The organism is Shimia sp. FJ5 (assembly GCF_032918335.1).
GTDB lineage: Bacteria > Pseudomonadota > Alphaproteobacteria > Rhodobacterales > Rhodobacteraceae > Shimia > Shimia aestuarii_A.
The window spans coordinates 728414-786084 of the sequence record NZ_JAWJUV010000002.1; the positions used below are offsets into that span (position 1 = coordinate 728414).

Annotated in this window: 48 protein-coding genes and 1 tRNA gene (1 of these 49 cut by a window edge); 28 read left to right on the forward strand and 21 right to left on the reverse strand. The window is 60.7% G+C overall.

Annotated elements, in window-relative coordinates:
- From R1W01_RS10030 to R1W01_RS10045, 4 genes are all read right to left on the reverse strand, one after another.
- Positions 1-615, reverse strand: partial view of a hypothetical protein gene (locus tag R1W01_RS10030; protein ID WP_297758678.1) — the 5' portion only. It extends 462 nt beyond the left edge of the window; 615 of the gene's 1077 nt are visible here — the first part of the coding sequence; its start codon is at positions 613-615; the stop codon falls past the left edge of the window.
- A complete protein-coding gene (locus R1W01_RS10035; protein ID WP_297758681.1) occupies positions 612-1754 on the reverse strand; it encodes a hypothetical protein in 1143 nt (380 codons plus the stop codon). The genes R1W01_RS10030 and R1W01_RS10035 overlap by 4 nt, the downstream gene beginning before the upstream one ends.
- A gap of 39 nt (positions 1755-1793) precedes the next feature.
- Complete coding sequence (locus R1W01_RS10040) at positions 1794-3623, reverse strand: hypothetical protein (protein ID WP_317275217.1); 1830 nt, start codon at positions 3621-3623, stop codon at positions 1794-1796.
- A 122-nt stretch (positions 3624-3745) separates the two neighbouring features.
- Complete coding sequence (locus tag R1W01_RS10045; protein ID WP_297758687.1) at positions 3746-4339, reverse strand: helix-turn-helix domain-containing protein; 594 nt, start codon at positions 4337-4339, stop codon at positions 3746-3748.
- Positions 4340-4490: 151 nt separating this feature from the next.
- Between R1W01_RS10045 and R1W01_RS10050 the strand changes: the two genes are divergently transcribed.
- The 7 genes from R1W01_RS10050 to R1W01_RS10080 are packed head-to-tail and all read left to right on the forward strand — an operon-like array spanning position 4491 to position 12348.
- On the forward strand, positions 4491-5636 hold the full coding sequence (locus R1W01_RS10050; RefSeq protein ID WP_297758690.1) for an NAD(P)/FAD-dependent oxidoreductase: 1146 nt from the start codon (positions 4491-4493) through the stop codon (positions 5634-5636).
- Positions 5633-6916 carry a TRAP transporter large permease gene (locus tag R1W01_RS10055; RefSeq protein ID WP_243612576.1) on the forward strand — a complete coding sequence of 428 codons (1284 nt, stop codon included), beginning with the start codon at positions 5633-5635 and terminating at the stop codon, positions 6914-6916. Before R1W01_RS10050 ends, R1W01_RS10055 begins: the two co-directional genes overlap by 4 nt.
- A 27-nt stretch (positions 6917-6943) precedes the next feature.
- Complete coding sequence (locus R1W01_RS10060; protein ID WP_243612575.1) at positions 6944-7915, forward strand: TRAP transporter substrate-binding protein; 972 nt, start codon at positions 6944-6946, stop codon at positions 7913-7915.
- Complete coding sequence (locus R1W01_RS10065; RefSeq protein ID WP_297758693.1) at positions 7912-8484, forward strand: TRAP transporter small permease; 573 nt, start codon at positions 7912-7914, stop codon at positions 8482-8484. Before R1W01_RS10060 ends, R1W01_RS10065 begins: the two co-directional genes overlap by 4 nt.
- Positions 8481-9944 (forward strand): M81 family metallopeptidase, encoded by a 1464-nt coding sequence (locus R1W01_RS10070; RefSeq protein WP_243612573.1) that lies wholly within the window; start codon positions 8481-8483, stop codon positions 9942-9944. Before R1W01_RS10065 ends, R1W01_RS10070 begins: the two co-directional genes overlap by 4 nt.
- Positions 9941-11434, forward strand: coding sequence for an amidohydrolase family protein (locus R1W01_RS10075; protein ID WP_297758696.1), 1494 nt, complete (start codon positions 9941-9943; stop codon positions 11432-11434). Before R1W01_RS10070 ends, R1W01_RS10075 begins: the two co-directional genes overlap by 4 nt.
- A complete protein-coding gene (locus R1W01_RS10080; RefSeq protein ID WP_297758699.1) occupies positions 11431-12348 on the forward strand; it encodes a CobW family GTP-binding protein in 918 nt (305 codons plus the stop codon). Before R1W01_RS10075 ends, R1W01_RS10080 begins: the two co-directional genes overlap by 4 nt.
- Positions 12349-12398: 50 nt before the next feature.
- Here R1W01_RS10080 and R1W01_RS10085 read toward each other — a convergent pair whose 3' ends face one another.
- The 3 genes from R1W01_RS10085 to R1W01_RS10095 form a co-directional block, all read right to left on the reverse strand.
- Positions 12399-13610, reverse strand: coding sequence for a GTP-binding protein (locus tag R1W01_RS10085; RefSeq protein WP_297758701.1), 1212 nt, complete (start codon positions 13608-13610; stop codon positions 12399-12401).
- A gap of 303 nt (positions 13611-13913) precedes the next feature.
- The gene (gene dmdD, locus R1W01_RS10090; RefSeq protein ID WP_297758704.1) at positions 13914-14723 is read right to left on the reverse strand and encodes a methylthioacryloyl-CoA hydratase; all 810 of its coding nucleotides are present in this window, start codon (positions 14721-14723) and stop codon (positions 13914-13916) included.
- 23 nt (positions 14724-14746) lie between these two features.
- On the reverse strand, positions 14747-16510 hold the full coding sequence (locus R1W01_RS10095; RefSeq protein WP_297758707.1) for an acyl-CoA dehydrogenase: 1764 nt from the start codon (positions 16508-16510) through the stop codon (positions 14747-14749).
- A gap of 113 nt (positions 16511-16623) precedes the next feature.
- Here R1W01_RS10095 and R1W01_RS10100 point away from each other — a divergent pair, with 113 nt between their 5' ends.
- Together R1W01_RS10100 and R1W01_RS10105 are read left to right on the forward strand one after the other, a co-directional pair.
- Positions 16624-17637, forward strand: coding sequence for an AraC family transcriptional regulator (locus R1W01_RS10100; RefSeq protein ID WP_317275218.1), 1014 nt, complete (start codon positions 16624-16626; stop codon positions 17635-17637).
- Between the two features lie 210 nt (positions 17638-17847).
- On the forward strand, positions 17848-21432 hold the full coding sequence (locus R1W01_RS10105; RefSeq protein ID WP_317275219.1) for a S8 family serine peptidase: 3585 nt from the start codon (positions 17848-17850) through the stop codon (positions 21430-21432).
- Positions 21433-21521: 89 nt separating this feature from the next.
- Here the strand turns inward: R1W01_RS10105 and R1W01_RS10110 are convergent.
- Positions 21522-21596, reverse strand: a tRNA-Gln gene (locus R1W01_RS10110).
- A gap of 208 nt (positions 21597-21804) precedes the next feature.
- Here R1W01_RS10110 and R1W01_RS10115 point away from each other — a divergent pair.
- The 5 genes from R1W01_RS10115 to R1W01_RS10135 all read left to right on the forward strand — a co-directional run bounded on the left by R1W01_RS10115 (position 21805) and on the right by R1W01_RS10135 (position 27178).
- Positions 21805-23034 carry an acyl-CoA dehydrogenase family protein gene (locus R1W01_RS10115; RefSeq protein ID WP_243612565.1) on the forward strand — a complete coding sequence of 410 codons (1230 nt, stop codon included), beginning with the start codon at positions 21805-21807 and terminating at the stop codon, positions 23032-23034.
- Between the two features lie 187 nt (positions 23035-23221).
- Positions 23222-25018, forward strand: a complete 1797-nt coding sequence (locus R1W01_RS10120; protein ID WP_297758715.1) for a sensor histidine kinase — start codon at positions 23222-23224, stop codon at positions 25016-25018.
- An 80-nt stretch (positions 25019-25098) separates the two neighbouring features.
- Positions 25099-25449 (forward strand): helix-turn-helix domain-containing protein, encoded by a 351-nt coding sequence (locus R1W01_RS10125; protein ID WP_297758717.1) that lies wholly within the window; start codon positions 25099-25101, stop codon positions 25447-25449.
- Positions 25450-25511: 62 nt separating this feature from the next.
- Positions 25512-26213: an autoinducer binding domain-containing protein gene (locus tag R1W01_RS10130; protein WP_243612562.1), complete on the forward strand. Its 702-nt coding sequence runs from the start codon at positions 25512-25514 to the stop codon at positions 26211-26213.
- Between the two features lie 107 nt (positions 26214-26320).
- Positions 26321-27178, forward strand: a complete 858-nt coding sequence (locus tag R1W01_RS10135; RefSeq protein WP_297758721.1) for an acyl-homoserine-lactone synthase — start codon at positions 26321-26323, stop codon at positions 27176-27178.
- A gap of 96 nt (positions 27179-27274) precedes the next feature.
- Here the strand turns inward: R1W01_RS10135 and carB are convergent, their stop codons facing one another.
- Positions 27275-30607, reverse strand: coding sequence for a carbamoyl-phosphate synthase large subunit (gene carB, locus R1W01_RS10140; RefSeq protein ID WP_243612560.1), 3333 nt, complete (start codon positions 30605-30607; stop codon positions 27275-27277).
- Between the two features lie 224 nt (positions 30608-30831).
- Here carB and R1W01_RS10145 point away from each other — a divergent pair, with 224 nt between their 5' ends.
- From R1W01_RS10145 to R1W01_RS10165, 5 genes are all read left to right on the forward strand, one after another.
- Positions 30832-31497 carry a CPBP family intramembrane glutamic endopeptidase gene (locus tag R1W01_RS10145; RefSeq protein WP_297758725.1) on the forward strand — a complete coding sequence of 222 codons (666 nt, stop codon included), beginning with the start codon at positions 30832-30834 and terminating at the stop codon, positions 31495-31497.
- Positions 31498-31587: 90 nt separating this feature from the next.
- Positions 31588-33438, forward strand: coding sequence for an aspartate--tRNA ligase (gene aspS / locus R1W01_RS10150; protein ID WP_243612558.1), 1851 nt, complete (start codon positions 31588-31590; stop codon positions 33436-33438).
- A 149-nt stretch (positions 33439-33587) separates the two neighbouring features.
- Entirely contained in the window at positions 33588-34967 is a 1380-nt protein-coding gene (locus tag R1W01_RS10155) for a DUF1800 family protein (protein WP_243612557.1), read from the forward strand.
- Between the two features lie 12 nt (positions 34968-34979).
- Positions 34980-36200 (forward strand): DUF1501 domain-containing protein, encoded by a 1221-nt coding sequence (locus tag R1W01_RS10160; RefSeq protein WP_297758729.1) that lies wholly within the window; start codon positions 34980-34982, stop codon positions 36198-36200.
- Between the two features lie 75 nt (positions 36201-36275).
- Positions 36276-36989: a GNAT family protein gene (locus tag R1W01_RS10165; protein WP_317275220.1), complete on the forward strand. Its 714-nt coding sequence runs from the start codon at positions 36276-36278 to the stop codon at positions 36987-36989.
- 2 nt (positions 36990-36991) lie between these two features.
- Here R1W01_RS10165 and R1W01_RS10170 read toward each other — a convergent pair whose 3' ends face one another.
- Positions 36992-37708, reverse strand: coding sequence for a response regulator (locus R1W01_RS10170; protein WP_297758735.1), 717 nt, complete (start codon positions 37706-37708; stop codon positions 36992-36994).
- 181 nt (positions 37709-37889) lie between these two features.
- Between R1W01_RS10170 and mce the strand changes: the two genes are divergently transcribed.
- Complete coding sequence (gene mce, locus R1W01_RS10175; protein WP_243612553.1) at positions 37890-38294, forward strand: methylmalonyl-CoA epimerase; 405 nt, start codon at positions 37890-37892, stop codon at positions 38292-38294.
- A 79-nt stretch (positions 38295-38373) separates the two neighbouring features.
- Positions 38374-38652, forward strand: coding sequence for a DUF1467 family protein (locus R1W01_RS10180; protein ID WP_243612552.1), 279 nt, complete (start codon positions 38374-38376; stop codon positions 38650-38652).
- A gap of 8 nt (positions 38653-38660) precedes the next feature.
- Here the strand turns inward: R1W01_RS10180 and R1W01_RS10185 are convergent, their stop codons facing one another.
- Positions 38661-39386 (reverse strand): EI24 domain-containing protein, encoded by a 726-nt coding sequence (locus tag R1W01_RS10185; RefSeq protein WP_297758740.1) that lies wholly within the window; start codon positions 39384-39386, stop codon positions 38661-38663.
- Positions 39371-39949: a nitroreductase family protein gene (locus R1W01_RS10190; protein WP_297758743.1), complete on the reverse strand. Its 579-nt coding sequence runs from the start codon at positions 39947-39949 to the stop codon at positions 39371-39373. The genes R1W01_RS10185 and R1W01_RS10190 overlap by 16 nt, the downstream gene beginning before the upstream one ends.
- Positions 39950-40100: 151 nt before the next feature.
- Here R1W01_RS10190 and R1W01_RS10195 point away from each other — a divergent pair, with 151 nt between their 5' ends.
- A complete protein-coding gene (locus R1W01_RS10195) occupies positions 40101-40358 on the forward strand; it encodes a DUF167 domain-containing protein (protein WP_243612549.1) in 258 nt (85 codons plus the stop codon).
- 142 nt (positions 40359-40500) lie between these two features.
- On the opposite strand, the gene R1W01_RS10200 is transcribed toward R1W01_RS10195, so the two are convergent.
- From R1W01_RS10200 to R1W01_RS10210, 3 genes are all read right to left on the reverse strand, one after another.
- Positions 40501-40743, reverse strand: coding sequence for a hypothetical protein (locus R1W01_RS10200; protein ID WP_243612548.1), 243 nt, complete (start codon positions 40741-40743; stop codon positions 40501-40503).
- Positions 40744-40863: 120 nt separating this feature from the next.
- Entirely contained in the window at positions 40864-42057 is a 1194-nt protein-coding gene (locus tag R1W01_RS10205) for an NADH:flavin oxidoreductase/NADH oxidase family protein (protein ID WP_297758747.1), read from the reverse strand.
- 13 nt (positions 42058-42070) lie between these two features.
- On the reverse strand, positions 42071-42706 hold the full coding sequence (locus R1W01_RS10210) for a TetR/AcrR family transcriptional regulator (RefSeq protein WP_297758750.1): 636 nt from the start codon (positions 42704-42706) through the stop codon (positions 42071-42073).
- Between the two features lie 115 nt (positions 42707-42821).
- On the opposite strand from R1W01_RS10210, the gene R1W01_RS10215 reads away from it, so the two are divergent.
- The 4 genes from R1W01_RS10215 (at position 42822) to R1W01_RS10230 (ending at position 48985) form a co-directional block, all read left to right on the forward strand.
- Positions 42822-44867: an NADH:flavin oxidoreductase gene (locus R1W01_RS10215; protein WP_297758753.1), complete on the forward strand. Its 2046-nt coding sequence runs from the start codon at positions 42822-42824 to the stop codon at positions 44865-44867.
- 75 nt (positions 44868-44942) lie between these two features.
- Complete coding sequence (locus R1W01_RS10220; protein ID WP_297758756.1) at positions 44943-46922, forward strand: FAD-dependent oxidoreductase; 1980 nt, start codon at positions 44943-44945, stop codon at positions 46920-46922.
- Between the two features lie 118 nt (positions 46923-47040).
- The gene (locus R1W01_RS10225) at positions 47041-48597 is read left to right on the forward strand and encodes a trimethylamine methyltransferase family protein (RefSeq protein ID WP_297758759.1); all 1557 of its coding nucleotides are present in this window, start codon (positions 47041-47043) and stop codon (positions 48595-48597) included.
- 184 nt (positions 48598-48781) lie between these two features.
- Positions 48782-48985 (forward strand): hypothetical protein, encoded by a 204-nt coding sequence (locus tag R1W01_RS10230; RefSeq protein ID WP_317275221.1) that lies wholly within the window; start codon positions 48782-48784, stop codon positions 48983-48985.
- Positions 48986-49093: 108 nt separating this feature from the next.
- Here R1W01_RS10230 and R1W01_RS10235 read toward each other — a convergent pair whose 3' ends face one another.
- From R1W01_RS10235 to R1W01_RS10250, 4 genes are read right to left on the reverse strand one after another with little or no spacing between them, the layout of a single operon-like run.
- Complete coding sequence (locus R1W01_RS10235) at positions 49094-50434, reverse strand: NAD(P)/FAD-dependent oxidoreductase (protein WP_297755561.1); 1341 nt, start codon at positions 50432-50434, stop codon at positions 49094-49096.
- Complete coding sequence (locus tag R1W01_RS10240; protein ID WP_297755558.1) at positions 50431-51927, reverse strand: aldehyde dehydrogenase; 1497 nt, start codon at positions 51925-51927, stop codon at positions 50431-50433. Before R1W01_RS10240 ends, R1W01_RS10235 begins: the two co-directional genes overlap by 4 nt.
- Positions 51924-52859: a dihydrodipicolinate synthase family protein gene (locus R1W01_RS10245; RefSeq protein ID WP_297755556.1), complete on the reverse strand. Its 936-nt coding sequence runs from the start codon at positions 52857-52859 to the stop codon at positions 51924-51926. Before R1W01_RS10245 ends, R1W01_RS10240 begins: the two co-directional genes overlap by 4 nt.
- Positions 52856-53578, reverse strand: coding sequence for a GntR family transcriptional regulator (locus R1W01_RS10250; protein ID WP_297755553.1), 723 nt, complete (start codon positions 53576-53578; stop codon positions 52856-52858). Before R1W01_RS10250 ends, R1W01_RS10245 begins: the two co-directional genes overlap by 4 nt.
- Positions 53579-53859: 281 nt before the next feature.
- Here R1W01_RS10250 and R1W01_RS10255 point away from each other — a divergent pair, with 281 nt between their 5' ends.
- A complete protein-coding gene (locus R1W01_RS10255) occupies positions 53860-54813 on the forward strand; it encodes a GlxA family transcriptional regulator (RefSeq protein ID WP_243612536.1) in 954 nt (317 codons plus the stop codon).
- A gap of 15 nt (positions 54814-54828) precedes the next feature.
- Here the strand turns inward: R1W01_RS10255 and R1W01_RS10260 are convergent, their stop codons facing one another.
- Positions 54829-56250, reverse strand: coding sequence for an MFS transporter (locus R1W01_RS10260; protein WP_297755548.1), 1422 nt, complete (start codon positions 56248-56250; stop codon positions 54829-54831).
- A 68-nt stretch (positions 56251-56318) separates the two neighbouring features.
- On the opposite strand from R1W01_RS10260, the gene R1W01_RS10265 reads away from it, so the two are divergent.
- The gene (locus tag R1W01_RS10265) at positions 56319-56744 is read left to right on the forward strand and encodes a helix-turn-helix domain-containing protein (RefSeq protein ID WP_243612534.1); all 426 of its coding nucleotides are present in this window, start codon (positions 56319-56321) and stop codon (positions 56742-56744) included.
- Here the strand turns inward: R1W01_RS10265 and R1W01_RS10270 are convergent.
- Positions 56741-57364 (reverse strand): hypothetical protein, encoded by a 624-nt coding sequence (locus R1W01_RS10270; RefSeq protein ID WP_317275222.1) that lies wholly within the window; start codon positions 57362-57364, stop codon positions 56741-56743. The genes R1W01_RS10265 and R1W01_RS10270 overlap by 4 nt on opposite strands.
- Between the last annotated feature and the right edge of the window lie 307 nt (positions 57365-57671).

Sequence of the window (57671 nt, forward strand, 5' to 3'; positions counted from 1 at the left end):
GGCATTCACCGTTTTCGCCAGTTCAAAATCGGACGTGCCGAGCATGAAGTGGAAGAAATCGCTGACCACATCTTGATCGTGGAGATAACTGCGCGCGAAGGGACGCAATTCAAAGCGATCGCCGAAGATGTTTCTCCAGCGTTTGAAGCGGGGATGATAGAGGAAGATCCCACGTTTGCTTGTGCGTTCAAAGAAGGCAGGCACGCTCTTGATCTCTTCGCCGAGCTTGAGGCGTTCGGAGAAGGCGGAGAGGATTTTTTCCGGATGCGGGCGGACATAGGCGACAAGGCGCATATTGTCCTTGTAGGCCGGAAGATAGGTCTCAATCGCCTCGAGTAGCACCTTTGGGCGGACGAACTGAAAGTGCTCGGCGGAAATGACTCCAAAGTCAGCATCGCTTTGATCCAGAGCCTTTGCGATGCGCTTGAACCGAGCGGGTTGTTCATTGAGGCGCGTCTTTTGCGTCAGCGAGTGCGCCAGCAGGTTGTGATTGGAATGTGTCGGGAAGTAGTAACTCTTGCCGGGGAGTTCGCAGGCGCCATGTACAAGTGCCTGCTGAATCGAGGTTGATCCTGTTTTGGTATCGCCCAGATGGATGATGAGCTCTCTGGTCATGTCGTGGTGTCCTGCGTCCGGGCGGTGGGGGAGAACTCTTGATCTTCGAGCTCCCGGAGGAATTTGCGGATCTTCGGAATACCGAGCCTCGGCATGCGTGCGTTCATTGTCTTCACGGTTTTGGGGAAGATCTCCATCTCCGGCACGGGGCAGGGCGTTGCGACGGCGTCGGTGTTTGCAAAGAAGGGTGCCTTGCCGGTGATCTCTGCGAGATAGTCCTGTACGTGGACAAACCGTTCTTGAAGGCGGGCACGGTTCTCTGCACCGAAAAGTTCAATGTCATGTGAGGGTGGCAGGTCCAGCTCTGGCGTCATCCTGCGCAGGGTCTCACGCAGGAGCTGTGCTTGCGGCGGCGGAAGGGCACGGTTGCCGAGGCGAGCAATCTCGTAGACGCCGCGATGCAGGGAGCGGTTGGACCGGCGCTCTGATACGAGGTCCGGTGGGAGGTCGACACCTGCTTGGGCGAAAAAGTCAGTGACCGAACCGCCATTTGCCCGGACCTCTGCGTAGTCGCGGATAACGAAACGGGCCTCTGGCACGGTTTCGAGCCAGCATTGCAACATGTCGCGATAGTCGAAATGAATCCCGTCAAAATACTCGTCGATCCCGTCTTGTCGTAGCGGGGAGAGCTCATGACCGAATTTGAGCCGCTGGCCGTGCCATGACGCGAGGTATTCATCAATGCGCCGCAGGGTTGCAATGATGGTGATCTCGGCCTGCACCGGGAATACGTCGATCAGGTCTTCGATGATCGGTGCCCCGCCGCGTGCGAAATTGGAAAAGACCTCGCTTGCGAGAATGACGGTGTGTGGTTTGAGAAACTGGATTTGCTGTTGCAGTGCCTGTTTCATCTGCGGCAGGCCGGGAAGATCCGTATGAAAAGGCGGCACCTTTCCGAGCTTGTGGCTGCTGAGCATACGGAAAGCCAGCGCGTTATGAGGCTCGCGGGCGTTGAGCGGGATGTCCTTGGGCGGTTCACACAGCCCGGCAGCCGTTCCAAGGGCAAGGGACATGCCCTGAAAATCCGTGCTGGGATAGAGAATTCCGGACTTCATCAAGGCAACCTGATTGCGGCTCAGGAAGTCCTGTAGCGCTGTCGATCCGACCTTGTGATGGCCTATGAACAGGATAACCTTCATCTTCACTCCTGTTGCCCATTGGGCAGTTCGATTTGCCTCTTAGGCCACTTTGTCGTGGCTGTCGGGCGACACCAGTCCCAGTTTGCGACGCCAGAACGGTTCAGCGGTCAGCGTCTGGTAGCCGTCTCTATAGGCCTCTGTCAGGCGCTTGTAGCGCAGCAGGAAGGTGATCGCATAGAGCGCAAAATGCCCTGCCTCACGAAATAGCCTGCGCTTGGAATGGCGCACCGTATAAGAGGATTTCCGGTTCGCGCTCAGGTAGGTGATCTTGCTTGCGCCGAGCGTCTTGCGGATATTGCCGCGCTCCTCCGAATGCAGAACGAGCGTATCGCCCCAGCGCGAGAAGAACGGCAGTAGGTGGCCGTTTAGGCTTAGCATCATCAGCAGGCGCAATGCGGTGCGATCCGGTTTCAGTCTCCGTCGGGCACTTGTCGGTGTCGGTCCCTCGGTCGGTCGCCAGTTTTCGTCTTGTGTCAGCGATTTGATGTCAGCCCGGCGCTGGGCCATGTCGGCGTTCTCGGCGAAATACTCTGGTCCTTGCAGCGTGTCCGCCATCGCGAGATTGATCGCGGCGAGCGTATCGTAGTGCATGCGCGGCAGGTTGCGCAGGAAGAACCAGATCGCGATTTTCAGGACTGCGAAGCGGCCAACCTCCATTGCGGGTAGGCTCAGGTGATGGGCCATGTGGCTGCGTAGGTCGAGATACCAGGTTTGCGGGCTTTCTTTGTCGGTAAAGCTTTCTTGGAAAGAGACGACACCATTGAGGCGCACGATGTTGAAATCGTTCACCAAGGAAAAGCTCACATCGTCGCCGCGTACAAAGAACGGAAAAGGCATGTGCCTTGCCTGTGCCAGCGGAAAGGCAAAATACCACCAGCCGCCATAGAGCTGGTCGGGCGGTGTCCCGGTGGTGGCAAACTCCATATCAAAAACCTGGCGTGGATCGCGCAGGTCTGTGCCCATGAAGAGAGGTTTGCACCGCCTGTCGAAGATCGCCCCGTTCTCCCAGATCGACCAGCGGTGCTGGGCGTTGATCATTGCGCCGGCAACGGCGGTGGCGGGATCCGTGGCATAGGCGAGAAATTGGTAGGTGCGATCAAGGCTCGCCATATGGATCGAGGCATCGTCATCCATGAAGAGACAATGGCTCGCACCGAGATCGGCGGCCGCTAACTGTCCGCGCGCGAAGCCGCCCGATCCCCCGAGGTTCTCGTTCGGAATAATCGTCAGGCGGTCGGTGTCGGTATGTGTCAGGGATTGCCCGTTGTCGACGATCACCATGCGCATGTGATCGCGGTGACGGCTTTGGGCGATGTAGTCCTCAAAGCGCGCAATGGTGCGGTTTACTTCGTCTTCGCGCTTGAAGGTGGTGACCGAAAGCGCGAGGTCGGGCGTGCGGCGAGGGGAGTCTGCGGTTTGCCATTCCGCACCGGTCAACGCACCGTCCCCAAGAGCCTGCAGTTCGAAGAACAGCACGCCTTCGTCATAGGTCTCGTCGAAACCGTGGGCGAGATCAATGCGGGTTGGGCCGTCTGCGGTGAGGGTCAGGGTTTCATTCAGGAGCCGTTCCCAAGAGCGGTTCGGATAAGCGAGAAATACCGATATCTCGAACGAACCCTGTCCGGAGAGCGCAAGAAAGAGGCTCTGGAGGTCGCAGTGTCGCCGCCATTTGCCGATGTTGAAAAGGTTGAACCAGGTGTTTGTCTCAACCACGCCGCCAGCGGCAAAGGAAATCGTGCGGTGTTCCGTCGACAGGCCTGCTGGACGGTGAAGGCGGAAATACAGGTCGCGTTCTGTGCAAATACCCGTCTCGGGCCAGATCAGGCTTTGGAGGGGCGTGTAGTCGGAAATGCTGCTTGCTGAAGCCATAAATTGGATACACTCATCGCGTCGGACCATGGGGATGCCGTGGCCGTCATTCGGTTCGCACCGTATAAGTCAGGCATGGCGTCCGCAACCGGCGTTCGTGCCAATCTGTAGGCAGAAGTGCCTTAGACGGTTTGGGCCTGCGGCTCTGTGCAGATGCATAGGACTTCGGCCTGTGCCTCGCCGGTACTCAGGTATCCATGCGCCATCTGGCTATCGAGATAGACGCTGTCTCCCTTGGAGAGCGTGATAGGGGCGTAGTGTTCGCTATGCACTTCGACCTGACCATCGAGCACATAGAGAAACTCTTCGCCTCCATGGCGGAAGAGTTCTCCGAAGGTCTTGAGATCGCGAGCCTTCAAGCGTGCGAGGATGGGGACGATGAATTTGTTCTTCACGTCTGGGCAGAGATAGTAATAGTCGTAGTTCGGTGTGCTTATGAGGGCGCCTTCGCCCTTGTAGCTTGGCGCAAAGCGGCTATTGGGGGCGGAGGAGCGCAGCTTACCGGTATCGGAGCCCGAGACAAGGTCGCTGATCGATACGGAGAGCCCGTCGCAAAGCTTTAGGATGACGTCGAGCGTAGGGGAGAGCGCGCCGTTTTCGATCTTGGAGATCGTCGAGACCGAGACCTGAGACCGCTTTGCCAGTTCTGCGAGGGTCATTTGCTCTGATTTGCGCAGCACTCTGAGGCGCTGACCCACTTCACTTTTGTAAGACATGCTTCATCCTATGCTGGCTTCGCGGGTATTTGCCACGATTTCCGGCAGTATCATAGCTGAAAATCAAAGAAATTTTCGTATAGGAAAATTTTTCTTGTAATAAAATCCGAATCCATCAACTCTGATCGCAAGCGAAGCGACAGGACGAGATATGGCGACGGTAGAAGATAATCAGGCGGACATCGTTGTGATCGGTGCCGGAATTGCAGGGGCGTCGGTGGCGGCCGAGTTGGCGGGCTCTGCAAAGGTTGTGATGCTCGAAATGGAGCGCCAACCGGGCTACCACACGACGGGCCGTTCCGCCGCGGTTTTTGCGCCCTGCTATGGTCCGACGCCGATCCGGGAATTGACCCGTGCCTCCGAGAGCTTCTTTCGCAACCCGCCTGTAGGCTTCACCGATACGTCTCTTTTCGCGCCACGCCCGATTCTGATGATCGCGCGGCCCGAACAGCGCGGTGTTCTTGAGGCTCTGACCGAGGCCTTGTCGCGGGAGACGCGGGTTCAGCGGTTGAGCGGTGACGAGCTTGCGGCGCACCAGCCCATGCTGCGGCCCGACTATGCGAGCGATGGTATGCTCGACGAGATGGGGCAGGATATCGATGTGCACGCCTTGCATCAGGGATACCTGCGCCAGTTCCGCGCCTTGGGTGGAACTTTGGAAACAGGCGAAGAAGTTACGGCGCTGGAGCGGCAGGGCGATGATTGGTGCGTGGTCACCAAGAAAGGCACGCTGCGTGCCCCGGTCGTTGTCAATGCGGCCGGCGCATGGGCCGATGCGGTCGGACAGATGGCGGGCGCGGAACGGATCGCACTCACCCCGAAGCGCAGGACAGCGATGATGATCGCGGATCATCCGACCATTGCCACGGCCGATTTGCCGATCACCATTGATGTCGAAGAGCAGTTCTATCTCAAACCGGATGCCGGGCGTTTGTTGATCTCCCCTGCGGATGAGACCCCTTCGGCACCTTGCGATGCGCAGCCCGAAGAGCTTGATATCGCGATCTGTGCCGACCGGATCATGACGGCGTTCGATCTTGATATTCGCCGGATTGAGAACAGCTGGTCCGGATTGCGCAGCTTTGTGCCCGACGGGGTGCCCGTGGTTGGGTATTCAGACGTGGCGCCGGGGTTCTTCTGGCTCGCGGGGCAGGGGGGGTACGGTATTCAATCTGCGCCTGGCTTGGCGCAATACGCAGCGGCAGCAATCCAGAAACGAGAGATGCCAGCGCGGGTCATGGAGACCGGGTTCGACCCAGCAAGCGTGTCGCCCGAGCGTCTTGAGGTGGCAGCATGATTTGGTTCGTTCCCGCCGCAGCTTTCGTCTTTCTCGCATCGGGGTTGGCCCTGGCCTATGTCATTGGTGGCTCAGCGATGCTTGCCTTCGTGGCGCAGGAGAAGACGCGCTATCTCGCGATCATGCCGCAGAAGGTGTTTTCGCAGATCAGTGTCTTTTCCCTTTTGGCGATGCCGCTTTTTATTCTCGCGGGTGAGGTGATGAACCGAGGTGGTGTCACAAAGGCGCTGATCGACTTGTCGATGGCGCTTGTTGGGCGGCTGCGTGGTGGGCTTGGGCATGTGAACATCATGACCTCAGTGTTCTTTGCAGGTATCTCCGGCTCTGCCGTGGCCGATGCGGCGGCGTTGTCGAATACGCTCGTCCCGGCGATGCGGGAAAGGGGATATTCCGCGGCCTACGCTGGAGCGATCACGGCGGCCTCTTCGATCATCGGGCCGATTGTGCCGCCCTCGATCATCCTCATCTTTTATGGCGCGCTGATGCAGACCTCGGTCGCAGCGCTTTTCGTGGCAGGGATCCTGCCGGGTCTCGTTCTGGCCATGGCGTTGTTCATCATCAACGGTTGGTATGCCTGGCGCGAGGATCACCCCCGAGTTGCCAAGGGAGAGGCTCCGCCGATCGGGCCGGCGATCTGGAAGGCGCTGCCGGCTATGTCTTTGCCGATCATCATCGTGGGCGGGATTGTCTTTGGATGGATGACGCCCACCGAGGCCGCCGCGGTGGCCGTTGTTTCCGCGACAGCAGTGGCGTGGTTCTATGAGGGCCTGAACCGGGCGGACTTCTGGCAGGCGTTGTCGCGCACGGCTGTGCTGACTGGGTCAATCTTTATGATCCTGTGCGCGGTCGCGGCCTTTGGCCATCTTGCCGCGCTCGAACGTATTCCCCAGGCACTTGCCGCGCTGGTGGAGCGGATGGGGCTTGGCCCGGTGGGCTATCTCCTAGTGATGAACGTCCTGTTCATTATCGCGGGGATGGTGCTTGACGTGACCGTGGCGTTGGCGCTTCTCGTGCCGCTTCTTGCGCCTGTCGCGTTGGCGAATGGCGCCGACCCGGTACACCTCGGCATCGTGATTTGTTTCAACCTTTCGATCGGCCTTGTGTCGCCGCCTCTCGGTGGGTGCCTGCTGATCGTTTCGACCGTGACTGGGGTCCGATACTGGGATCTCGCGCGGAAAATCATCCCCTTTGTTTTGGCGGAAATCGTGGTTCTGGGCCTGCTCGTCGCAGTGCCAGAGATCAGCCTCGCCCTGCCGCGCATGATGGGGCTTTGGCACTAGAAAAATACAACGGAGAGGAAGAAAACCATGAACATCAAGACGTATATTGCGGCGTCGGCCGCGGCCATCATGTTGGCCCTGCCAGCGCAGGCAGAAGTCAAGATCGCGCTGGACGGCCCGCCGGACCTCGAACAGTCGGGCACCTATGTCTGGGCCCATACCTTTGGCGAACATCTCAATGCCAACGGCATGAGCGCCGTCGAATACGAGCGCAACTCTCTTGGCGAAGAGGCCGAGCGCCTTGACCAGGTAAGCACCGGGCTTCTCGAGATCTCGATGTCGGATGCGAAGTCAGCTGGTCAGCTTGACGGCACGATCTTTGGCAGCATGATGCCGTTCTTCTTCAAGGATGGCGACGAACTCGACATGGCGCTCGACAAAGGCGGTATGCTCGCGCGGATCAACGCCGGCACGACACCACATGGTGTGCGGGTTCTTGACCTGGTCTACCTTGGTCAGCCTTCCGGGATCTTCACCACCAAATCAGCAGTCCGGAGCTTTGACGACTTCTCGAAGTTGCGGATGCGCGCTTTGGACGAACTTCAGATCCAGACCTTTGAAGCCTGGGGCGCGAAAGGCACGATCGTGTCATGGTCCGAGGTGCCGAACGCGCTTCAGACCGGGGTCGCAGAAGGCTATATCAACCCGCCCTTTGTGCCGCTCGTCTATGGTCACACCTCGTTCATCAACTACTTCACCGACGTGAAGACTTCGGCTTCAGTGCGGATCGCGATTGCGTCGGAGGACTGGTATCAGGGCTTGAGCGACGAAGAACGCGCGATCGTCGACGAGGCGGCGCAGAAAGCCCATGACGCCAACCGTGCTTTCGTCAAGCAGCGCGAACAGGTCTTCACCGATCTCGAAGAGGCCGGCATCGAGGTGATCCGCCTGACCGATGAGGAGCGGGCGAAGTTCCGCGAGGCGTCGCAGCCGCTCTATGAGGCGGTGGAGATGCCGGAAGGTGCCTTCGAGGCCTGGAAAAGCGCGGTCGGCCGGTGAGCACCGCGCGTCGCATAGCACAGGGGTTGGACCTTCTTTCGGTCCAGCTCAACCGCGTCGGACTTGTCGTCGCGGTGTTGGCGGTGCTCGTCATGTTGATGGCGGCGTCGTGGCAGGTCATCGCCCGCTATGTCCTTGCTCAACCGCCCGCGTGGACAGAAGAGCTCGCCCGTTTCTCGATGGTCTGGGGCGGCCTTATGGGGGCGTCCTGCGCGTTCCGGTTCAAAGCTGACCCGACGCTTTTTCCTGAGGCTTTGTTGCTGCGCGGGCCGCTCGGTGTCGTGACGACGCTGATCCGGAGCGTGGGCGTTCTGATCTTTGTTTCGGTGACCTTGTGGTTTTGTATCTTCGGCGCGGGCATGAACCCGGCGAGGGGCTACATTGCGCGGCTTGCCGGGCGGCAGGCGGAGACGATGGATGTGCCGATGCTTGTCTTCGGAATCGCCATCCCGATCGCCTTTAGTTTCATCATCATTCACGTGTTCGCGGATATCGCTCGGCTGGCCTTGCCAAGAGAAGCGCCTGCCGGAGCCTCTGAGGCGGACCCAGATACGGACGTTGTCGCATGAAAATGTTCATGGCCTCGCTTGCCACGGAATCCAATTCCTTCTCGCCGATCCCCACCGGGTGGAGCGGGTTTCGCGAACACCTATACTCGAAGACCGCCTCGACAGGTGAGGCCGGTCTTTACGCCACGGCGGTGACTGCGTGGCGCCGCATGGCCGAGGCGAAGGGCTGGGAGGTTGTCGAAGGGCTGGCGACCTATGCGCAACCCGCAGGGCCAACGGTGCGTTCTGTGTACGAGGCGATGCGCGACGATATCCTCGGTGATCTCGAGGCGGCGATGCCAGTCGATGTCGTCCTCTTGTCGATGCATGGCGCGATGATCGCCGAAGGCTATGACGATTGCGAAGGCGATATGTTGCAACGCGCACGGGCGATTGTTGGCCCGGATGCGACCATCGGCCTTGAGATCGATCCGCATTGCCATCTGACCGACGAGATGATGCAGGCGGCGACGGCGATCGTCTGTTACAAGGAATACCCCCATATCGACATTACCGAGCGAGCCGAAGACCTGTTTCGTCTCTGTGCCGATGCGGCGGAAGGTAAGACGCAGCCCGTCATGCGGGACTACGATTGTCGGATGATGGCGATGTATCACACCCCGTTCGAACCGGTGCGGGGATATGTGGATCGTATGTCGGCGATGGAAGGGCAGGGAGGGATCCTGTCTGTCTCGCTTGCCCATGGATTTCCTTGGGGAGATAGCCCGCGGGTCGGCACCCGGACGCTGGTCATTTCCGATGGCGACCCCGAGCTGGCTTTTGAGCGCGCCCGCGCCCTCGGTCAGGAACTTTGGGAGATGCGCCACGAATTGCGCAGTTTTCCGGGGCTCGAGGAGGGGCTTGATCGCGCTGTGTCGGCCACGGCCCATCCCGTTGTGCTTGCGGATTTCGCGGACAATGCGGGCGGCGGCGCGCCTTCGGATTCAACCTTTGTCTTGCAGGCGGCGCTCCAGCGCGGTTTACGCGATATCGCCTTTGGCATTTTCTGGGATCCCGTCCTTGTTGCAATGTGCATGGATGCAGGCGTTGGGGCGGTCATGCCCGTTCGGATCGGTGGCAAAATCGGCCCAATGTCGGGCGATCCGGTCGATCTCACGGTGACGGTGCGGGGCGTTTCAACGAATGCGGTGCAACACCTTGGTACAGCCGAGATGGGGATGGGCGAGGCTGTTTGGCTCGAAGCGGACGGGGTGCATCTCATCGTCAACACGCGGCGGACCCAATGTTTCCATCCCGAAGCCTTCGAGAGCCTCGGACTGGATCTTGCGAAGATGAAGATCATCGTCGTGAAATCGTCGCAGCATTTCTACGATGGTTTTGCGCCAATTGCTGCGGAAGTGATCCACCTTGCGACGCCGGGCGCGATCCCGCCTGACTATACGATTATCCCCTATACCAAGCGAGACGACAGGTTCTGGCCGAAGACGGAAGACCCTTTTGCAGGAGAGATACAGCAATGACCCATGATCTTTTGATCCGGAATGGACGTGTGATCGACCCAGAGACCGGGTTTGACGAAATCTGTGATGTGGCGGTGTCGGATGGTATCATCGCGGCGGTCGGCACAGAGCTTGGACCTGCGACGCGTGAGATCGATGCGACGGGGCATGTGGTGTCTCCCGGCTTTATTGATATCCACGCGCATGGCCAGTCGGTTGCGGCGGACCGGATGCAGGCGTTTGATGGGGTGACCACCGCGCTTGAGCTTGAGGTTGGTTCTTTGCCGGTAGGGGAGTGGTACGCGCATCAGGCGACCGTGCCGCGCGCTTTGCATTATGGCACGGCCGCAGCTTGGGGGTTTGCCCGTCGTGCGGCCTTTGGTGGATTTACCCCAGATGGCACCAAGAACCCGATTGATCACATGGCTGCGTCGAACGACCTGCGCTGGACGACGGACGCCGCGACGCCGCAACAGACAGATGAGATCGTTGCGATCACCCGGCAGGCTCTTGAGGAAGGTGCGATCGGGATCGGGATGCCGAATGGCTATCTCCCCGGTGCCGGGATGAAAGAGCTATCGCTGATCTGTGATCTGGCAGCCGAGTTTGACCGCCCGACCTATACCCACATCGCCTATATGGCGAATATCGACCCGAAGAGCTCTGTCGATGCCTATATTCGATTGATTGGACTTGCCGGAGCGACCGGTGCGCATATGCATATCTGCCATCTCAACTCGACCAGCCTTCAGGATATCGACCGGGTGGTCGAAGTGATTGCCAAAGCGCAATCGCAGGGCTTGCCGGTCACAACCGAGGCCTACCCATATGGCACGGGATCAACCGTCGTCGGGGCAGGGTTCTTTGCCGATCCAGAGTTCACCAAACGGACAGGCAGCCCCTATAACGCAATTGAGTTGGTCAAGAACCACCACCGTTTCGCCGACCGCGATGATCTATTGAGCGCGGCGCATGAAGACCCGAGTGATCTTGTGATGTGGCACTATCTTGATGTGGAAGCAGATGCAGAGCATCGCCGCATGCTCGACGCGTCGGTGACCTATCCGGGCGCGTCTATCGCATCGGACGCGATGCCCTGGGTGCGGCCGGATGGGTCGATCTATGATGGCAACGATTGGCCCTTGCCACCGGAGGTTTCGGCGCATCCGCGGTCTTCGGGGACCTTTACCCGGTTCCTGCGTGAATACATGCGCGAGCGCGAGACCATGCCTCTTGTGGAAGCGATCGCGAAATGCACGCTCTACCCGGCACGTGTCATCGAACGTTGCGCGCCACAAATCGCGCAGAAAGGGCGGCTACGCGAAGGGTTCGACGCGGATATCACGATCTTCGACCCTGAAACCGTCACAGACCGGGCAACTTTCACCGATATGAACCGCGCGTCTGAAGGCGTCGCACATCTGATCGTGGCAGGTACGAGCGTAATTGTGGATGGTGTTCTCGACACTGACGCCGCGCCAGGTCAGCCGATCCGTTGCCCACAGGGATGAGAGTTCCGATCCTGCTGGTCACCGGGTTTCTCGGCGCCGGAAAGACGAGCTTTATCAACGATATCCTAAAGGACTCCGACGGGATGCGTATTGCCGCGATCGTCAACGATTTCGGCAGTATCAACATTGATGCCGCGCTTCTCGAGACCGCAACAGAAGATGTGATTGGCCTCAAGAACGGGTGCATTTGTTGTTCCCTGCAGGGGGATCTGCTGCGGACTCTGCGGCAGGTCTTGCGCGAGTCGGCGCCCGACCTGATCGTGATCGAAGCCAGCGGTATTGCAGACCCGCAGGGGATCGTGTCGGGGCTCATGGACCCGGTGCTCTGGCAGGCGGTGACACTAGATACAATCCTTTGTCTGGCCGATGCCGAGGACCTTTTGGCGACGCCGGACCGTTGGAAGGACGCGCTTTGGCAAGCGCAGATCGCAAGTGCAGATATCGTGCAGCTTTCGAAATTTCCGCGAGGGGATGACCGGGTGGCCTCTTTGACAGCCCGCCTTGGCGCGATGGGCAAGGCGGCGGTGTTCGGGCAGGACGGTTCGACGCTTGCGGTGCGTGACCTGATCGGGCGCGGGACCACACGCACGGCGAATGCGGCGCGACCTGTGATCGATAGCGGACGCTTTACCACCCTTGAATGGTCATACAAGGGAGCGGTGTCCATGCCCCGGTTTCAACGGATCATCGGCACGTTGTCCGGCGAGTTGCTTCGCGCGAAAGGCTTTCTGACCTTCCGCGAGAAGCCGGGCGAAAGCGTTTTGTTTCAACTCGTGGGGCGTCGGGCGAGCCTTGCTCCCGCGGCGCGGGAGCAAGAGGGATGCACGCTCGTTTTGATCGGCGAGGCGAACCGGTTTGATCCCGAGGCCGTACGCCGCCGTCTTGATCAAGAGTTGGTCCTTTCAGATCACTAAGCACCCTGCGCTGCGAATGGCAGCGCAGGAGCGCTCAGACGGTGGCGCGATCAAGCAACCCGGCGGGCCCCCCATTGTGGGAAGGGGTCTGCCAGTGTCTTCCATGTGTCAGGCGCAAAGTCCTCTCCGTCGACCAGTGCCGCATTCAATTTGGCACAGATGGCCTCGCGGTCGAGGTCAACGCCAATGAAGACGATCTCTTGGCGACGGTCCCCCCAAGGCTCAACCCAGTTGCGGGCGATTTCCGCTTGGGCCTCGGGGTGGGCGGGCAGGTGTTCTTGTGGCACCGAAGCCCACCAGCGCCCGAGCGGCGTCACCGATGACAGAGCACCAGCTAGGCTATACTCCGCAGCCCATTCCGGGCGTGTGGCGATCCAGAAATGACCCTTGGCGCGGATCACTCCGGGCAGGTTGCCCGCAAGCACCGCATGGACCTTGGCGGGATCGAACGGTGCGCGTGCGTGATAGACGAAGGAGGTGATCCCGTATTCCTCGTCTTCGGGTGTGTGGTTGGCGAAACCATAGAGCTCTTGCGCCCACATCGGATGCTCATGCGCCTTGTCGAAGTCGAAGAGCCCGGTGTCGAGGATCGCGCCAGCGGGCACATCGGAATGGTTTGTCTGAATGATTTTTGCGTCCGCATTGAGCGCACGGATGATCTTTAGCGCCGCGTCGGTGCGCTCGGCCCCGGCATCTGCCGTCTTGTTGAGGATCACCACATCGGCGAATTCGATCTGTTCGGTCAACAGGCTGACAAGGCTGCGGTCATCTCCTTCACCGAGGCTTTCGCCACGGTCAGCGAGGAAATCGTGGCTCGAGAAGTCCTTCAACAGGTTCACTGCGTCGACGACGGTTACCATTGTGTCCAGCCGCGCCACATCGGAGAGGCTTTCGCCGAGTTCGTCGCGGAAATCGAAGGTGGCAGCCACGGGCAGAGGTTCGGAGATGCCGGTCGATTCGATCAGTAGGTAGTCAAACCGGCCTTCTTCGGACAACCGGCGCACCTCCTTGAGAAGATCATCGCGCAGGGTGCAGCAGATGCAGCCGTTGGACATCTCGACCAGTTTCTCTTCGGATCGCGATAGCTCGGCCCCCTCACGCACGAGATCGGCGTCGATGTTTACCTCGGACATATCGTTGACGATCACAGCCACGCGGCGGCCTTCGCGGTTGTTGAGGACACGGTTGAGCAATGTGGTTTTCCCGGCCCCTAGAAAGCCGGAAAGGACGGTGACGGGGAGACGGGTATCTTGCTTGGTCATATTGCGCTCCTGTTAGGTGTTCAAAACGTTGGATGAGATTGTTCCGGGCGGCGATTGGGTTTTGCCGAGGTCACTTGGTCAGCGATGTTTGAAGAATCTGTTATGATATAACATAGCATTATGCAACCCGTGAGAGGGCTAGAATGGCTTGCGCTCTGGCATTGCTGCCAATGCGGAGAACGAAACGGGGCGGAGCTTTTGGGGAAGGCTGGTCGCGATTGGGGGGCAATGCGCCTGCTGGTCTGGTCGGGCAGCGCGATGGCGCAGCTGCCCGACCAGTATTATCGTGTGGTGCGGGGCGTCTTAGCTTTTGGGCCGCACGCGGGCGGCCGTCTTGTTCGCAAAGGCTTCCAAGCGCTCACGGGCGGCGGGTTGCGTGTTGACAATGCCGCCAACGAAAGCCTCAGCATATGCCGCGTCCATGCCAGACATATTGTTCATGTGGCTCACGGCTGAACAGATCGCAAAGTTGGTCAACGGCAGGTTTTGCGCGACTTTCTCGGCCAGTTCCATGGCCTTGTCAAAGCTGGTGCCGTCCTCGACGATATACTGTGCAAGGCCAAGATCGACGGCTTCCTGTCCTTGGTAAACGCGCCCTGTTAGAACCATGTCGATCATGCGGTATTTGCCGATCATGTCAGAGACGCGGATCGTGGCGCCACCACCAGTGAAAATACCCCGCTGGCCTTCCGGCAGGGCGAAATAGGTGCCGGAATCGATCACACGGACATGCGCTGCGCTGGCAAGTTCGAGGCCGCCGCCGACGACCGCCCCCTGCAAGGCCGCGATGATGGGCACGCCGCCATATTCCATCTTGTTGAAGGCCTCATGCCACCGCAGGCACACATGCATGAAATCATCTGCGCTGCGATCGGCTTTCCAATGTTCGACCAAATCCAAGCCCGCACAGAAGTGTGCGCCTTCGCCGGCGAGCACAACCGCTTTCACCCCAGCCATGCGCGCGCCGCTAAAGAAACGGATCAACTCTTCGATGGTCAGCACGTCCAATGCATTGCGTTTGGAGGGACGGTTGAGTTTCACCACGTAGAGGCCGTTGTCGTGCTCGGAAATGGCAAGGGTCTCATAGGTGTCGGGGTTTACGACATCATTCATCGATCAAGTCCTTTCGCGGGTTGTTATTCGGGGAAAGCGGCGTTGAGAACACTGCCCGCACCATGCAAGATACGTGCTTTCTCTGCGCTGCACTCCGGCAGGATATGATGGGCATAGAAGAGCGCGGTGGCGATTTTCTGGGTCATGAACGCCGGGTCTTCACCTGTCTTCAGGCGCGCCTCTGCGGCCAGCGCCGCCTTGGCGAGTTTCCATCCCGCGGCAAGCGTTCCGGTGAGCATCAAGAACGGGACGGACCCGGCAAAGCTCGCATCTATTTCGCTGCGGCTGTTTTCCAGGAGCCACTCCAATGAGGCATCGAATTCCGCACGGGCCAGCGTCAGGGCCGCACCGATGGCCTGTGCATTGGCGTCACCTTTGGCCAATGCTGCCTCTGTCTCTGCGATCTGCGCAGAGAAGCGTCGCGCGGTTTCCCCACCATCCCGCATGACCTTGCGGCCCAAAAGGTCGTTGGCCTGAATGGCCGTCGTGCCTTCGTAGATTGGCAGGATGCGGGCGTCGCGATAGTGCTGCGCCGCGCCGGTTTCTTCAATGAAGCCCATGCCGCCGTGGATTTGCACCCCGAGCGAGGCGACCTCCACCGCGCGTTCCGTGCAGAACCCTTTGACCAGTGGCACCATGAATTCGGCCAGTGCCGCCGCTTCCGGGTCTTTCTGATGGTGGCCGATATCCAACAAACCCGCCGTCGCCGCCGCCGTGGCGCGTCCACCCTCGGTCAGGCTGCGCATGCGCAGAAGCATCCGACGCACATCCGGGTGTTCGATGATCGCGACGGCATCCTTGGCCGATCCGTTGACCGGACGGCTCTGGACTCGGTCTTGCGCGTAGGCAAGTGCGCGTTGATAGGCGCGCTCCGACGTCGCGATGCCTTGCACGCCAACAGAGAAGCGTGCGGCGTTCATCATGATGAACATATACTCTAGGCCGCGGTTCTCTTCTCCGATCAGGAAACCGGTCGCGTCCTTATAGTCCAAGACCGCTGTGGGGCTCGCCCGGACGCCCAGCTTGTGTTCGATGCTGACACAGGTCACGGTGTTTTCCGTCGCAGGAACACCGTCTTCATTCAGGAGTTTTTGTGGCACGATGAAAAGGCTTAGGCCTTTCGGGCCCGCCGGCGCTTCAGGGGTGCGGGCGAGCACGAGGTGAATGATGTTGTCCGTCAGATCATGGGCCCCATAGGTGATGAAGATCTTGGTGCCGGTAATCCCATACGTGTCGTCGGTTCGTTTCACGGCCTTTGTTGCCACACGCCCAAGATCGCTGCCCGCCTGCGGTTCGGTCAGGTTCATGGTGCCCGACCAACGCCCTGCGATGAGCGGTTCAAGGTATGTTGCTTTCTGATCTTCCGAACCGGTCAGGAGCAAGGCCTCAATCGCTCCATCGGTCAGAAGCGGACACAAACCAAAACTCATGTCTGCTGCGTTCAGCATCTCGACACCTGCGGCCCCGACGGCGCGCGGCAGGCCCATTCCGCCGAACTCGGCAGGATGAGTCAGTGATTGCCAGCCCATCTCGACGAACTGCGCGTAAGCGCGAGCGTGCCCCTTTGGAAGCGTCACGCGCCCATTGTCGAATGTGGCGCTAAGTTCGTCGCCGATCTGCGATAGGGGCGCGACTTGCTCGGCACAGAAACGGCCGAAACCGTCCAGCGCGGCCTGAATGTCTGAAAGGTCGTAGTCGGCATAAGGTTCGAGCTCAGACACCGTCTCCCAATGGGACAGGTGCTCGATACAAAACAACAGATCCTTTGATGGCGGTTGGTATGACATGTGGAACTCCTTGCCGGAAAACTATGACCTTTCGCCATATAGCGCCGGAAACGATTGCGCAGAAGTGCATTTGTTGCCAAACTACTATCCGATTGCGCCAATGGGATCTGTCTGTGACCCACCAAGATCCGATATCTTTAACCACAGTGTCCGCCGCTTTTGTTCAGGATTGGCTCGACGCGCTCGACTCTCGATGCGCGCCTGACGTTATGGAGTCGCTGCTGCGTCGCTCGGGGATGCAAATCGGCCCGATGGCGCCCTCGCAGCGCGTGACCCTCGATGAAATCACGCGGCTCTATCAGCTTGCCGCGCCCGAGACCGGAGATGAGATGATGGGGCTCTGGAGCCGCCCTATTCGGCCGCGCGCACTGCAACACCTTGTCACCGTCATGCGGGAGGCGCGCAGTTTGCCTTCGGCACTCTATCGTTTCTCAACCTACTGGAACCTGCTTCTAGATGACTTTCGTCTCGATCTTCGGAGCGGACCCGAAGACGTGGAGCTCGTGTTGCACCCCTATGCACAGGACACCACGCCGCAGCGCTTTGGGCATATGCTCTTGTTGAAGCTGGCGCATGGGTTGTTGTCTTGGTTGGCGGGCATAGAAACGCCGGTCAAGGAAGTGCGCTTTGCCTTCCCGCGCCCGGATTTTGCTGCGGATTACGCTGTCATCTTTCCCTGTCCCGTGCGCTTCGCGTCGGCCCAGACATGTATTCGGTTTGACCCAAACCAGTTCACGCGCCCCACCGCACGCAGCCCGGAAGAGGCTTCGGTATTCCTTGAGCGCGCACCTCTCGATTGGATCTTTACCGGATCGCGCGCGCATACGCACAGCCTCCGCGTCCGTGCCTTCCTTTATGGTGTCGAATGGCAATCGTGCCAACTTCCCGAAGCCGCAGCGGCGCTCAAGATGACCCGACGGACCCTCAATCGCCGCCTGAAAGAGGAAGGCACATCGTTTCAGTCCATCAAAGATGACCTACGCCGAGACATGGCCATACGCGCCCTTCAGCAAGGTTCAGATAGTATCGAGAAAATCGCCTTTGATACCGGGTTCTCTGCGCCTGAAAATTTCCATCGGGCCTTTCGGAAATGGACAAATCGCACGCCGGGTTCCTACCGTCCTTGAGCCAAGGCTAGGCGGCTGAGAGCCACAAGAATACCTTTCGCGGCTCCTTGGGCCTTCCCGGCAGTGCGCCCCGAGGCCTGATCTTTTCTTTCGTTTTCCCCGGGCTTCGATGGTCGAAAGCCGACAGCGCGCCGCCAAGATTTTTCTTGGTCCTGCGGTCATTCGACATACCATGCTCTGAGAGAATCGATTTTTTCTTGGGATTTCAGAATGACTTTTGACACGATACGCAATGCAATCGCGGGCATGTGTGCAATCCTATTGCTGGCGTCTTGCAAACCAAGCGTGCTCTCGGTTGTGCCGAACGAAGGGTATATTGGGAGCGAAACCCTGGTCACAGTGAATGGTGAGGATTTCGGCACAGGTGATGTCCAAGTGACGTTTGGCGGTGTCGAAGGGCGCGTGAAATCCTCGACGGATACCTCGATCGAAGCGTTTGCTCCTGCGTCGGAGCGGTCTGGCCCGGTGGTTGTCAAAGTGCGCAACAGCGACGGAACCAGCGAAGAAGAACCTATCTTCACTTACGTTGAACGGCCGCCTGAAATCACAAGTTTCCAGCCCAGCACATCGCCTTCGAATGTCCGGACCGTGATTTGCGTCGAGGGTCAGAACCTAGATGCGAAGGGGCTGAGGCTTTTCCTTGGCGATAGCGAACCGCGTATTCTTAGCAGGACGGATCGTCAGATTATCGCGATAGCCGAGCCGCAGGCTTCTTCAGGAAAGGTGCGCGTTGAAAGTGCGATAGGAGACGCGACGGCGGCGACGCCTTACACCCCTAATCCTGCTGCCGACCTCGCCGGGGGAGAGCTGGTTGTGCTCAAGACATCCCAAGAGGAAAAGGTGGGGGGACCGTCTGCGAAGGATCTCGACGATGCCGTGCGTTTGTCGGCTCGCAACAAAGACAAAATCCTGCTCAACTCACGTGCCTGTGGGTTATTCTTGGGCCCGGAGCTTCCCAAACTTCCGATCTTTCAAATACTTGAGGCGGGTAGCGAGCTTCGCGGCAGGATTGCGAATGACGATCTGGTCGAGTCGATTGAACCGAACAGCACTCTGTCGACCCAAACGACGGAAAGCACAAAGATCATCAATCGCGACCTAATCGAACGCCTGACCGGGGAAACGCCACGGGACTTTGGGCAGGGGACTGCTGTCGCCGTCCTTGATACAGGTGTCGATTTTCGGGCATCGCCTTATGGGTGCTCTGTGCCTGGTGGATCTTGCAGGGTGCAGTTTGCGGCCGATTTCGCGCCTGACGATGGCCAGCCGGATGACGATGGCCATGGTACGAACGTGGCAGCGATCATCACCGCCATTGCCCCCCGGACAGATATCCTCGCACTAGATGTTTTCAACGGCCGCAATGCCTCCACGGTGAGTATCCTCGCCGCAATGGATTGGGTCATCGCGAACCAAGGTATTTACGATATCGTTGCGATGAACCTGAGCCTGGGGGAAAAGATAAAGCGTACACAGGGTGAATGCATGTCCAATGATCCCTATGCCGCCGCCGCGGTGCGCGCGCGCTTGGCGGGGATCAACGTTGTTGCCGCGTCCGGCAATAGCAATTGGTCCGATGGTATGCCCCGGCCTGCCTGTGCATCCGCGATCCTATCGGTCGGAGCTGTGTATGATGCAGATGTCGGCGGGGTCACTTACCCAACATCTGCCTGCACAGATACCCAGTCCGAGTACGATCAGGTTGCGTGTTTCTCCAACCATGCGCGTTGGCTAAAGATGTTGGCACCCGGTGCGCAGATCTTGGCCGCCGGCATGAACGATTCCGGCACATCTCAGGCCGCGCCGCATGTCTCCGGGGCTATCGCGGCCTTGGCCTCGCTCTTCCCGACGATGACACCGGAGGAACGAGAGCAAAGACTGGTGAGCACGGGCACACCTGTTCGGAACCTGCGGGCTGGCACAGGGCTTGATGCGACGAAGCCCAGGCTCGATCTCTTGGCGGCGATCCAAGGTGCGGAAGGGCGTCCACAACCTGCGGCCCCCCTGAACGAAGCTTGGCCAGTTGCGCCAGGCAAGGCCGGATCTTTCGGAGTGGTCGCGGATTCCCCGAGCTTCAAGATCGAGAACAATGACACACGGAGCGATCCTATCTCCGGATTAGGCTGGTGGCCCGAGATGGATACGGAAGAGGTTCACCTGCAGCGCGCCGGCTATCGCTGCACCCGCTATGGTCGAGATGTCTACAGGCCCCTGCCGTTCCTGCGGCTACCGACGAGGGCCGAAGCCTTGTCTATTATGGATTTCACCCGCCTTGATGGCTACGTCCACCCGGTGCTTGGCGATGAAATGGCCAAGATGTTCTGGACGTCTTCACCGGAAAACCGCTCAGGGCGCATCAAGAACCAATGGGCCGTAAACTATCAGCTCGGCACGAGCACGGCGATCGGATTGGTCACTGATGCCTATGCGCGTGATGCGCTACGCTATCGCTGTGTCTATGACCGGTTCCTGAGTGCTCCGACGCCAACAACAAGGTTCTTGGTAGATGGGGACACAGTCGAGGATGCGGTGACAGGGCTGAAATGGATGTCGGCTCCGCTCACCGATAGCAGCGGAAACGACGCGGTGCTCGGGTATCAGGATGCGGCGGCGGCGTGTTCCGGCCAAACTCTGGGTGGCGAGCGCTGGCGCCTTCCCACGGTCAAAGAGCTTCTCTCCATCATGTCCTACGGAGAGCGCGTTCTAGATGACGTTTTCACATCGGCGGGGACCACGATTTCAGCGACGGCGGACTTGCGGAAGAACACCGGCACGGCATCCATGGGCTTCCTTGGTGTGAATGACCAAAACGGATGGATTCAAAAGGACATGCGCGTGGGGCGCGTCCGCTGTGTCATTCAAGATGCGCCAGACGCGGCCAATGACCGCCATCTCGCGGGCGAGACTTTCGTGCGCTCACCGATGGATATGCAGGCGCTGAAGTCCGGCCAGTTCCTCTCAGCCGACCACATCTACATCGAGACAAAGGACAGCGTTCAGACCGTTGTCTTGCCGGGGATCAAGGAGATCAGAGGCAACCTCTTCATCAATGGCAATACCGGTATCGAGATGATCTGGCTGCCGGATCTTGAGACCATTGGCGGTGGTTTCGAAGTCAACGGTAACGAGAACCTGAAGCTCATTTCAGCACCACGCCTCAAGTCGGTGGGGGGAGATCTGAGGGTTGCCGATGCCAAGCAATTCACCGCATTCGAAGAGATCTCGAGCCTGAGCCAGCCGGTGTTCCTGCCAATGCTTGAACGCATCGGTGGGGATTTCCGATTGGAGCGCAATGTCTGGAAGCCGATGAAGCAAATCTTCTTCAACGCTTTGCAAGAGATCGGTGGGGCAGCATATGTATCAGATAACCAGGAACTCCTCTTCGTCGGGTTCGCCAAACTCGAGAAGATCGGTAGCGCTTGCGCGGGTGGATCAGGCCCCTTGTGCGGGTCGTTGTTCGTAGAACGGAACTCTGGATTCTTGGGCATTCGGCTTTCGAACATCGATGAAATTCGTCAAGGCCTTTTGGTGCGCGGCAACAGCCAGCTTCAGACGGTGGCGTTGAGCAATATAGCACCACTAGGACATACGTTGATCCGAAATGAAGTCGACATCAGCGACAACAAAATCTTCTGCGCGGTGCGATTCGATGGTGTGATCAAAAAATGGCCGTTGAATGCCTACCCGACGAAGGTAACGATCGTGAATAATGCACCCTCGCCTTCGTGCAAGTCAGGATGCGCGGAGTACACACGCGATACCGCAGCGGACTGTCCGATATTTACCAATCAGTAGGCCATGTCTCTGTCCTGAAGCGCCCGCCGCTAGGACCGCGGGAAGGTCGAACTTCCCGGTGAAAGGCGAAAATTCTATAGAAGAGAAAGTGGCTGGGGTGGCAGGATTCGAACCTGCGGTACGCGGTACCAAAAACCGTTGCCTTACCACTTGGCTACACCCCAACGGTGAGGGGCTAATTAATGGGGCTTTCGGTGCGGTGCAAGCCCTGAATCGCGGTTTCTTGTGGAAATTGTGACGAGGTCTTCGGGACCGTGCGCAGGGGCAGGGGCGCGGAGGGATCGCGACCCTGCGTCATTCTTGATGTGCAGCATGGACAAGGGGTTTGACGCTACGCCATGTTATGAGCGCAGAAGTGTTTGGGAGGCTGATATGCAACTGGGAGTTCGCCCGGAAATCGAAGACCTGCTGGGGCAGGTAAAGGATATGATCGAAAACGAGATCATGCCCTTGGAAGAAGAATACCACGCTGAGATCGAGAAAGGCGACCGCTGGACCTTTACCGAGCGGCAGGCCGAGATCCTTGAAGGCCTCAAGGCCAAAGCGCGCGAGCGGGGGCTCTGGAACTTCTGGCTGACAGACAGCGACAAGGGCTTTGGCCTGACCACAGTGGAATACGCGTATTTCGCCGAAGAGATGGGCAAGACACCGCTTGGGGCTGAGGTCTTCAACTGTTCCGCGCCGGACACTGGAAACATGGAAGTGTTCGAGAAATACGGCTCGGACGAGATGAAAGAACAGTGGCTGAAACCGCTTCTCAACGGCGATATCCGCTCGGCCTACCTGATGACCGAGCCGGACGTGGCGAGCTCGGATGCGACAAACATTTCAATGCCTTGCGTGCGTGATGGCGATGACTACGTGCTCGACGGAGACAAATATTGGTCGTCGGGGGCGGGGGATCCCCGGTGCAAGGTCTATATCGTGATGGTGAAAACCGGGGGGGATGATGCGCCGCGGCATCAGCAGCACTCGATGATTGTCGTGCCTGCGGATACGCCGGGTATCGAGACGGTGCGCCCGATGATGGTCTATGGTCAGGACGACGCGCCGCACGGGCATATGCATATGCGGTTCACCAATGTGCGTGTGCCGGCCAAGAACATGCTTCTTGGCGAAGGACGCGGTTTCGAGATCGCCCAAGGGCGGCTTGGGCCGGGACGAATTCACCACTGCATGCGCGCCATCGGTCAGGCGGAAGCGGCCCTGACGCGGTTCTGCAAGCGTGCGCTTGATCGCGAAGCCTTTGGCAAGCCGATCGCACATCTTGGGGCCAACTACGACATTATCGCAAATTGTCGTATGGAGATTGAGCAAGCTCGGCTTCTCTGTCTCAAGGCGGCTTGGGTCATGGATCAGGGGGATCCGCGCGAAGCGGCGCCTTGGATCAGCATGATCAAGACCGTGGCACCAAACGTTGCAACCAAGGTGATCGACGAAGCCATCCAAGTGCATGGCGGCACCGGTATCTCGCAGGATACGCCGCTCGCAACAGCGTGGACTCAGGTTCGGACCTTGCGTTTTGCGGATGGTCCGGACGCGGTTCACCGTCGTCAGGTCGCCCGCAAGGAACTGCGCAAATACACGCAGCAGAAGGTCTAATACCCACGTCGGTATTGCGTCGGTATCGCGTCTGTAACGCGTATGTGCGAAAATCACAGAGACCCGTTCTGTTTGGGACGGGTCTTTGCATTCCAGCACTGGAGGGGGTGGGGCAGCGTGGAGAAAACTGTCTTCTCAGGCTCTTCTGTGCTTTCCTCGGCACAAGTAGGAGTTGTAGGTGTAGGGAATGACGTGCTTCTCGAATCTGGTTTTTACGATTGCCCCGACGACCGCTGCGGCGCTCTGGGTGGTGTGCGCGGCGGTGCTGCTCTGGATCGTGCGGAACAATCGTTTTCCCGGCAAACCGGCCTTTGTTCTGACCTTGGCGGCCATGCTCTGGTGGCTGTTCACGGTGACATTCGATCTCGCGTCACAGGGCGAGGCCTGTAAGGTCGGATGGTCGCTTGCGGCATGGCCGGGGATCACGCTTTTGCCGATGGCGTGGTCGTTCTTCATCTACGATTACACGATGAACCGATCGGCGCGCGCCAGACCGAAGCGGCGGCTGCTTTATATCGGGGTGCCGCTGGTGGTTGGGCTGATCGTGCTGACCAACAGGTACACGCACCTTCTCTACGGCACCGATACGCGGCTGATGTCGGAGGCGGGGTATGACTATGTCTATTTCGACCACGGGCCGCTCTTCTATCTGGTGGCGGCCTTCCTCTACATCTTTGTGGTCGGTGCGCTAGGGGTTTTGATCTATGCCTATCTCAAGGCAAAGGACATTATCCGGCCGTTCCTAAGTGTGTTGTTTATCATCACGATTGCGCCGTTGACCGCCAATCTTGGTTATGTGGTTTGGGGCCTGACGTTCTACGGTTTCGACCCGACGCCGTTCATGTTCGCGGTGGCGCTCATTGCGCTGAGTTGGTTACTGCTCAACAACACGATGATGGACACGGCGGCGCAGGGGCGGACTCTTCTTTTCTATGCCACACAAGACCCGGCGATCATCGTCGACACGGAGGGGCATGTCGTCGGTGCGAATGCGTCGGCGCGGACGTTCTTTGGCAAGGACAAGTTACGGCAAGGACAATCGCTCACGCAGTTGGAGCAGATTGGGCCTATTCTGCGTGATCTGATTGAGACGGGCTCCTTCGACCATGATGAGGCGATCAGCCTGCGAGAGCGGTTCTTCAAGCTACGTATCCTGCCGATCGAAAGCCCGATCCAAAACAAGAACGCCCATCTGGGGTGGACCGTGTCCCTTGTCGATATCACCGAGATCGAGCGTTCCGCAGAAGCCCTGCGAGAGGCGCTGGCGCATGCAGAGGCGGCGAACCAAGCAAAGTCTCAGTTCCTTGCCATGATCAGCCATGAGCTGCGCACGCCGATGACATCGGTCAAAGGCGGGCTTGACCTTGCGCTTCATGGTCCGATGGGAGAGATCAGCGAGCCGCTTCGGAACCTATTGACGATCGCCCAGCGCAACAGTCTGCGGCTTTTGAAGTTGGTTGATGATGTTCTTGATCTGCAGAAGCTTGACCTTGGCACCATCACACTCAACCTTCAGGATCTGGATGCGGACGAGTTCCTGCGCAATGTCATCGAGGAATACGAGGCCTTTGCAGCAGAGACAGATGTGCGGCTGGTCAACCAGTCAAAGAATGTGAACCAGGAACTCCGGGTCGATCCCCACCGGCTCAAGCAGGTTGTGGGAAATGTGATCTCCAATGCGGTCAAGTTCTCGCCGGAAGGCGGCGAGGTGGTCTGTGCCACGGCGATGCATGGGGCGCATCTTCGGATTTCTATTGAGGATCGCGGGATCGGCATTCCGACCGGCAAGGAGGATCAGGTCTTTGGCCGGTTCAATCAGGTCGATTTCAACGCCTCCAAGGTGTCTGGCGGTTCAGGCCTTGGGATGCATATCGCGAAGATCCTGATCGAGCGGATGGGCGGGGCCATTTCCTATGAGAGCGAAGTCGGAAAGGGCACCACGTTCTACATTGATGTGCCGCTCTCGGCTGGCGAGAAAGCCTAATCTGTTAAACATCTTTTGATTGTATGATGTGACGGTTCGGCGGATACTTGGCGTGTAAGCGAGTTCTGAGTACCGATTCCATGACCGAAATAGATCAACTGCTAGGCAAGAGCCTTTCAAAGGCGCGTGAGCGGGTTGGCATGACCCCCGGAGAGTTGGGCCGGCGGGCGCGCCTTTCCGAAGCGACGGTAACCGCGTTTGAAGAGGGGCGTCGACGTGCGACGGCATTGCAGCTCTTTGAGATCGCGGATTGCCTTGATGTCCCTGTGGAGGGCTTGTTTGATTGGGCAGAGCGACCGGTTCCCCAAGTCGATGCGACAGGGGCCGCCTTTGGATCGGGCACCGAAGCCTTGGCAGAGCATTACGCGGCTTTGTCGCGATCGCACCGAGCGGCGATCTATGCCTTTCTCCTTGCTTTGGGGCGGGATTGAATGGAAAATAATCAGAGTGAGCGCCGAACCCCGCTGCATCATGCCAGAGAGAAGAGGCTCCATTGTCCGTTATCGACCTTAGCAAAGTTCCCTATCCCGAGAACAATCTCAGATTGTTCCTAGATGAGGTCTGCGAGGCGCATGAGTTGGACTATGCGGCCTATGCCGGGGTCAATCCGATTGCCGGAAGCGTGCATGGGTTCGTCAATTATCCGGATGAATGGCAGACCCATTATGTCGAGCGTGGCTATCAGCACAAAGACCCGGCCTTGATCCTTGCCCGGCGCAGCATTGCCCCGGTGGATTGGCACGGGTTGCGCAGCGCCCCGGCGTTTCAGACGATCTTTCGCGACGCGCATGATTTCGGCATCGCGGAACAGGGGCTGACGATCCCTGTGCGTGGGCCGTTCGGCGATATCGGTCTGTTCAGTGTGACGCGGGACTGTCCGGACCGGGAATGGCAGCTCTTGAAGTCGAAGATCCTGAGTGACTTGCAGGGTGCGGCGGTGCAGTTGCATGACAATGTGGTGCGGTCACATGCCCTGACACGCACCTTGATGCATCCGGCGCTTTCAAAGCGGGAGACGGAAATTCTGCAATGGATCGCAGCCGGGAAATCGCAACAGGACGTGGCCGATATCCTGTCGATCTCGAGCCGGACCGTCGAGGTGCACCTGCGGTCGGGCCGCACCAAGCTCGGCGCGCTCACGACGGCGCAGGCGGTCGGACGCGCGATCGGGATGGGCCTGATCTGCCCGGACTAAAGGGCGACGTCGGGGCAAGTCGGGCGAACCTACGGGATTTCCCCAATAGTAGAATTTTCCACAAAGGCGCATGATTTCCCCAGAAACCTAGTTTTGGAGGGACAGTCATGATCTTGATTATCGACGGTATGAACCGCCATCGGTATGGCAGGGTTCTCGATGAGATGTTCGCACTTCGGGCAAGGGTCTTTGGGGACCGTCTGGGTTGGGAAGTTGATATCGTGGATGGCAAGGAGGTCGACCAGTTTGATGCGCTCGATCCGGCCTATGTCATCGGGCTTAACGATGAGGGACGGGTTGTGTCCTGTGTGCGGGCGTTGCAGACCACCGGGCCGCATATGCTTGCGGATGTGTTCTCGGACATTCTGGATGGTGAAGCGCCGCTGCGAAGTGCGACGCTTTGGGAATCCACGCGGTTCTGTGTCGACACTGAGGTGCTTGACCGCGGCAACTCGCGCAATTCGGTCAGCTATGCCACCTGTGAACTCATGGCGGCCTCGCTTGAATATGCGCGCAATTCCGGAATCACGGATATCGTGACGGTCATTGATCCGATCATGAACCGCGTTTTGAAACGCTCGGATTGCGCGCCCTATGACTATGTTGGCAGCACCAAGCCCATGGGCAAGGTTGCGGCGATGGCGGCGTTGCTGGACTGCACCGAGGATCGTATCAACCGCATCCGGAAGTTCGCCGGTATCGAGGGAAACGTTTTCGTTGACGACGCGACGGCAGAGGCCCTTGCAGACCCGACGCCGGTGGCCGAGAAGCGCGCGATGTCGTGTTCGCTTGGGTGGCACGAGCCGGAGAAACCCTGCCGACAGGATCAGCTTGAGCAATACCTCATTGACCAGTTGATGGACGCTTCGACGGGCGAAGAGCTTGCAGGGGCGAAACGCCTTGCCGATATGCTTTTTGACAAGAAGATGATCGCCCGGCGTGTCACGGAGATGGCGGGCCACTAGGGCATTGTGCCAAGGCTTCTGACGGTCAATCCGATCAAGACGAAAAGGGCGGGTCCGATGTGGCCCGCCCTTTCTCGTTTTTTTTGGTGACAGGCTCTAGCCTTGAAGCGAGCGCACCTCGATGTCGCCCTCTTCACGCGCCTTCATGGCGTGGGTGGCGGCGTGGGAGGCTGCGGCCGTGGTGAAGTAGGGGATTTTGTCCATCAGGGCGACGGCGCGGATTTCGCGGCTGTCGTTGACGGCTTGTGCCCCTTCTGTCGTGTTCATCACGAGGGAGATGTCACCGTTCTTCAAGAGATCGACGATGTTCGGGCGCCCTTCGTAGACCTTGTTCACTTTCTCACAGGCGACGCCTTGTTCGGTCAGCCAAGTTGCGGTGCCGAAGGTGGCGACGATGGTGAAGCCCATGTCGGTCAGGGTGCGGGCCGCGTCGAGCATCAACTCGGTCTTGTCCTCGTCCTTGATCGAGATGAAGGCCTTACCTTCTTGCGGGAGGATCATGCCTGCACCGAGCTGTGCCTTGAGGAAGGCGCGGGCAAAGGAGCGGTCCCAGCCCATGACTTCGCCAGTCGAGCGCATTTCCGGGCCGAGGATCGTATCCACGCCGGGGAAGCGGTTGAACGGCATCACGGCTTCCTTGACCGAGAACCAAGGCATCATCGGATCGGCGAGCGTCATCTGGTCGGCGATGGGCTGCGGTGTCGAGATGTCTGCGCCTTCTTCATAGGGCGGGCGCTCGGGGAAGTTCGAGAGCGGTTCACCAGCCATGAGGCGCGCAGCGATCGAAGCGATGGCGCTGTCGGTGGCCTTGGCGACGAAGGGCACGGTACGCGAGGCGCGCGGGTTCACTTCGATGAGGTAGATATCGCCGTCCTTGACCGCGAATTGCACGTTCATAAGGCCGACCACGTGCAGCGCCTTGGCAAGGGCCACGGTCTGACGTTTGATTTCGTCGATGATATCCGCCGAGAGCGAGTAGGGCGGCAGCGAGCAGGCAGAGTCGCCCGAGTGCACGCCGGCCTCTTCGATATGCTGCATGATGCCCGCAATATGGACGTTCTCGCCATCGCAGAGCGCGTCCACGTCAAGCTCGGTGGCACCGGAGAGGTAGCTATCGAGGAGGACGGGGCTATCGCCGGAGACCACCACGGCCTCGGTGATGTAGCGTTCAAGCTGGGCCATGTCGCGGACGATTTCCATCGCGCGGCCGCCAAGAACGTAGGACGGGCGCACCACCAGCGGGAAGCCGATGCCTTCGGCAATCGAGAGCGCCTCGGCGTCGGTTGCTGCAATGCCGTTCTTGGGCTGCTTGAGGCTCAGTTCGTTTACCAGCGCCTGGAAGCGTTCGCGGTCCTCGGCGAGGTCGATGGCATCGGGCGTCGTGCCGAGGATCGGGATACCTTCGGCCTCGAGCGCGTTGGCGAGCTTGAGCGGGGTCTGGCCACCAAACTGCACGATAACACCATGGAGCGTGCCGTTCTGTTTCTCGGTCTCGAGAATTTCCATGACGTGCTCAAAGGTGAGGGGCTCGAAGTAGAGGCGATCCGAAGTGTCATAGTCGGTCGACACGGTCTCGGGGTTGCAGTTGATCATGATCGTCTCATAGCCCGCGTCGGTCAGGGCGAAACAGGCATGGCAGCAGCAATAATCGAACTCGATCCCTTGCCCGATGCGGTTCGGGCCACCGCCGAGGATGACGACTTTCTTCTTGTCGGAAGGACGCGCCTCGCACTCCACCTCGCCCATCATCGGGGCTTCGTAGGTGGAATACATGTAGGGGGTCTGGGCCTCGAATTCGGCGGCGCAGGTGTCGATGCGTTTGAACACGGCGGTGACACCGGCGTTCACGCGGCGCTTGCGCACGTCGCTTTCTTTGTAGCCGGTCAGCTTGGCAAGGCGGGCATCGGTAAAGCCGAGCATCTTGAGCTTGCGCAGGCCGTCTGCGTCTTGTGGCAGGCCGTTTTCGATGATCGCGGCCTCGGTCTCGACGATTTCGCGGATGCGCGCGAGGAACCACGGGTCGAACATCGTCACGTGGTGGATTTCGTCATCCGTCAGGCCGTGGCGCATGGCTTGGGCGATGGTGCGCATGCGGTCCGGGGTCTGGACCGAGATCGCCTTGATGACGGCGGCCTTGTCCGGTGCGCCGGGGATTTCGACCTCGTCAAAGCCTGTCAGGCCCGATTCCATCGAGGCGAGCGCTTTCTGGAGCGACTCGTGGATGGTGCGGCCGATGGCCATGGCTTCGCCCACGGATTTCATCGCGGTGGTGAGCGTCGGTTCGGAGCCGGGGAATTTCTCGAAAGCGAATTTCGGGATCTTGGTGACAACATAGTCGATGGTCGGCTCGAACGAGGCGGGCGTGACCTTGGTGATGTCGTTGTCGAGCTCATCCAGCGTATAACCGACGGCGAGTTTCGCGGCGATCTTGGCGATCGGGAAGCCGGTCGCTTTGGATGCCAGCGCCGAAGAGCGCGACACGCGCGGGTTCATCTCGATGACGACCATCCGGCCATCCTCGGGGTTCACCGCCCATTGCACGTTGGAGCCGCCGGTTTCGACGCCGATCTCGCGCAGCACGTTGATCGAGTGCGTGCGCATGATTTGGTATTCTTTGTCGGTCAGGGTCAGCGCGGGTGCGACGGTGATCGAATCGCCGGTGTGGACGCCCATCGGATCGACGTTTTCGATGGCGCAGACGATGATGGCGTTGTCGGCCTTGTCGCGCACGACCTCCATCTCGTATTCCTTCCAGCCCAGAAGGCTCTCGTCGACGAGGATCTGGTTCACCGGGGAGGCGTCCATGCCGGTGCGGCAGTAGTGGATGTAGTCTTCGCGGTTATAAGCGACGCCACCGCCGGTGCCGCCGAGGGTAAAGGCGGGACGAATGATGGCCGGGAGACCGATGTCTTCAAGTTCTTCAAGCGCGAGTTGCACACCCGCCTCGAGATCGGCCTCGCCACTTTCTTTCTTGGGCGCGGTGACGATGGAGGCGCGGGGGTTCTCGATGCCGAGGCGGTCCATCGCCTCGCGGAACAGCTTGCGATCTTCTGCCATTTCGATCGCGTCGCGCTTGGCACCGATCATCTCGACGCCGAATTTCTCGAGCACGCCCATCTCTTCAAGGGCGAGCGAGGTGTTGAGGCCTGTCTGACCGCCCATCGTCGGCAGGAGCGCGTCGGGGCGTTCCTTCTCGATGATCTTGGCGACGACTTCGGGGGTGATCGGTTCGATATAGGTCGCATCCGCGAGGCCCGGGTCGGTCATGATCGTCGCCGGGTTCGAGTTCACGAGGATCACGCGGTAGCCCTCTTCGCGCAGCGCCTTACACGCTTGCGCCCCCGAGTAGTCGAATTCACAGGCCTGACCGATCACAATCGGGCCGGCCCCGATGATCATGATCGAGGAGATGTCGGTTCTTTTGGGCATGGCAGACCTCGGGTGTTGGGGCGATTGCGAAAGCAGACTCGCCCGAATACGCAAATTGTCGTGGGTTATAGACATCGCGGGACAAGGTGCAAGGGGGGATCGGGCCGAGTCGGGGCGAAAATAACACGCCGGGACGGGTCGGTTCGCTTAGGGGCGCGAGAAGTGCTTGAACCGCCTGCTGCCTTGCCTATCTCAAAAGAACAGCGCGCCGCGAAGGAAATACCATGCCTTATCGACATCTCGTCGCCCCGGCCTCGGAGAGCCGGCTCTGGGCGGAGTTCCTCTTGTTCTTCGTGATTGCCCCGGTGGCGATTGCGGCGCTGCTTCCAGCGACGGTTATGTTCTCGGCCTTGTTCGCGTTGACCGCGCTTGGGCTCGTGCTGCTGCATGCGACGGACGGGTTTCACTGGCGCGAGTTGCGGCAGGGCAATGGGGCGATCAGCTTGCGGTTCTTGGCGGTGTTTGCCGTATCGGTCTTTCTGACCTGTCTTGCCGTGGTCTATGCGTTCGAGCCGGCATCCGCCTTCAGCCTCTTGCAATACGAGCCGATGCTCCTGTTGATGATCTTGCTTCTATACCCGGTGCTTTCGGCGCTGCCGCAGGAGATTGTGTTTCGTCCCCTCTTTTTCCGCCGCTATGGTGCGATCCTTCCGGAAGGGCATCATGGGATCATCCTCAATGCGGCGATCTTTTCGCTTGCGCATCTGATGTATTGGAATTGGGTCGTGGCGGCGATGACCTTCTCGGGCGGGCTTGTCTTTGCCTGGGCCTATGAAATTCGCCGGTCTTTTCCGCTTGCGGTTCTGCTGCACGCGGTGGCGGGCAACCTTGTCTTTCTCACCGGGCTTGGCATCTATTTCTATTCCGGCAATGTGGTGCGCCCTTTTTAAACGGTTTTCACGCCCTGTTCCCTTGACTTTGCTGGCGCGAAAAGGTGTATCGGCGCGACTTCACTATTCACCTGTCACCGGGGAGCGACCATGCACGCCTTTCGCAGCCATACCTGCGCCGACCTGAACAAATCCAACGTGGGCGACACCGTCCGCCTTTCGGGCTGGGTCCACCGTGTCCGCGACCATGGCGGCATCCTGTTCATCGACCTGCGCGACCACTATGGCGTCACGCAGGTTCTCTGCGACCCTGACAGCCCGGTTTTCGCCGAGATGGAGAAGGTGCGCAGCGAATGGTGTATCCGCATCGACGGCAACGTGAAGGCGCGTGACGCCGATCTCGTGAACGAAAAGATCCCGACCGGTGAGGTCGAAGTCTTCGTGCGCGATCTCGAGGTGCTTGGCGCGGCGGACGAACTTCCGCTCATGGTCTTTGGGGATCAGGAGTATCCGGAAGAAACCCGTCTCAAGTATCGCTTCCTCGACCTGCGTCGCGAGGTGATGCAGGAGAACATGAAGCTGCGCTCTGACGTGGTCATGTCGATGCGCAAGCGCATGTGGGATCAGGGGTTCCGCGAGTACCAAACGCCGATCATCACTGCCTCGTCGCCGGAAGGTGCACGCGACTTCCTCGTGCCGTCCCGCCTGCATCCGGGCAAGTTCTATGCCCTGCCGCAGGCCCCGCAGCAGTTCAAACAGCTGATGATGGTTGCCGGTTTCGACAAGTATTTCCAAATCGCGCCGTGTTTCCGCGACGAAGACCCGCGCGCCGACCGCAGCCCGACCGATTTCTACCAGCTCGACATGGAGATGTCGTTCGTCACCCAGCAGGACGTGTTCGACACGATCCAGCCGGTGCTTCAGGGTGTGTTCGAAGAGTTCGGCGGGGGCCGTAAAGTCGATGCCGAGTGGCCGCAGATTTCCTATGCGGACGCGGCCAAGTGGTATGGCACGGACAAGCCGGACCTGCGCAACCCGATCAAGATGCAGGTCGTATCGGATCATTTCCGCGACTCAGGGTTTGCGATCTTCGCCAAGCTGCTTGAACAGGACGGCACCGAGATTCGCGCCATTCCGGCCCCGACCGGCGGCGGGCGCAAGTTCTGTGACCGCATGAATAAGTTCGCGCAGGAGCAGGGCCTGCCCGGCATGGGCTATATCTTCTGGCGCGATAAGACCGCCGACAGCGTGGCGCAGGAACTTGGCATTTCCGTCAAGGAAGCGCAGGCCAAGCTCAAGTCCGGCGAGGTCGAAGGCGGCATGGAAGCGGCCGGTCCGCTTGCCAAGAACATTGGCCCGGAACGCACCGAGGCGATCCGCCAGCAGCTTGGCCTCGGCGTCGGCGATGCGGCCTTCTTCCTTGGTGGCAAGCCGAAGTCGTTTGAAGCGGTCGCGGGCCGCGCGCGCGATGTCATCGGCAAGGAGCTTGGACTTCTCGACGAGGACCGGTTCGCATTCGCTTGGATCGTCGATTTCCCGATTTTCCAGAAGGACGAAGAAACCGGCGAGGTCGATTTCGACCACAACCCGTTCTCGATGCCGCAAGGCGGGATGGATATCCTTGAGAATGATCCGCTTTCGGCGACGGGGTTCCAGTATGACCTTGCCTGTAACGGCTATGAGCTTGTCTCGGGTGCGATCCGGAACCACAAGCCGGAGATCATGTTCAAGGCGTTTGAGATCGCGGGCTATGGCGAGGACGAAGTGCGCAAGCGGTTCGGCGGCATGGTCAACGCGTTCAAATACGGCGCGCCGCCGCACGGGGGCTGTGCCGCGGGTGTGGACCGTATTGTGATGCTTCTTGCCGATCAGCAGAACATTCGCGAGGTCGTGATGTTCCCGATGAACCAACGCGCGGAAGACCTTATGATGAACGCGCCGTCCGATCCGACGAGCGACCAGCTCATGGAACTTGGCCTGCGCGTCATCCCGCAAGACTAAGCGCCGCGATAGAGATTGCGAGAGGCCGTCCCGATCTGGGGCGGCCTTTTCCATGCGCGGGTCTTTGCCGGGGGCGTTTTTCCCTCTGAACAGGTGACGGCGGTGGGTGTAGCCTGCGTGTGACCCTATGGGTGTCGAGAGAGGGCAGGATGGGATTCGATCCGATACGTGCAGAGACGCGCTTTGGCTTTGGGCTATCGCCGCGGATTGCGCCACCGACTGGCATCGAAGAGATGCTCGACGGGGTGCGTGTGCGCGATGAGATGGCCCGGCGCTTCCCGATTGAGCCGTTTGATGAATTCCGGGCACGGATTGCAGAACGCGCCATAAGCCGCAAGGCGTCGCGCTCTGAAGACATGAGCGAAGACGCGCGTGCCGCAGCAAAGGCGCGGCAGAAGGCGATCAGCAGGAAAGCCTATCGCGATGGTCTTGGCTGGATGCGGCAGGCGATGCTGCGCCGGATCGAAACGCGGACCGGGTTTCGCGAGCGCTTGGCGGCGTTCTGGGGCGATCACTTTACGGCCTATGGCAAGGGCGCGGTGATCCGGGCAGGTACCGGTCCCTACCTAGAAGAGGCTGTGCGTCCCAATCTTGCTGGGCGGTTCGAAGATCTTCTCATCGCGGCGGTGACGCACCCGTTGATGCTCAACTTCCTCAATCAGGATCGCTCTATCGGGCCAAATAGCGTCCAAGGGCGCAACAAGCCCGGTCGCGGCCTCAACGAGAACTTGGCGCGCGAGGTGCTCGAGTTGCATACGCTCGGCGTGGACGGGCCCTATACGCAAGGCGATGTGCGGCAACTGGCCGAGCTGTTCACGGGCCTCGATTGGACGCCACAGCGGGGCGCCCTCTTTCGCAAGAAGGCCGTAGAGCCGGGGCCGGAGACCGTGCTTGGCAAGCTCTATGGCGGGGCTCCGAGGATCGCCCCGGTGCTCGAGGTGTTGCGCGATCTCGCGCGGCATCCGGCCACGGCACGCCATATTGCTTGGAAGCTTGCGGTGCATTTCGTTGCCGATCAGCCCGAGAACGACCTTGTGGCGGCGATGGAGGCGCGGTTCCTTGAGACCGGGGGCGACTTACCGGCCGTATACGAGGCGATGCTGCGACATCCGGCGGCGTGGGCCGGGCCGGGCAATATCAAACGGCCGATTGCCTTTGTGGCGTCGAGCTTGCGGGCGTTGGACGCGGCGCCAGCGGTGCTTTCGCCGTGGGGCTACAAAGAGATCAACCAAAACCTGCGCCGCCCCCTGATGCGAATGGGTCAGCCGTGGGAGCGCCCGATCGGCCCGGACGGTTGGGCCGAAGAGGACAGTGCCTGGACGACACCGCAGGGTATGGCGGGGCGGCTGCAATGGGCGCTCTCTCTTCCAGAGCTTCTTGGGCAGGCGGGTCCGGATCCGCGAGAGTTCGTCGAGGTCGCCCTTGGCCCCGGTGCACCAGAGAGCGTTCGCTTCGCCGCGAGGGCTGCCGAGAGCCGCAGAGAGGGCGTAGCGCTTGTGCTTATGGCCCCGGCGTTCCAGAGATACTGAGGGAGAGGCGAGATGGCACGGACACAGACACGGCGCGACTTCCTTCTCCGAGCGGCGGCGATCGGGTGTTCGGCGGCGGCGAGCCCGCTTGTCACACCGGTCAGCTTTGCCGCCGCCCCTTGGGACAATCGTCTAGTCGTCATCATCTTGCGCGGGGCGATGGACGGGTTGGACGCGGTGCGCCCGTGGGGCGATGCGGATTTCGCAGCGGCGCGGCCCGGCCTTGCGGCGACACGGGATAGCGCGCTTGATCTTGATGGGTACTTTGGACTGCACCCGGCGCTTGCCGACCTGATGCCGCTTTGGCGTGCGGGGGAATTGGCGGCGGTGCAGGCCGTGTCGACCCCCTACCGCGACCGACGCAGCCATTTTGACGGGCAAGACCTTCTCGAAGCCGGGATTGTCGACCTGTCAGGAGGGGTGCGGGATGGCTGGCTCAATCGAATGCTCCAAGGTGTGCCGGGGGTCACAGCGCAGACGACCTATGCCATCGGGCAGGAAAACATGCTGCTGAGTACGGGAGAAATGCCGGTGTCGCGCTGGTCGCCCGATGTAGACCTGTCCCTGAGTGCGCAGGGTCTGCGGCTTCTTGAAATGACGATGCAGGATGATCCGGTCCTTGCCGCAGCGATGGCCGAGGCGGTGTTGCTTGCGGATTCTGATGGGGATTCTGTCATGGCCAAGGATGAGGCGGACATGATGACATCGATGCAAGGCGGGGCGATCCGCGGCAGAGAAGGGCATCTCAGGATCGCGGATTTCACTGCGCTGCAACTACGCGACGCGGCGCGGATCGCGAGCTTTTCCATCGGTGGATGGGACACCCATGTGAACCAAGGCAATACGCTGGCCCGCCCGCTTCGACGGTTGTCAGAGGTGCTTTTGCGCCTCAAGGACGGGCTTGGTGCCGAGGTCTGGGGCAAGACGACGGTTGTCGCGATGACAGAGTTTGGCCGCACGGTGCGCGAGAACGGTACGCGTGGCACGGATCACGGCACCGGTGGCGCGATGCTTCTGGCCGGGGGCGCAGTGCGGGGCGGACAGGTGTATGGCGCGTGGCCGGGGCTTGCCGAGGCGGCGCTTTACGATCGGCGCGACCTTATGCCGACGAGCGACGTGCGCGCTTGGGCCGCTTGGGCGATGCGCGGAGCATTCGGCTTGGAGCGGGATCACCTCGAAACCACGGTGTTTCCCGGGCTCGAGATGGGCGCTGATCCGGGCTTGATCCGCTAAGGCCCTGTCGCACCACGAAAAGCTTGGACACGCGCGGGCTTTGTGCCAGTCTCTTGCTGATACAGCGGAGGCAGTATGGCCGAAGACAGACCCATAGGCGCACCAGTAGACGGGTGGTCGCCGCCGCCGGCCCCGACCGGCGCGGTGCTCGACGGGCGCTATGCCCGGCTTGAGCCTTTGCAGGCCGAGACCCATGCTGCGCTCTTGTTTCGCGCCTACGAGGGGCAGGATGCGGTCTGGGACTATCTGCCGTATGGCCCGTTTCATTCCGCAGCCGCCTATCACCGATGGGTCAAGGGGATCACCGGCGCGCGGGATCCGTTCTTTTACGCGATCTATGACAAGGACCGGGGCGCTTGGGGTGGGGTGGCGAGCTATCTGCGGATCAAGCCAGAGGCCGGGTCGATCGAGATCGGCCATATCAACCTCGCGCCACAGCTACAGGGGACGCGGGCTGCGACCGAGGCGATGGTCTTGATGATGCAATGGGCCTTTGCCAATGGATACCGGCGCTTTGAGTGGAAGTGTGATGCGCTTAACCGTCCGTCGCGCCGCGCGGCCGAGCGGCTTGGGCTCAGCTATGAGGGGGTCTTTCGCCAGCATAGCGTCATCAAGGGGCGCAACCGGGATACGGCATGGTTCGCGGCGATTGATAGTGATTGGCCGGCGCTGGCTGCCGCATACGAGGTTTGGCTTGCGCCGGGAAATTTTGACGCACGCGGGGCACAAGTCGAGCGTCTGAGCGATCTGACGCGGCTTGTCCGGGTAAGCAGTGACCCGAGCCTTTGATCTTAGACCAGAACGGGCTCGGCCAGGCGTTTCTTGAGAACCTGCGTCAGGCGCAACAGGTCGGCGTTTAACATTCGGCCATTGGCGCGCCCTCGCGCGACCGTCTCGGCGGCTTTGTGGAGCGGCTGGTCCCGCGCGCTTAGGGCGATGCCAGAGAGAAACCCCGCGACATAATCGATCGCCTCGCCCCGACCATCGCCAGAAAGCGTATCCATCGCGTGGCAGAGATCGTCATGATAGGCCACGGGGTCGGGCCGCACCGTTTCATCGAATAGCGCACGCGGGCCGACGGGGCGGCGATTGCGCGGCAGCTTATCGAGAATGGCCGTTTGAAAGGTGGCAAGGTTGTCCAAAGGTTTGGCGAGGAAGCCATCGGCCCCGGCCTGCCGCGCCGTTTCTTCAAACGCGGTATCGCCAGAGGTCGCGAGGATCACGTCAATGCGCGGTATGGCGACGGCAAGCTCTGAGATAAGGCTGGCGCCGTTGCCATCCGGCAGGCCCATGTCGATGATGGCGACGCACGGGCGATAGACCTGAAGATGGCGACGGGCAGAGGCAATGCAATCCGCGCGCCGGATGCGGGCACCGGAGCGCAGGCACAAGAGGCGCAGCGCGTCGCAGGCAAAGCGGCTATCCTCGACAACAAGCACCGTCAGGCCCAGCAGCGGGCGTTGGGGCGTCGGCAGGCGGTGGGGCGTTTGCGAAAGGAAATCATCCATCGTCTTGGTCCTCGGCAGCGGGTGATCAGGGGCACTGGAGTTGAGGCTAGGCAGGCTTGGCTAACAAAGGGTTAAGTGCGGCAACGGAAAGACCTTGTGCGCGGTCTGACCCTCTTGCATGCGGGCGGCACCCGGCCCATAAGGTGCGCAAGTTTTGCAAAGATATGGAAAGGATAAGGACATGATCGGTCGTCTCAACCACGTGGCTATCGCCGTGCCGGATCTTGAAGCCGCCTCGGAGCAGTATCGCTCGGCGCTTGGCGCAAAGGTCGGTGCCCCTCAGGACGAGCCGGATCACGGCGTCACCGTGGTTTTCATCGAACTGCCCAATACCAAGATCGAACTGCTCTACCCGCTTGGCGAGGATAGCCCGATCAATGGTTTCCTAGAGAAGAACCCGGCGGGTGGTATCCACCATGTTTGCTATGAGGTCGATGACATCATCGCCGCGCGTGATCATCTCAAGGAAACCGGCGCCCGTGTGCTTGGCTCGGGCGAGCCGAAGATCGGCGCGCATGGCAAGCCGGTCCTGTTTCTGCATCCGAAGGATTTCAACGGCTGCCTCGTGGAACTCGAGCAAGTCTGAGGCAGGACGAATCCCGGTTTGAACTCGGGCGCAGGCGGGCTATTGTCCCGCCTGTCGCCGCTAGATTAGGACTGCGCCCATGTCGATCACTTCCGCCCTCGTGCTTTATGCCGTGCTTTGGTTCCTGACCCTGCTGATCGTGATCCCGATCCGGCTCAAGACCCAAGGAGACGTGGGCGAGATCGTGGAGGGCACCCATGCAGGTGCACCGGCGCAGCATAACCTCAAGGCCAAGGCATGGATCACCACTGGCGTTGCCGCGGTGATCTGGCTGATCCTGTTTTGGATCATCAGCCAAGGCATCATCACCGTGCGCGACTTTGATTGGATGAACCGCCTGCCGCCTGTGGGTGAATAGACAAGGTTTCAGAACCCGCGTGGCCGCGCCTCGGAGCGGGCGTTCAGCCCGTGGAACAAGTGCGTGAAGGTCGCCGCGCCGAAGATCGGGATCACGAGGTTGATCAGCGGGAGCGACAGCGGCATCGCCATCAGTGTGCCTGCGATCCAGATCGTGACCCAATGCTTCTTGCGTAGGGCCTTGGCCCCGTCGCGCCCCAAGCGGCGCATGGCGGCGAGTTGGAAATACTCGCGCCCGAGCAGAAAGCCGTTCAGACCCCAGAAGATGAACAACGCGAAGGGCGAGAAGAACGCGTAGAGGATAAACGCCAAAAGGTTCGCCACGATCAGCACGCCGAGGAACGCGAGCGTATCGCGCAATGCATCCGAGAAGGGCAGGCGCGGCACGGCGGGCAGGTTGGGGTAATGCCGATCTTCGACAGCCTGGGCCACCTCGTCGAGGAACATCGAGGTGATGGCCGAGGCGACGGGCACCATCAGGAAGACCGACAGCACCACCATGAAGATCAACGAGGACCAGCTCAGGAGATCATCGAGCCATGTCACTTCGCCAATGACGGGGACGTAGGCCTCTTCCCCGACGACGAAATCCAAGAGGGTCAGTAGCCCGGCATAGGCCCCGACGAGCAGCGCGATTGTCAACACGATGCCAAGGCCGAGCACCTTGCGGAACCGGCGGTCGCCCATCTGCGAAAGGGCGGCGAAAAACGACGAGAAGATCAGCGAGAGACCCATGTCACCTTGTCCTCGATGCTGGGGCGCGGGCGCTCTGGTGGCGCGGCGGTTTCGGTGCCGATATGGATCAGCCCTGCAAGCCGTTCGTGCGGGGCGAGGCCGAGGGATTCCTGAAGGAAAACAGCATCATGCGAGGGCCAGCCCGAAAGCCAATTCGCCCCCCAGCCCGAGGCCAACGCCGCGTTCAGAAGCGCGAGGCAGACGGCGCCGGCGGAGTAGGTTTGTTCGATGGCGGGGACTTTTTCGGCGATGACGGGGGATTCGATGACGGCGACGGCGAGGTGGCCGGTGTCGAATTGGGTGCGCCCCTTGCTGGTTTGCACCTCGTCCAGCCCGAGCGCGGCGGCGCGGGCGCCGACAGCATCGCCGAGGCGGTGCAGGGCGGCCTCTTCGAGGACGAGGAGGCGCCAGGGTTCGAGCTTGCCGTGGTCGGGACTGCGTAGCGCCGCCTCGAGCAGGGGCGCGAGTTCGGCACGGGTTGGCACCGGTGTCGTCAAGGTCTTGGCGGGGCGGGAGCGGCGCGTCAGGAGAAACTCGAGCGCGGCCGGATTGGGGGTTGGCATGGGCGTTTCCGTAGTGAGTTCACGCTTGGCATGTTGTCGTTAAAGGCCGGGAATTCAACCACTTTCCAGTTGTTTTTACAGGTTTTTGCGGTTTGCATGGCGTGGCGTCACAGGCCATAAAGGCGCGCAGACGCCATGGAGGCCCACCCGAATGTCCAACGAATTCGCAGCCCTTGCCGCGCCCGGCACAGAGATCGCCGTGCGGGTGACGCCGAAGGCCTCGCGCAATGCCGTGAAGCGCGATGAGGACGGACAAATCCGGGTCTATGTCACGGTCGTGCCGGAGGGTGGCAAGGCCAATGCAATGGTGCAGAAACTCCTCGCCAAGGCGCTTGGCGTGGCGAAATCGCGGCTCGTTCTGGTGCGCGGCCAGACCGCCCGCGACAAGGTGTTTCGCGTCGAAGGTTAATGACAAATCCAACGTCGGTATTACGTCGGTATCGCGTCTGTATTGCATCTGTGGGGAAGCGTTAACGCAGCGTTCGGGTTAACGGGCGAAAGCGGTTTCGAAACCGCTTGGGGAAGGCATTTTGAAACGCCTTTTCCCCGGCCTATTCCGTGCCGCGCTTGTGCAGTTTGTAGACGCCTTCCGGCAGGTCGAGCGCGGCGGCGAGTTCCTCGATCTGATGCGAGGAGAAGGTCACCTTCTGCACCGTATCCGTGCGCGCGTCGTATTGTTCGACGGTGATGCAATCGTCGAACATCTGGATGATGACATCCTCTTTGAGAGGGGCGGGCCCTTCGTCAACAAGCGTGACAACCGTGGCGTCAAATTCGTGCTCGATGCTGAACATGCCATCAGCCTAGCGGATTGCATGGGGTAGGGGAATGGTTTGTTTCGGGGGGGCGTTGCAGCGGCTTGCCGGAAGGGGCTTGTGCGAGCGGAGAGGCAAAGCGCTTCGGCTCGAGGACGGTCAGTTGAACGTCCGTGTCCAAACTTCTCGACGTGCTTCATCTCGGCGTGCGTAGGCTTCGATCGCGGCGTCCATGTCGTCCGGTGAAAGCGCGGCGGCTCCTTGCGCGTGGCGGGTCAACTGCATTGTATACCATGCGGTAACGCCGCCTTCGGGCGGGGCTTTGAAACGGGGGAACAGAGGCTCGGCCCGTTGACCGGCCAGCCAGTAGGACGGCAGCTCCGGCTCCACCACAAGGGCCCGTGCCAAGCCGACGAGGTCGGCCTTGCCTTCGGCGACGGCGCTCTCGGCTTGTGCCAACGTCTTGAAGCCGCCCGTCACCATCAAAGGGATATTGGTCTTTGAGCGCGCGCGGCCTGCGAAATCCAGGAAATAGGGACCAGACCCAGTGCGATCAGAAGAGGACGCCGCACCGGGGAAATATGTGCCGCCGCTGATGTCGATCAGGTCGATGTCGCGTTTGTCCATTGCGGCGATGACGTCAAGCGCCTCGTCTTCGGCGAAACCGCCTTCAAGCTGATCCGTGGCGTTCAATTTGATTCCGACGGGAAACTCCGGCCCGACCTTTTCGCGCACTGCCCGGATCACTTCGAGCAGCAGGCGCATCCGGTTGCGAAGCGCGCCGCCATAGGCGTCTTCGCGTCGATTGAACAACGGCGACAGGAACTGGTTCAGCAGGAACCCATGCGCCGCGTGGATTTCCACACCGCCGAACCCAAGCTCTTTGGCAAGCTTGGCTGTGCGGGCGAACTCGGCTGGCAGGGCCTCTATTTCGTCCAAAGACAACGCGCCACAGGTCAAGCCGGGCAGATCAAGCGCGCTCGGTCCTTTTGGTGTGCTGATCGGAGCGTCCGCCATTGCGCCAGCATGACCCAGTTGCACCCAAAGCTGAGCGCCGTCGGTTGCACCCGCCTTAGCCAGTTGCTTCAGGCGTTCAAGGTTCGAATCGCGGTTCATGACCAGATTGCCGGGCTTTTCGGGGTAGTGAGGGGTGCCTTGAACTTCGCCAATGATCGATACCCCAAGGCCGCCTATGGCCCAGCGATGGTAGAGATTGATCTGGTCTTCGGTCGGGTTGCCAGCGCCATCCCCGAGGGAATCAGACATTGCGGATTTGGCAATGCGGTTCTTGAGCGTTGCGCCGCACGGCAAGATCAGGGGGTGGGCGAGTGGGGAAAGATGAGACTGAGGCATGGGGGCTCCTTGGTCAGTCGGCTCCGTGTCGGGCGCGAAAACGGGCCATTTCCCGCTCGGTCGGGCGCTGGCCCGAGAAGGTGGTGACGTAATCGGGGATACGCGCGAGGCGCACGGCCAAGGTCTCTTTGACCTGCATCGAGATATAGCCGATTTGCGTCAGGTAGACAGTGCGCGCCCGCACGTCGGCCTCGCCCTTGTCATAGCCGAAGCGGGCGAACATGGCGCGGATCGCGTCGAGCCGGGCTTCGTCTGCGGCGTGCACCTGTTTGGCGACGGCATCGGATTGAAGCGCCCAACCGCGCACCGCAAGATCGAGCCGCCTTTCGAACGGGCCATCATCGAGGAAAATGCCGATCAGGTTGAGAACGGCCTCGGTGATGGTTTCGGCATAGTCCTGCGTGGCGATCACCAGGCTTTCGGTATTCGCGGTTTTCCATTCGGCAAGAAGCGCGTCGAGCAGCGCGGCACGATCCGGGAAGAACCAATAGAAGCTGGTGCGCGACAGGCTCAGCCGGTTTGCCAGCGGCTGGATCTTCACGGCGTCAATTCCGGATTCGATGAAGGCGTCGCGGGCGGCAGTCAGCCAGACCTCGCGGGAGCCTCTCCAGCCGCCTGATTTCTCGTCGGTGTCGCGCTTTGTTTTCATGCGGCGATCCTAGCGGGTTCTTTTGCGGGTCACAAGGAAATGGTCAGAGATGAACGACTTATTGACACAAGTGAACATTTCTGGAATCGTCCTGGCAGTTCATCGGAGTCCTGCAATGTCAAACGATCCCCTTCTTCAGCCCTATCAGCTCAAGCATCTGACGCTGCGCAACCGCATCATGACGACAAGCCATGAGCCCGCTTATCCCGAGGATGGCATGCCGAAAGAACGCTATGCGGCCTATCACGCAGAGCGCGCCAAGGCGGGGGTGGCTCTGGCGATGACGGCGGGTTCGGCGGCGGTCTCCAAGGACAGCCCGCCGGTGTTCAACAATATCCTGGCCTACAAGGACGAGGTCGTGCCGTGGGTTCGGCAGCTGACGGATGCCTGTCATGATCATGGCTGTGCGGTGATGATTCAGCTGACCCATCTTGGGCGGCGGACGGCGTGGAACAAGGGCGATTGGCTGCCGTCGGTGTCCTCCTCCAAGCATCGCGAACCGGCGCACCGTGCCTTTCCCAAACTGGCGGAAGACTGGGACATCGAGCGCATCATCACCGACTTTGCCGATGCCACCGAGCGCATGAAAGAGGGGGGCATGGATGGGATCGAGTTGCAGGTCTATGGCCATCTTCTCGATCAGTTCTGGTCGCCTTTGACGAATGACCTTGATGGGCCGTATGGCGGCGGGTCGCTTGAGACCCGTATGCAGCTATTGATGGATGTGCTTGGCGGAATCCGCAAGCGCGTGGGCGACGGGTTCATTGTCGGGCTGCGCTATACGGCCGATGAGATCGAGGCTGGCGGAATCTCAGAGGCGGAAGGGGTCGAGATTTCGAAGCGGTTGGCGGAGTCGGGGATGGTCGACTTTCTCAACGTGGTGCGCGGGCGTATCCACACCGACCCGGCGATGACCGATGTGATCCCGGTGCAGGGGATGAAGAACGCGCCGCATCTCGATTTTGCCGGGCAGGTGAAGAAGGTGACCGGGATGCCGACCTTTCACGCCGCCAAGATCCCGGATGTCGCCACCGCCCGCCATGCGGTTCAGGCCGGGTTGCTCGACATGGTGGGGATGACGCGGGCGCATATGGCCGATCCGCATGTGGTCAAAAAGATCATGGAAGGGCGCGAGGATGATATTCGTCCCTGTGTCGGGGCGACCTACTGTCTTGATCGGATTTATCAGGCGGGGGATGCGCTTTGTATCCACAATGCTGCGACGGGCCGGGAGCTGACGATGCCGCACAGCATCGCGCCGGCGCAGACCCGCAAGAAGGTCGTGGTCATCGGGGCCGGGCCAGCGGGATTGGAGGCGGCGCGTGTCAGCGCAGAGCGCGGCCATGATGTGGTCGTCCTTGAGGCACAGCCGGACCCGGGCGGGCAAATCCGCCTGACCGCGCAGAACCCACGCCGTCGCGAGATGATCAGCATCATTGACTGGCGCATGGCGCAATGCGCGGCGCGGGACGTGGAATTCCGGTTCAACACATGGGCCGAGGTCGAGGACGTGACCGCGCTGAACCCTGATGTGGTGATTGTCGCCACAGGTGGAATGCCCAATACCGAGTTGTTCGAAGCCGGGCAGGAGCAGGCCGAGGTGGTGAGTGCTTGGGATATCATCGCGGGAGATGTGAAACCCGGCGCGCAGGTTCTCATCTATGATGAAAGCGGCGATCATCCCGGCCTGATGGCGGCCGAAATAGCCGCCGAGGCCGGCAGCAAGGTCGAGGTGATGACCCCGGACCGCACCTTTGCGCCCGACATCATGGCGATGAACCTTGTCCCCTATATGCGCGCGCTTCAGGACAAGGATGTCACCTTTACCGTCACCCGCCGCCTGAAAGACGTACAGCGCGACGGCAACCGTTTGAAGGCCGTGATCGGCACCGACTATAGCGATTTCACCAGCGAGAAGACCTATGATCAGGTCGTGGTGAACTATGGCACGATGCCAATGGACACGCTTTATTTTGAGCTCAAACCGCTGTCATCGAACCATGGCGCAGTGGACTATGACGCATTGATCGGCGGTGAGGTGCAGAGCGTGACCCGCAACCCCGACGGCCCGTTTCAGCTTTTCCGGATCGGGGATGCGGTTAGCGCCCGCAACACCCATGCCGCGATCTATGACGCGCTGCGTCTGATGAAGGATATCTGATGCACCGCGTGCGATGGGCCCGGCGTGCCTTGGGCGCGCTCGCAATCGGGTGATGCTCTGTGCTTGGGGGGCAGAATGACCAACTCACATATCTTTAGCCCGCTGACCCTGCGCCACAAGACGCTGCGCAACCGCATCGTGTTCGGGGCGCATACGACCAACATGGCCGAGGATGGCCTGCCCGGGGATCGGCACCTTGGCTATTACCTTGAGCGCGCCATAGGCGGGGCGGCGATGATCGTGGTCGAACCGATGCCCGTGCATGCCGCCGCCGTTCTTACGCGGGGCAATTTCCGGCATTCGAGCGACGCGGTGATCCCGCATTTTGCCCGTCTGACCGAAGCCTGTAAGGCCGAGGGCGCGGTGATGATCCAGCAGTTGTATCACGTCGGTGCACATGGCGATTGGGACAATAGCTGGCATGCGAACTGGTCGCCTTCGGGCGGGCCGAGCTATCACGACAATGATGGCAGCCGGGCCATGTCCGAGGCCGAGATCGAAGAGACCATCGAGGCCTTTGTGAAGGCCGCGCTCCGCTGTCAGGCTGCGGGGTTTGACGGGGTCGAGGTCTGGGCGGCCTATCATTGTCTGCTCGATCAGTTCTGGACCCCGTTTTCCAACACGCGCACCGACGCATGGGGCGGCAGTCTTGAGAACCGCACGCGGTTTTCAAGGGAGATCCTGCGCCGGATTCGCGCCGCTTGTGGAGAGGCGTTCATCGTCGGTCTGGCGGTGTCGGACGATCCGGCCACGGGTGTCTTTCCCTCACGCGACGAGATGGTCGAGATTGTTTCGTTGCATGATGCCGAGGGGTTGATGGACTATGTCACCATCGGCGCGGGCAGCTATGTCGATTTTCAGAAGATCATCCCCAGCTTTCAGTATCCCGAGAACCTTGGCGCGGATCTGGCCGAACGGCTCAAACAAGCGGGGGTGCGCGCCCGTGTGACCGCCGAAGCCAATATCCGCACGCCGGAGAACGCCAATACCGTTGTGGGGGCCGGGCAGGCGGATATGGTGTCAATCGTGCGTGGGCAGATCGCCGATCCGCATCTAGTGACCAAGGCGGCAGAGGGGCGGAGCGAGGATATCCGCGGGTGCCTGTCGTGTAACCAGCAGTGCTGGGGGCGGCGGGGGCGTGATTACTACATCTCGTGCCTGATAAACCCGTCGGTTGGCCATGAGGCGGACTGGGGTGGCGACCGGTTCACGCGGGCGGAGACGGCAAAGAGCGTGTTGGTCGTCGGCGGCGGCCCGGCGGGGCTCGAGGCGGCGCGCGTTGCAGCCGAGCGAGGCCACAAGGTCACGCTCTGCGAGGCGGGGCCAGAGCTTGGGGGGCAGTTCCGTTTGGCCGGGCTGCAACCGCGGCGGGCGCAGATCACCGACCTGATCGCATGGTACGAGCGGCAGTTGGCGGCGCTTGGGGTCACGGTGCGGTTCAATCACTATCTCGATGCCGACGAAATCGCGGATATCGGCGCGGAGTGCGTCGTGCTTGCCACCGGGGCGTTGCCGCAGGAGAGCGGGTTTCAGAAGGCCTTGCCACAGGTGGCAGAGCTGCCCGGCGTCCAGAGCGGCAGCGTCTGGTCGAGCGAAGACGTGATGGGCCGCGCGGCCCGGCTTGGCCCGCGCGTCGTTCTATTGGACGAGGGCGGGCATTGGAAAGGCATTGGCACGGCGTGGCATCTCGCCGAGGCCGGGCATGAGGTCACGATTGTCACCCCGGATGCGATGATCGCCCGCGATCTGGGGCGCAGCGCGACGGATTTCCCGGCGCGTCAGACGCTTGCCCGGTTGGGGGTCGGGTTCGTCACTGAAAGCGCGCTTGTGGGGTGGTCCTCTTCCGGGGCGCGGTGCCGGTCGCTGTTGACCGGTGAGGAGCGCGAAATCGCGGCGGAGTCGCTTGTGCTTGCGACGGGGAACCGCGCGGATGGCGCGCTTCTTGAGGAATTGCGCACGCGCGGGCTGCATGTGGTTCCTATTGGCGATGCCGCGGCCCCGCGCCTTGCGGCGGCGGCGATCTATGACGGCAGACAGGTCGGCCTGTCGCTCTGAGCCTGGCCGATCTGTGCCGGCAGGGCGTGGTCGTTTCTTGTGAGACCCGCTTCGCAATTCTGCGTGAGCGCGCGTGCCGGTCTGTCCAATATCGTCTCAATCGCAAAGGAGACTGGATATGACCGACACTTTGGCCCGACCCCGCGCGCGTTCCGGCGGACGCTCGGCACGCCGGACGCTTCGCACCACCCGGGATTTCACCATGCTGCCCGGCCTGACCCGGGCCATTCCGCTTTGCGAGGTGATGGACGGCGCACAGGTCGAGAAGATCGACGCCGCCTCGATGGATATCCTCGAAAACGTGGGCGTGGTGTTTCGCGATCCGATTGCGCTGGAAGACTGGAAGCAAGCTGGTGCAAAGGTAGAGGGTGAGCGGGTCTATCTCGACCGCGGGTTGGTGCGCGACCTGATTGCGACGATCCCGTCGGACTTTACCTATTCGGCGCGCAATCCGGCCAAGAACGTGCGCCTTGGGGGGCCGCATTCGATCTTTGTTCCGATGACCGGTGCGCCCTTTCTGCGCGATCTGGACGATGTGCGCCGCAACCCGACGCTTGACGATCTCGCGATGTTCCACAAGCTCGCGCATATGATGCCCGCATTGCATTCCTCGGCGCACCATATTGTCGAGCCCTATGACCATCCGATCAGCCAGCGGCATCTGCGCATCACCTATTCGTCGATGAAGCATTCCGACAAGACCTTTATGGCGATGACCACCAGTCCGAAGAACGCCGAGGATGTGATGGCCATGTGCGCCATCCTGTTTGGCGAGGACTTCATGGAGCAGAATCCGGTCACCACGGGGAACTGTAACGGCAATTCGCCTTTGGTCTGGGACGAAACGATGCTGGGCGCCATGCGGGCGCTGTGCAAACGCAATCAGCCGGTCTTGTGCTCGCCTTTCGTGCTTGGCGGGGCGAACACGCCCGCGTCGGTCCCGGCGTCGGTTGCGCAGTTGAATGCCGAAGCGTTGAGCGCGCTGGCCTATACGCAGGTGATCCGTCGCGGTTGTCCGGCGATCTATGGCCACTATCTTTCGACGGTCTCGATGAAATCCGGTGCGCCGATGGCAGGCACGCCCGAGATCAGCCTGATGAACTTTATGATCGGCCAGATGGCGCGGCACTACGGGGTGCCGTGGCGAACCTCGAACACTTTGGGCGGGGCGAAGACCTTTGACGCGCAGGCGGGCTATGAATCGGCCACGACACTGTCGGCGGTCCTGCATGCGGGCGCGAATTACATCTGGCATAGTGCCGGGTGGAACGAAGCCGGGATGCATTGTTCCGTGGCCAAGTTCGTGGTCGATGCAGAGCAGTGCGCCATGGGCCACCGCATGGCCCAAGGGCCGCAATGGGGCGATTTCGACCAAGCGCTTTCTGCGGTGCCAGATGTGGGGCCGGGGGGGCATTACCTTGGCCACCCGCACACGCAGGACAATTTCCAGACGGCCTTCTTCATGCCCGAGCTGTTTGACAACAACTCAATCGAGCAATGGGTTGCGGAAGGGTCGAAAGAGATCACCCAGCGCGCGCTCGAGCACGCCCGCAAGCTCTTGTCCGAGTATCAGGAGCCGAAGCTTGATGTGGCGAAGGACGAAGAACTGCGGGACTTCATCGCGCGTCGCGAACGGGAAATCCCAGCGGCTGATGAACTCAACCAGGATTATTGATAAGGACAGCTTTGCGGGACATAGCTGACTTTATAGGTGTCAGTCTGGTTTGGTGCGAGCGGCCCTGAACTGCCGTTGAAGCATTGCACAGCCAATGGCAGGTTTGAGCCCATTGCTGCAATGATTTTGGTCCTATAGCCTTCAAATTTTAACATATCGAGGTCGTGCGATGGAAAACTTGGCTATGGCTCTTGCACTTGCAGTGAAACACATTGAGACGCGCGAAGTTGAATCGGATTATGACAACGATATTAGCGTCTTGGAAGACATTGCGGCTCATCTACAGATAGCTGGCCGTAACTCACAGATTGCTGTCGCAGATGCGTTTAAGAAGCTTAAAGCGCCAGAGCTTATTGAAGGAATTGGCCTACAAATGAACGACGGCTAAGTCCCGCAAAGCAGACCCTGGTTCACAAAGCAGCGAACGCCCACTCCCCGCCCACATTCCCAACGCTGTGGCCGCGCGATGGGTCGCCTTTGACCTCAAGGCTGCTGTTCACTCCGCCCGTGCTGTCCATTCTTTCCAGCGCAGAACGGCGTTGGCGCCGAGTTGTTGGAAGGGCTGTGGGGGGAGGCGTTTGGGCTTTGCTTCGGCGGTGAAGTGGCGGGTGATGGGGCTTTGCACGCCGCAGGCGAGCTCTGCCGCGCCGATCCCGGTCAACGTCCCGCGCGCGGTGCCGAGGCCGTTTTGCACGCAGCCGGAATAGAGGCCGTCGTCCAATTGGCGCATCACCGACACGCCGTTCAGCGTCAGGCAGAGATGGCCGGCCCAGGCGTGTTGCATTTTCATTCCGGCGAGTTTGGGGAAGCGGGTGTCGAATTTCTTCTGCATCACGCGCGCTGCTCGTGCGACATGGCCGGGGCCGACGCGCCGTCCGGGGGCCAAGGTCGCGCAGGTGCGGGTGACGATGCGGTTGCCGCCTTGGCCGGTATCAATGCGCCGCACGGTTGTTCCCATCGGGTCTGAAGGGGTGATGCCCCAGCGGTCTTGTCCGCCGAGCTTTGCCAAGGCGTCTTGGTCGAGCTCTGGGGTCATCACGGCATAGAGGAAAAGCTGCATCAGCCGGCCTTTCTCAAAGCCGAAGCTTTCCAGATGGCCGTTTACGGTCAGGATGACACGGCCAGCGCTGATCTCGCCGGAGCGGGTTGTCACCTTCCAGGCCTGCCCTTCGCGGGTGAGGGAGAGGACGGCGCTGTTTTCGTGGATGGTCACCGCGTCGCGTGCCAGCCCTGCCGCCAGCCCGCGGATATATCCGGCGGGTTGCAGCATCACGGTGCCGGGTGTGTAGAGCCCGGATTGGTAGTGATGCGAACCTGTCAGCGCGGCCATCGCCTTGGCGTCCAGCATTTCGGAGGCTTCCCCGAGCGAGGCAAGGTGGCGCGCGTAGCTTTCGTTGTGGGCATGTGCCGTCGCGCTTGCCGCGCCATTCACCTTGCCCGCGCGATCGAAATAGTTGGGGTCTATCTGATACTCGTCCACCGCTTGCGCCGCGAAGGCGATGGCGTCGCGGTTGAGGCCGATCATTGCCCGGTCGTCGCCAGCTCCGGCATAGTCGTCCGAGGTCAACTCGTGCGGGAGATCGATCATGAAGCCCGAGTTCCGACCCGCCGAGCCTTCGGCGATGCGGCTGGCGTCGAGCAGGACGATTTTTGCCTCGGGCTCGATCTGGCGGACGCGGCGGGCGGCAGAGAGCCCGGCAAACCCGGCGCCGATTACGACGACGTCGGCGGTCTGGGCCCCTTGCAGCGGGGCGTAGTCGGGGGCGCGCCCGAGTATGGCATTCCATGCTGCCGGCCCCGGAAGGGCCGACAGCTTATCGGTTTGGAGGTGGGTCAATTCACGGCCTCGTCCGCGTCGTCGGCCAGATCGAGCCAGATCGTCTTGAGCTGGGTGTACTGGTCATGCGCGTGGATGCCGTTGTCGCGCCCGCCAAAGCCGCTTGCCTTGAAGCCGCCGAACGGCGTCGAGATATCGCCCTCGCCAAAGCTGTTCATGGTCACGGTTCCGGCGCGGATGGCGCGGGCGCCACGGATCGCGCGCTTGATATTCGCGGTGAAGATCGAGGCGGCCAAGCCGTATTCGGTCGCGTTGGCCAGTGCGATGGCTTCGTCGAAGTTTTCAACGGTCAAGACAGACAGGACCGGGCCGAAGATCTCTTCGCGGGCCTGCGGCGCGTCGGCGGCGACATCGAGAATGGTCGGTTCGACAAAGCCGTCTTTCGCGGTGCCGCCCATGACAACCTTCGGCCCTTTGCCAAGATAGGAACAGACCTTGTTGAAATGCTCTTGCGACACCAGGGCGCCGACGCGGTTCAGCGGGTCGAGCGGATCGCCCATGGGCCATTCGCGGGCATGGGCTTTGATGCGTTCGAGCAATGCGTCCTTCACACCTTGTTGCACGATCAGTCGCGAGGAGGCCGAGCAGTTCTCGCCCATGTTCCAGAAGGCACCGTTGACGATATGCGCCGCCACCCGGTCGAGGTTCTCGGCGTCGTCCAGCACCACGGCCGGGTTCTTGCCGCCCATCTCGAGCGTGACTTCCTTGAGGTTGCTTTCGGCGGCATAGCGCAGGAAGCGCCGTCCGGTTTCGGTCGAACCGGTGAAGCTAAGCGCGTCAACATCCATGTGGCGGCCCAAGGGTTCTCCCACATCCGGGCCCGATCCGGGCAATACGTTGAAGACACCCGGCGGGACACCGGCTTCCATCGCCAGTTCGGCAACGCGCAGGGCCGTCAGTGACGTCTCTTCGGCGGGCTTGACGATCACCGAACACCCCGCGGCCAGGGCCGGGCCGATCTTCCACGCCAGCATGAGGAGCGGGAAGTTCCATGGCAGGACAAGGCCGACGACACCGACGGGTTCACGCACGACCATGGAGATGTGATCGTCTGAGGCCGGGCTGACCTGATCATAGATCTTGTCGATCAACTCGGCGTGCCATTTCAGGCAGTGGATGGTTTCCGGGATATCGACGGTTTCGCAATCGTAGATCGTCTTGCCGCTGTCGAGGCTTTCCATGACCGCGAGTTCACGGGCGTTGCGCGTCATCAGCTTTGCCAGCTTGATCAGCACGTCTTTGCGCTCGGAAGGGTGCAGGCGGGACCAGCGGCCATCTTCGAAGGCATCGCGGGCTTTCTGCACGGCGAAATCCACGTCTTCGCCACCACATGCGGCGAGTTTGGCCAGGACTTCCCCTGTCGCCGGGTTGATCGTGTCAAAGGTCTTGCCGCTTTGGGCCGGACGGAAGCTTCCGTCGACAAAGGCCTGTGTGGGCAGGGTCAGACCTGCCGCGATGGCTTTGTATTCTTCGGTTGTCAAAAGGTCGCTCATGCCGCTGCCTCCGCCTGTGTGCCGGGTTTCGACCCTGCTTCGATGCCTGCCACCGTGCGTTTCAGCACACGGACCACTTGTTCCAATTGCCGTTTGTCATCCTTGTTGAGGGGGCGCAGCGGCGGGCGCGGAGGACCGGCGTAGTTGCCCATCATTTCGCAGCCATGTTTGACGCATTGGATGAACTTGCCGCCCTGTTCGAGGACGCGCATCAGAGGCATCATCGCCGACATGATCCGACGGCCCTTGTCGAAGTCGCCTTCGACGCGGCAGGCGTTCCACAGCGCGACATGCTCTTTGGGCAGGAAGTTCGAGCCGGCGCAGACCCAGCTTTTTGCGCCCCATGCGAAGAATTCGAGGGCTTGGTCGTCCATGCCGCAGGACATCTGGATATGCGGGTAGTCCCGTGCCAGAAGGTGCACTCGGTTGATATCGCCCGAGCTTTCCTTGATCGCGCAGAAGTTGCGGCTACGGCCGACGCGGTCGAGAAACTCTTCGCCCATGTCGATCCCCATACGGCCGGGGTAGTTGTAGAGCATGATCGGCAGGTCCGCGGCGCGGTCAATGGCAAGCGCATTGAGGGCGTTCTCGCGTTCTGTCGGAACGGAATAGGGCGGCGAACCGACCAGAAGCGCAGAGGCGCCGATCTTGGCCGCGTGTTCCGCCATCGCGATGGATTCCGAGAGCCGGATCGACACGGTGCCGACAATCACCGGCAGGCGGTCTCCGACCACGTCTTTGACGTAGCTTGCCACGTCCATCCGTTCTTCGAGGCTCTGGGCGTAATATTCCCCGGTCGAGCCGCCGTTGATCAGACCATGGACGCCGGAGTCGATCAGATACTCGATCTGTGCCGCCAAGGCGTCACGGTCGATGCGGCCATCATCGCGGTGCGGCGTGATAACAGGGGTATAGATGCCATCGAATTTCATGAGGCTCCTTTCAGAGTTGGTTCCCCGGGCGCGCGGCCAAGGGGGATTTGGATGCCGACCGGGGTCACGAAGCTTTCGATCTCGGCGCGCGAGAGTTCCCAGTGGTCGAGGGCCAGTTGGGCCGAGCCTTCGACATCGCCTTTTTCGATCAACTCGATGATTTGATCGTGCTGATCGGCCGCGATGCTGCGCTGCTCTGCCATGGATTTGTTGCGGGGGTTGTAGAAAGACATAGCGATACGGGTGTGGTCGATCAGCAGACGCCGCAGGCTTGGTGTCAGGAATTCATTGTCGGCCATCTCGCCGATGACGGCGTGAAAGCGCTGGTTCATCAAGGCGCGTTCGGCGGTGTTGCCATCGCGGATCGCTTTGCGGAACAGGGTCTGGGTGTCCTTCAGGCGCATGATCTGGGCCTTGGTGGCATGTTCGGCGGCCAATCGGGACACTGCCGCATAGAGCATCGGCGCTGCCATGAAGAAATTGCGCAAGGTCTTGTGCGTCATGGGCGAAACCTGAGCGCCGCGGTTCTTGTGCAGGACCACATAGCCCTCGCCAGCGAGCTGGTTCAGCACTTCGCGCAGGGGCGGGCGGGAGATCTCGTAGGCCTCTGCGATTTCGGCTTCTTCCAGATAGCTTCCCGGTTCGAAGTCCTGCGTCAGGATGCGACGGCGCAGATCTTCGACACAGGTCGCTTTTTTGCTGATTGTTTTTTGGCTCATGAATCTGTCTCCGACGCCGCGCGTGCGAATCTTTGCGTGTCATTGTGTTTTGTGAGATGTTGTGTAGAACAGGAAAATACATATTGTCTACAATAAAGGTCCGAGCGATCTGTAGAAGGCAGGGAGAGACCCATGAGACCGCATTCCAGAACGACGCTTTTTTGCGGGCAGAGGGCTTGGACAAGTCCGGCACACTGCGCAGAGACCGCGCAAAGGCCAACCTGTGACACGTCGCTGGGCGGCCCCTTGGGGGCGTTCGGCTTTCTTGAGAGGTGATCGCAATGTCCGCTTCGCAGCATATCGTCTTTGCGCTTGTCGAGGACTTTACCCACATGGCCTTTGCCTGCGCGGTCGATCCGCTGCGGATTGCCAACCTGATCTCGGGCGAGACGCTCTACCACTGGTCTTATGCGTCGCTTGATGGCGAGACGGCGAAGAGCTCGGACAACACAAGGTTTGACGTTCAACACAGGTTTGACGCGTTGCCGGAATGCGACCGGGTTTTCGTGCTTTCGGGGATCGGGATGCAGTCGAAGGACCACTCGGTTCTATTGCGCGCGTTGCGGCGCAAGGCGCGGTTGACCAACACCAGTATCGGCGCGCTGTGTTCCGGGAGCTGGGTCTTGGCGATCGGTGGGTTTCTGAACGGGCGGGACGCGTCTATTCACTGGGAATTCCACGACAGTTTCATGGAGAAGTTTCCGGAGGTGAATCTGTTGCGGAATGTCTTTGTCGCGGATGCCAAACATCCGACGGCTTCGGGCGGGACGGCGACGGCCGATCTCATGCTGCACTTGATTGCGCAGGATCATGGCCGAGACCTGTCGGTCGCTGTGGCCGATCAGATGGTCTATAACGCAGTGCGCGAAGCGACGGCGGCGCAGAAGGTTTCGCTTCAGTCGCGCAACGGGATGCGCAACCCGCATATGGCCGCCGCCATCGCCCGCATGGAGCAGCATCTCGAAGACCCGATTTCGCCCGCTGTAATCGCGGCGGAGCTTGGGATATCCGTCCGGCAGCTTGAGCGGCTCTTTGGCAAGTATCTCAACTCTTCACCGAAGAAATATTACATGGAGATGCGGCTAGAGCGCGCGCGGCACCTTCTTGTACAGACGGAGATGTCGATCATTGACGTGGCCCTTGCTTGTGGGTTCGAGAGTCCGGGGCATTTCTCGCGGGTCTATCGCACGGCTTTCGGCTGCACCCCGATGATGCAGCGCGGGCAGTTGAGCTAGTCCAGGGCGGGTGGCTCAGTGGGTTTGCCGAGGCGCGGCGGCGGGGCGCTCTCCGAGGTGGCTTAGGCTGGCGAGGGCCAGAGTGAACAGGGCGAGCAGGGCTGCGCAGCCAAAGGTCATCGAGAAGGCATGGGCGATCTGCTGCGCGGGGGCATGTGTCACGTCGCCAGTGCCGAGGACGGCGACGAACAGAGACGACATGGCGGAAGCCCCGGTCATCAGGCCAAGGTTGCGCGATAGGCCGAGCAAGCCAGAGAGGCGGCCGCGCTGTGCCATCGAGGCGCCGGACATGACGGCGGTGTTGTTGGCGGCGAGGAACATCTGGAACGCAGGCGTCAGAGCGATGAGCGCGGCGATATAGCCGTAGACGCCGAAGACCCTTGGCAAGATTGCCAGTGCCAGAAGCCCAAGGATGGTCTGCACGAGGCCCAAGATCATCACCCGCCGCGCGCCGAGCCGATCCGTGAGTCGCCCGGCCGGAACGCCGGCCGCCGCGGCGACGGCGGGCCCGACTGCCAGCACGAGGCCGACCTGCGCCTCGCTTAGGCCCAACGAGAAGGCGAGGAAGAAAGGGCCGACGACCAGCGTCGACATCATCACCGTGCCGATGGCGAGGTTCATCGCAAAGCCGAGGCCGGTGGCCCGGTCGCGCAGCAAGGCCATGGGGACGAGCGGTGCGCGGGCGCGGGTTTCAACGATCACGAAGAGCGCGAAGGCGGCAATGGCGGCGGGGATGAGGAGGGTCGGCGAGACCGAAAGGCCTTGGGCGCCGCCGCTTGTTGCAAGGGCATAGGCGGCGAGAGCCAACATCAGCACGAGGCTTCCTGGCAGATCGAGTTCGCCGAGCGCGACGGGTTCGCGTTTGGGGTCGCGTGCGATCACGCCGATGGCGAGGGCCAGCGTTACCGCCGCCACCCCGGCAAGGAGCCAGAACGCCATGCGCCAATCCCCCCATGTCAGGAGCAAACCGCCGAGAGACGGCCCGAGCGCGGTTCCGAGCGCCGATGTCGTGCCCAACAAGCCCATCGCCGAACCAAGCCGTTCGGCGGGAACGGCATCACGGGCCAGCGACATGGGCAGGGCAATGAGGATTGCGCCGCCGAGCCCCTGCGCCGTCCGCCCCAAGAGAAGGACCGTCAGGCTTGGCGCGAGGGCGCAGAGAACCGATGCGGCGAGGAACAGCAGGAGACCTGCGATCAGCATGCGGCGATGGCCGAACAGGTCGCCCAGTCGGCCCGCCGAGACGATGGCGATGGTCATGGACATCAGGTAGGCGAGCACGATCCACTGCGCGTCCGACATCGAGGCGGTGAAGTCGCGTGCGAGGGTGGGCAGCAGGACCGAGGCGATGCTTATGCCGAGCGATGCGGTCAGCGTTGCGGCCGTGAGCGTGCTCAGGACGGAGAGAGGGGTGTGGGCGTTCTCGTGGGTGCTCATGGGGTTCCTCTTGCGTGGAATGGCATTGAGGATGTACCCTGCCACTTGAAGTCAACTTGAGGTCAAGCATGAAACTTCTCGACATTGGAACGGTCGCAGAGCAAAGCGGTCTGCCGTCTTCGACGCTACGCTATTACGAGGAGGTCGGGCTTATTCAATCGGTCGGACGGCACGGGTTGCGACGGCAATTCGATGCGCCGGTCGTGACGCAGCTTGCGCTGATCTCGCTTGGGAAGATGGCGGGGTTCTCGCTTGAGGACATCAAGGGCATGTTTGCCAAGGACGGTACGCCGCAACTGCCGCGTGCAGAGCTACACCTGCGGGCGGATGCGTTGGACCAGCAGATTCGTGGCCTCACGCGGTTGCGCGATGCGCTTCGTCATGTCGCGGAGTGCCCGGCAGAGACCCATATGGATTGCCCGAAGTTCAAGCGTCTCATGGAATTCGCGGCGCGCAGCACGGCCAAGCGGTCAGCCGAAAGCACCCGGCGCTAAGAGGCGCGTACCGACAACAGGGCGTGTTCTTGGGACACTGCGGCGGGGCGCTGGGCCTGTTTGGAGGGCGTTGTCTTGTCGAGGGGGGCCTGTGCTGCATACCGCTCGGGGGCGAGACGGTGGCCTTCCGCCATGCAAAGGCGAAGAACCCGTGCGTGCAGGCGGTGTGTCCTGCGGGCTTCGAGCAAGAGCGCGCCACAGCCCCAAGCGCAATAGAAGAATAGGAATAGAATACCGAGAAGAACCTGGCTGCTAAAGAGAAGGCCAATTGCGGTGATCGCGAAGACAACCAATATGATATGCAGCGCGTGGCGCAGGAGCGTATGCGTTCGGTCGGTGGGCGGCAGGTCAAGCCCGGTCAGGTTGAAATACGCCTTGCGGCGGTCGTGATCGAAATGCCCGACGTAGGTTTCGTTGATCCAAACCGCCGTGATCACGTGCCCGAAGCCGAAACCGGCAGGGTCTGCGTCGGGGAGGTGTTGGGTGTTCCCTGAAGGCTCAAGAATACTGGGGTCGCTTGAAGATGGGGCAAGGGCGGCGTTTATCTTGGTCGTATGGTCCGGGGATTGGAACACGGACTGCACGACACCGGTCGAAGTGGAGAAGGTGACTCTCCTCAAAACGGCCAACCCTTAAGACAAGCGTATTCTTGATTTACCAACACTTAAGAACCATGCAAAAGAATCAGGAAAACACCCAACACATTAAAAGGTATAGATCAAAGGTGTACTAATCAACCATTGTATGTGGTGCGGGTCAGATGGTGGCAAATTGTCGGGGAGGGGCCTAATCGCGCCTCAGGGCCTTGGGGTTGTGATCGGCGTTGCGCAGGTTTGCGCACAGGTCAGGGCGGCACCGGTTTCCCACTGGACCCTTGCGCCGCGCCTTCCTAAGTTCCGGGCTAGAAGATCATCACCAAACATTGGG

Coding starts and splice junctions, on each gene's coding strand:
- R1W01_RS10035 (WP_297758681.1), bottom strand. CDS start 1,754: ATGAAGGTTATCCTGTTCATAGGCCATCACAAGGTCGGATCGACAGCG.
- R1W01_RS10040 (WP_317275217.1), bottom strand. CDS start 3,623: ATGGCTTCAGCAAGCAGCATTTCCGACTACACGCCCCTCCAAAGCCTG.
- R1W01_RS10045 (WP_297758687.1), bottom strand. CDS start 4,339: ATGTCTTACAAAAGTGAAGTGGGTCAGCGCCTCAGAGTGCTGCGCAAA.
- R1W01_RS10050 (WP_297758690.1), top strand. CDS start 4,491: ATGGCGACGGTAGAAGATAATCAGGCGGACATCGTTGTGATCGGTGCC.
- R1W01_RS10055 (WP_243612576.1), top strand. CDS start 5,633: ATGATTTGGTTCGTTCCCGCCGCAGCTTTCGTCTTTCTCGCATCGGGG.
- R1W01_RS10060 (WP_243612575.1), top strand. CDS start 6,944: ATGAACATCAAGACGTATATTGCGGCGTCGGCCGCGGCCATCATGTTG.
- R1W01_RS10070 (WP_243612573.1), top strand. CDS start 8,481: ATGAAAATGTTCATGGCCTCGCTTGCCACGGAATCCAATTCCTTCTCG.
- R1W01_RS10075 (WP_297758696.1), top strand. CDS start 9,941: ATGACCCATGATCTTTTGATCCGGAATGGACGTGTGATCGACCCAGAG.
- R1W01_RS10080 (WP_297758699.1), top strand. CDS start 11,431: ATGAGAGTTCCGATCCTGCTGGTCACCGGGTTTCTCGGCGCCGGAAAG.
- R1W01_RS10085 (WP_297758701.1), bottom strand. CDS start 13,610: ATGACCAAGCAAGATACCCGTCTCCCCGTCACCGTCCTTTCCGGCTTT.
- dmdD (WP_297758704.1), bottom strand. CDS start 14,723: ATGAATGATGTCGTAAACCCCGACACCTATGAGACCCTTGCCATTTCC.
- R1W01_RS10095 (WP_297758707.1), bottom strand. CDS start 16,510: ATGTCATACCAACCGCCATCAAAGGATCTGTTGTTTTGTATCGAGCAC.
- R1W01_RS10105 (WP_317275219.1), top strand. CDS start 17,848: ATGACTTTTGACACGATACGCAATGCAATCGCGGGCATGTGTGCAATC.
- R1W01_RS10115 (WP_243612565.1), top strand. CDS start 21,805: ATGCAACTGGGAGTTCGCCCGGAAATCGAAGACCTGCTGGGGCAGGTA.
- R1W01_RS10120 (WP_297758715.1), top strand. CDS start 23,222: ATGACGTGCTTCTCGAATCTGGTTTTTACGATTGCCCCGACGACCGCT.
- R1W01_RS10125 (WP_297758717.1), top strand. CDS start 25,099: ATGACCGAAATAGATCAACTGCTAGGCAAGAGCCTTTCAAAGGCGCGT.
- R1W01_RS10135 (WP_297758721.1), top strand. CDS start 26,321: ATGATCTTGATTATCGACGGTATGAACCGCCATCGGTATGGCAGGGTT.
- carB (WP_243612560.1), bottom strand. CDS start 30,607: ATGCCCAAAAGAACCGACATCTCCTCGATCATGATCATCGGGGCCGGC.
- R1W01_RS10145 (WP_297758725.1), top strand. CDS start 30,832: ATGCCTTATCGACATCTCGTCGCCCCGGCCTCGGAGAGCCGGCTCTGG.
- aspS (WP_243612558.1), top strand. CDS start 31,588: ATGCACGCCTTTCGCAGCCATACCTGCGCCGACCTGAACAAATCCAAC.
- R1W01_RS10155 (WP_243612557.1), top strand. CDS start 33,588: ATGGGATTCGATCCGATACGTGCAGAGACGCGCTTTGGCTTTGGGCTA.
- R1W01_RS10160 (WP_297758729.1), top strand. CDS start 34,980: ATGGCACGGACACAGACACGGCGCGACTTCCTTCTCCGAGCGGCGGCG.
- R1W01_RS10165 (WP_317275220.1), top strand. CDS start 36,276: ATGGCCGAAGACAGACCCATAGGCGCACCAGTAGACGGGTGGTCGCCG.
- R1W01_RS10170 (WP_297758735.1), bottom strand. CDS start 37,708: ATGGATGATTTCCTTTCGCAAACGCCCCACCGCCTGCCGACGCCCCAA.
- mce (WP_243612553.1), top strand. CDS start 37,890: ATGATCGGTCGTCTCAACCACGTGGCTATCGCCGTGCCGGATCTTGAA.
- R1W01_RS10180 (WP_243612552.1), top strand. CDS start 38,374: ATGTCGATCACTTCCGCCCTCGTGCTTTATGCCGTGCTTTGGTTCCTG.
- R1W01_RS10185 (WP_297758740.1), bottom strand. CDS start 39,386: ATGGGTCTCTCGCTGATCTTCTCGTCGTTTTTCGCCGCCCTTTCGCAG.
- R1W01_RS10190 (WP_297758743.1), bottom strand. CDS start 39,949: ATGCCAACCCCCAATCCGGCCGCGCTCGAGTTTCTCCTGACGCGCCGC.
- R1W01_RS10195 (WP_243612549.1), top strand. CDS start 40,101: ATGTCCAACGAATTCGCAGCCCTTGCCGCGCCCGGCACAGAGATCGCC.
- R1W01_RS10200 (WP_243612548.1), bottom strand. CDS start 40,743: ATGTTCAGCATCGAGCACGAATTTGACGCCACGGTTGTCACGCTTGTT.
- R1W01_RS10205 (WP_297758747.1), bottom strand. CDS start 42,057: ATGCCTCAGTCTCATCTTTCCCCACTCGCCCACCCCCTGATCTTGCCG.
- R1W01_RS10210 (WP_297758750.1), bottom strand. CDS start 42,706: ATGAAAACAAAGCGCGACACCGACGAGAAATCAGGCGGCTGGAGAGGC.
- R1W01_RS10215 (WP_297758753.1), top strand. CDS start 42,822: ATGTCAAACGATCCCCTTCTTCAGCCCTATCAGCTCAAGCATCTGACG.
- R1W01_RS10220 (WP_297758756.1), top strand. CDS start 44,943: ATGACCAACTCACATATCTTTAGCCCGCTGACCCTGCGCCACAAGACG.
- R1W01_RS10225 (WP_297758759.1), top strand. CDS start 47,041: ATGACCGACACTTTGGCCCGACCCCGCGCGCGTTCCGGCGGACGCTCG.
- R1W01_RS10230 (WP_317275221.1), top strand. CDS start 48,782: ATGGCTCTTGCACTTGCAGTGAAACACATTGAGACGCGCGAAGTTGAA.
- R1W01_RS10240 (WP_297755558.1), bottom strand. CDS start 51,927: ATGAGCGACCTTTTGACAACCGAAGAATACAAAGCCATCGCGGCAGGT.
- R1W01_RS10245 (WP_297755556.1), bottom strand. CDS start 52,859: ATGAAATTCGATGGCATCTATACCCCTGTTATCACGCCGCACCGCGAT.
- R1W01_RS10250 (WP_297755553.1), bottom strand. CDS start 53,578: ATGAGCCAAAAAACAATCAGCAAAAAAGCGACCTGTGTCGAAGATCTG.
- R1W01_RS10255 (WP_243612536.1), top strand. CDS start 53,860: ATGTCCGCTTCGCAGCATATCGTCTTTGCGCTTGTCGAGGACTTTACC.
- R1W01_RS10260 (WP_297755548.1), bottom strand. CDS start 56,250: ATGAGCACCCACGAGAACGCCCACACCCCTCTCTCCGTCCTGAGCACG.
- R1W01_RS10265 (WP_243612534.1), top strand. CDS start 56,319: ATGAAACTTCTCGACATTGGAACGGTCGCAGAGCAAAGCGGTCTGCCG.